The sequence below is a fragment of the Moraxella nasibovis genome (assembly GCF_029581575.1).
Lineage (GTDB): Bacteria > Pseudomonadota > Gammaproteobacteria > Pseudomonadales > Moraxellaceae > Moraxella > Moraxella nasibovis.
Map to the genome: position 1 here is coordinate 2,014,797 of NZ_CP089975.1, position 57,671 is coordinate 2,072,467.

Below are 57,671 nucleotides of genomic sequence, written 5' to 3' on the forward strand. Positions count from 1 at the left end.
TGTAATTTGGATTAGATTGGCTTGCAAAATCTTCGTTTGCAAGCCAATGTACAGACTTAACAATCAGCCCTGAGCTCGTCTTCTGTCCACTTCGGTAGTTGGGGCGGTTTGGGTGTCTTTGGTTAGTTTAAAATCAAAGGCGATGTGCTTAAATGGCTTATCTAGGTTGTATTCCGCCAAATCCTCTGCACTTGATTTGTCGGTCGCCACCGCCACCAAGCCTTCACGAGTACCAAAGGCAAAGTCGTCCCATAGGTATTTGTCGCCTTCGATGTTAAACTGAGTGGTGAGCTTACGGAAGCCGTCAGCCGTGATGAAGTAGTGAACATGCGATGGACGCTGACCATGACGACCTAGCTTGTCAAGCAGGGCTTGCGTCGGTCCATTTGGTGGGCAACCATAGCCAACTGGCATGGTAGTTTGGGCACGATAGCGGCCGTTTTCATCGGTATAAATGGTACGACGAAGGTTGAAATCAGATTGTGATTTATCAAAGAATGAATAGTTGCCCTGACCATTGGCGTGCCACATTTCTACTTTGGCGTTTGGTACGATGTTGCCATCCACATCGGTTACCACACCCTCAATGATGAGCGTGTCAATCTTGTCAGATTCAGAGCCATCGTCCATGCGGGCAAAGCCCACGCTCTCAGGAGCTCCCGCCACATACAGTGGACCTTCGATGGTACGAGGTGTACCGCCTTGCTCTACGCCAGCTTGACGGTCTTTTTCATCTTCAAGTAAGTCCATGAAGTGTTCAAGACCCAAACCCGGAACCAGCAAACCCACTTCATTGGCCTGACCCAAATCAGAGAGGTACTCCATGCCTTTCCAAAGCTCGGTTTGCGTGATGTTCAAATCCACAATGGCTTCAAACAAATCACCCAAAAGACGAACCACAATCTCTTGCACACGAGCGTCCACTTCACCTGTAGCGGTGTCCACATTCATTTTTTTAACCAAAGCATCAATTTCTTGACGGTTCATACTTCTTCTCCTTGTCATGGTGTAGCTGGCATCTTCAAATGGCTGGCTACAGTTGGGTTAATTGCTATGAGAGTGCATAGCCACTTTTGTAAATTAAAAATTAAAAATCAGCTGTCATCATCACGAATCGATGAAGGATGGCGATTTAAGGGCATGACCTCAATGGTCATAAACGGATACAGAGGCAATCCTTGCAAGATGTTATGCAATTCCTCGTTGCTTTCCACATCAAAGATGGAGATGTTGGAATACTGCCCGCTAATTCGCCATAGATGTCGCCATTTGCCTTGTTTTTGTAGCTCTTGGGAGTAGGCTTTTTCGGTCGCCTTGATTTCATCAGCTTTTTGTTTGTCAAAATCCAATGGAATATTGACATCCATTTTCACATGATAAAGCATGGTCATCTCCTTATTTGAGCTTAAATTAAGCTCGTCTTAAATTGTCAATCTTGTTTTCATTCAAATCAATGCCAAGTCCTGCACCTGTTGGCACTTTTAGGGTGAAATTTTCATACACCAAAGGTTTACTCAAAATCTCTTCAGTCAGTAGAAGTGGGGCAAACAGCTCCGTGCCATACGCCAAATTGTCAAAAGTACTAAAAGCATGAGCCGAAGCAATCGTCCCCACCGCACCCTCAAGCATGGTACCGCCATAGAGGTCAATACCTGCAACTTTGGCGATGGTAGCAATTTGACAGGCCTCCATGAGACCGCCTGCTTGCTCGATTTTGACGGCAAAAACATTGGCACAGTGATTTTTGGCAAGTTTGTAGGCATTGGTCGGACACATCACCGCTTCGTCCGCCATAATTGCCACATCAAAACGCTCGGTCAATCTTGCCAGAAGTTCCACATCGTGAATGGCACAAGGCTGTTCAATCAAATCGATACCGCCGTCCTGCAAGGCTTGTATGCCTTTGATACACTGCATTTCAGACCACGCACGATTGACATCAACACGGATGCTAACCTCTTTGCCCAATGCTTTTTTAATCGCCACCACATGTTCGACATCTTCTTCAACTGAACGAGAGCCGATTTTAAGTTTAAAAAAATTGTGGCGCTTTACCTCAATCATTTTTTTGGCTTCGGCGATGTCTTTTTCGGTGTCACCAGAGGCAAGCACCCAAAGCACAGGCAATTCATCACGAAGTCGCCCACCAAGAAGCTCACTGACGGGTAAGTTTAATTTCTTGCCCAAAATGTCGAACAGCGCCGTTTGCACCGCGCATTTGGCAAAGCGGTTGCCCATGATGTGCTTGTCAATCATCTGCATGGTCTGGGCGATGTTTGGTTCGCCTTTTAGACCAGTCAAAAGTGGGGCAAAATAGGTGTCAAGGTTGGTTTTGATGCTTTCAGGAGATTCCTCACCGTAGGAGAGTCCGCCGATGGTGGTCGCCTCACCCCAGCCAACGATACCATCATGGGTGGTGATTTTTACCAAAACGAGGGTTTGTTTTTGCATGGTCGCCACAGACATTTTGTGTGGTCTGATGGTCGGTATGTCTAGAATGATGCTTTCTAATGACTGATACATATTTCTCTGCCCTAAGGTAATTTCCCTGCTGTCAGTTTTGCTTTATCTATACTCTAAAAGAATGTAACTAAAAAAACCAATATTATTTTTGCATTGTTTCATACTTTTTTGGTATAGTTCAATCAAAAAAAACGGTTGCCAAACTGACAACCGCTTTTAAATTCTCATTCCTTCTTAGCCATTGGCGTTTTTCATGTTCACCATAAAAATCGCCACCGCAGCAATAACCCCCGGAATGGCAATCGCCATAAAATTCATCTGATGGCTTAGCTGCAATCCTAACAAAGTACCTGTTAAAACTGGACCTACGATCGCCCCAATACGACCCACGCCAGAGGCAAATCCCATGCCTGTCGAACGCACTGTCGAAGGGTAATATTGTGATACAAAAGTATAAAGCAAAATCTGCGATCCAATCGTTGCGGCACCCGCAATGGCAATCAAAGTGTACAGCACAGGGGCAGGACTGTTAAAACCAAGCAATACAAGTGACACTGCACCGATGGTGAACATACTCACAAGCACAGGCTTGATGTGGAATTTATCTGCCAAAATACCACCCCCAATCGCTCCAATCATACCCCCAATGTTTAGCGCAAACAAAAACAACATACTCGCTCCCAGCGAATAACCCGCCCCAATCATGAGCTTAGGCAGCCAGCTTGCCAAGGCATACACCATGAGCAGGCACATAAAGAATGCCACCCAGAACATGATGGTACTGGTCGTTCTGCCTTGCTGAAATAGAGCTTTAAGCGGCGCTGAATCTTCCACCTGAACGGCGATGGGTTCGATCTCAAAGTCTTTGTTTGCATAGCTTGGGTCGATTTTAGTGATGATTTTCTTAGCCTCATCATCACGACCTTTGCGTTTTAAATAAAACAAAGACTCAGGAAGCATCGCCCAAATCACTGGCATCAAGAGTATGGGAATGCCTGCAAGCATGAACACGATTTGCCAGCCATATACAGGGACGAGCGCCTTGCCTAAGAGCGCAGACGCCATGCCGCCGATGGCATAGCCACTGAACATGATGGCAACGAGCGTACTTTTCATGCGTTTTGGGGCAAATTCTGTGGTAAGCGCAACCACATTTGGCATGACTCCGCCAATACCAAGCCCTGCAATAAAACGCAACACAGCAAACTGCAAAGGATTGTCAGCAAACGCTCCTAAAAAGGTAAACCCTGCAAACAAAAACACGCACAGCATGATGGTTTTTTTACGCCCCAGCTTGTCAGACAGTGAGCCAAACCCAATCGCCCCAAACATCATGCCAAACAAAGCAGAGCTGGCAAGCCAACCTGCCTGCTGAGCAGTCAAATCCCATTGCTCCATCAAAAGTGGTAGTGCTACACCATAAATGGCAAGATCGTAGCCATCAAAAATAATAATAAGCAAACACCATAAAAGCACCACCCAGTGAAAAGGGGTGAACTTAGCATTATCAATAAACTGGTCTAGATTGACCTTTTCGGCACTCATAACAGCTCCTTGTTCAAAGTATAAATAGGTTTGTTGCCAACCCAATGTAATCACTTTTATTTGTAATTGCAAAACCAAATAAATATCAATCCATATCAAATAGGTATAAAGCCAAGACGCATCATAACAATGAAAATACAAAGAGTCTCTCAAACCCTATAAAATCAAGATTTTCAACACGATTCAATTTATTACAAGACGGTTATCCTATGAATTCATACTTTTAAAATATAGAAATTTTTGTTAAGATTTGACAAATCCCAAACTTTAAAGGTTGCTAGATATGGACATCCGTCATCTAAAATATTTTGTTGCTGTGGTGGAAGAGCAAAGTTTCACCAAAGCCTCTGAGCGATTGTTCATTGCTCAGCCGCCTTTGAGCCGTCAGATTCAAAACCTAGAAGATGAGCTTGGCTTACAATTGCTCCAAAGGGGCAGTCGCCCTGTCAAGACCACCGATGCAGGGCAGTTTTTCTATCAGCATGCCAAAAAAGTTCTAAGTAACATCGAGCAAATGGTATCAATGACGAAACGAGTAGGAAAAACCGATCAGACACTTAAAATCGGTTTTGTTGGTTCATTGCTTTTGGGGCTGCTGCCTCAGATTATTTATGAATTTAGAAAGCTTTTGCCAAATGTATCTATTGATTTGGTAGAAATGGGCACATTGGAGCAAATGGAGGCATTAAAAAAAGGTGAGATTGATGTGAGCTTTGGGCGATTAAAATTTTCAGACCCCAGCATCAGACGCATTTTACTTAGAAATGAACCTTTGGTGTTGGCAATCAATAAATATCATCCACTAGCGCAGCACAATGATGGCGTGCATTTGGCAGACATTGTTGATGAAGTGATACTCTGCTATCCCAATACTGGCAATCAAAATTTTGCAAACTACATCAACAACTTATTTGCAGAACATGGATTGACACCGAGCAATATCAAATACCTTTCCAATATTCAGCTTGCACTTGGTATTGTCGCCTCCGGTGAGGGCGTATGCATCGTTCCTTATAACAGTCGTTCAATACACATGGCAAATTTACAATATTTACCCATTTTGGACATTGGTGCGGTCAGTCCGATATTTTTATCTTTTCAAGAAGGCAATGATAATGAATACATTCATTTGCTACTAAGAACCATTGAGCTGATCTATCAAAAAATCGAAATAGACACCAAAATCACTCTTACTCAAACATTTAATTAAATCTCTACCCGCTTCTTGACCGAACCGCCCCACAAAAGACATTTAAATCTCATGTGGGGCGAAGCATGGCTTACACACTTTGTGGTTTTGATGCGCTCGTTTTGCGGCGAGCAAATCGCTTACCTAGGTCGTCCATCAGCGTATAGACCACAGGAATGACAATCAGACTTAAAAAAGTCGAAGTAATAAGCCCGCCAAGCACCGCCACCGCCATCGGACGGCGGAATGTCGGATCGGCACCACCCCAGCCAAACACGAGCGGCAACATGCCCGCCCCCATGGCGATGGTGGTCATGATGATGGGGCGAGCCCGCTTCTTGCAGGCGTCCAAGATCGCATCCAGCTGAGACTTACCCTGCTCTTCGGCGATGATGGCATAATCCACCAGTAGAATTGAGTTTTTCGTGGCGATACCCATCAGCATGATAAAGCCGATGAGCGATGAGATGGACAAGCTTGAATCGGTCAATACCAGCCCAATGAACGCCCCACCGATGGACAGTGGCAACGCCATGAGAATCGTGAACGGCTGCAACACCTTATGAAACAATAGCACCAGCACCCCAAAGATACAAAACACCCCCACGCTCATGGCGATGGCAAATCCTGTAAATAGCTCCGCCATACTGTCCGCCTGACCCTCATCAATGACGCTCACGCCATCTGGCAGGTTTTGCAGGGCGGGCAATGCCTTCACCGCATCGATGACCACGCCAAGCTCTTGGTCAGACTGTACTGTAATCTTAATACTGCGCTGGCGGTCTAGCCTGCGGATCTCCGCCTCGCCTGTGGCGTATTGTAGGCTTGCCACCTCAGACAATTTCACCGCGCCAAGCTCGGTACTGCTAGGCACATACAGCGCATTTAAGGCATTAAAGTCGCTGCGTTTTTCGTCAGGCAGTCGCACGACGATGGGAATTTGTCTGGTGTCCAAATTAAGCTTGGGCAACGCCTGCTCATAATCGCCCGTGGTCGCAACCCGCAGGGTGTCTGCAATGCTTACTGTCGTTACGCCTTTATCCGCCATCTGCACAGTGCTTGGCAAGGCAACAAGCTCAGGTTTGCCAAGTGGCTTGTTGCTTGTGACTGCCGAGACGACAGACAAAGTGCGAATCTGACCCATCACCTCATTGACCGTACGATCAAGCAGCACTGGATCATCAGACATCAAAGAAAACCCATAGCCTGAGTCGCCCGTCGCTGACAGCCCCACCACAAAGCGGGCAGACGGCACCTCAGTGATGGCATCAGCGATGGCGTGCTCAATGTCGGTCTTACTAGGGCGAGTGCCACGAGGGTCAAGCAAGACATTGAGCGTTGCGGCATTCTCACTGCCTGCCGCAGCATTACGACTGTCGCCCCCTTGGGCGGCGCTGCCTGCTGAGATGAACACCGATGCCACGCCATCGACTCGTCCGATGACATCTGCCGCCATCTGTCCAATGCGCACCGTATCATCCAAGGTGGCATCAGGGGTGAGTTCTAGAGTGACTTGCGTTTGATTGCTGTCATCGGGTGGTATGAATGCGCCAGACAACAGCTTTGCCATCGACAGCGAGCCAATGAACAGTACAATCGTCGCCACCAAAGTGATGGCTCGATGATTGAGCGTCCATTTCACCACCTTCAAATACACACGCATCGTGCGTCCTGTCGTCTCGCTTTGATGCGCCTTAGGTTTTAGTAAATATGCCGCCATCATCGGCGTCACCAGACGAGCCACAAGCAGCGACATGAATACCGAAATCGCCGCTGTCCAGCCAAATTGCGAGAAAAACTGCCCCACCACGCCATCCATGAATGCTGTTGGCAGAAAAACCGCTATCAATGTAAAGGTCGTCGCCACCACCGCAAGCCCAATTTCATCTGCCGCCTCCATCGCCGCCTCATACGGGGTCTTGCCCATGTGCAAGTGTCGCATGATGTTCTCCACTTCCACGATGGCATCATCAACAAGCACCCCAATGACCAGCGATAAGGCAAGCAAAGAAATAATATTTAAGCTAAACCCAAACAGCCACATCATCAAAAAGGTAGGAATGATGGACAATGGCAGAGCGGCTGCCGCCACCAAAGTCGCACGCCAATCCTTTAAAAACAAAAACACCACAAGCACCGCCAAAAGACAGCCCTCGATGAGCATCTGCATACTGGCTTTATAATCCTCAGCGACAGGCTCGGCATTGTCATAGATTTTATTGATACGAATGTGCGGATACTGATGGGAAAGCTTGGCAATCTTAGCATCCACTTCTTTCACCATCTGCACCTCACTGGCACCACGAGAGCGAGTGATGGACATCGCCACCACCGTTTGACCGTCCAAGACCGCTTGACTTTTTGGGTCGGCATGAGCATCACTGATGTCGGCAAGCTGACCCAGCGCCACGCCCCCTGCTGGGGTAACGACTTGCAGACTGGCAAGCTCACTCACACTCTTGGCAGAGCCCAGCACTCGAATGATCTGCGTACCACCGCCGATGCTCGCCTCACCGCCTGATGCATCCGTCTGCAAAGCAAACAGCTGATTTGCCAACTGGGTAATTGGCAGCTGCCAGCCACTTAGCCTGTCAGCATCAGCGGCGATGATGATTTGCCTTTCAATGCCGCCCACTCGAGCAAGCTGACCCACCCCCTCAATGCTGGCAAGTTGCTTATTCAAGGTGTCATCCACAAACCAAGACAGCTCCGCCTCGCTCATCGTATCTGATGCCACCGAATAGCTGACCACAGGAAAGCCTGCGGTCGAGACTTTGGTGATGACAGGTGATTCGGCGGCGGCAGGCAAATCGCCTGCGATCTCATCGAGCGCCGAACGCACATCATCCACCGCCTCAGACAAATCTTTTTCTAAGGCAAATTCGGTATGAATGGTGGCAACACCCGTCTGCAAAGTCGAGCGAATGTGCTTAACACCTTCTATGCTGGTGATTTTATTTTCGATTTTTTTGGCGACATCGGTTTCTAGCTGCGCAGGCGATGCGCCCGTATAAGGCACCGTGACGATGACAGCAGGCACATCAATGTCAGGAAACTGCTGAATTTTCATGGCACGAAAGCCCAGCACGCCCGCCACCGTCATCAGACTAAAAATCAAGATGGCAACGAGCGGATTTTTGATGGAATAAGCTGAAAAATTCATCACTGCCCCTGTGTGTTGGTCTGCTGTTCGTGATGATCATGAATCATCGCCACTCTCACCACATCGCCATCCGCCAAGAACTCTGCACTTCTTGCCACGATGAGCGCATCGGTCGGCACGCCTGCTACCGCCACATACGCCCCTTGATGCGACAGCACCGACACCTTATTACGAGCGACTTGGTACAGCCCATCCTCTTTTGCGTGCAATATCCATACGTAATCATGCCCATCAGTGCTCGTCATGGCAGCTCGTGGCACCGACAGTGCCTGTGACTGGCTCAGCACAAATCTGCCCGTCTGATACATGCCAGCGCTCAAAGGCGCGCCCACTGGCAGCGCAACATGCACCGTCATCTCACGCCCTTGATTGGCGGTCGGTGATAGGCGAGTCACCCGACCCACCACCACACCATCGCCCACATCGATGAGCGCCTCTTGTCCCACACGGATCTTTGTGGCGTTTTGGGGTGAGATGGTCGCTTGCCATTCTAATGCGCCATCTTTGATAATGGTAAACAAAGGATTGCCACTGGCAAGCACGCCCACTTGCGCCATGCGCTCGCTGATAATACCTGAGACTGGCGCGGTGATGTTGGTGTTGTTTAGGCTGGTTTTCGTGTTGTTTAATTTGGCACGAGCGGCGATGACGGTGGCGTCTGCCTGTCTTAGCGCCGTCCGATAAGCATCGACTTCCTGACGGCTGATGGCATCCAGCGCAAGCAGCGGCTCAGTACGAGCAAGGTCGGCACGCGCCTTTTCAGCACTGGCGAGCGCTTGCTCTAAATCTGCCGCCGCCTGAATCTCGCTGTCTTTTAAAGATGACGCATCCAGCACCGCCAGCACCTGCCCTGCTTGTACCACATCGCCCACCTCTACGAGCACCTGCTCGATGGTCGCCCCTGTGATGCGCCCGCTCACCTGCGCTGTCTTTTGTGCGGCGATGCTGCCATTGGCAGAGATTTCCTGTGCCACCTGCCTTAGCACAGGTCGCACCGCCTCGACCGTCATGGCGACAGACAAAGCGGCATGATCAGAAGTCGCCGCCCCATCAGTCGCTACATTTGTATCGCCCTGCGTGTCGCTGCGTCCGCCGATACCAAGCCCAATCAGCACGCCAGCCAATAGTGCAGCCAGCAGCACCGCCCCCAAAATCGCCATACCCATCGCCGACAGCCGTCCTGATGGTGCGCTGCTGACGGTCACTTTTTGGTGATGGTTATGGGCGTCTTGATTGGTAGGGTTGTCTTGATTCATGTTATTATCCCAGTTATTGTATGAGTATCATTGTACGGTTTTAAGGGCGGTTTTGACGACATTCATCCATCTTTAAAACGATAAGCATACATCGCATGGTTAAATATCTTGCCGTTCACGCATTCGTTATTGGCAATGATACCACAAAACTCAAAGCCCAAGCGTTCAGCGACCCGTCGAGATGGCAAATTCTGCTCGGCAGCCCGAATCTCCACCACCTGCACCCCATAATAATGCTTAGCGATATCCATCAGCCCACGCACCGCACGAGTGATGATGCCACGACCCTGATGCTCTTGGCTTAGCCAGTATCCGATGTCTGCTTTTTTTAGAGCTGGGTAGATGTTGTTGAGACTTGCCGCTCCGACGATTGCCCCTTGATGGATGATGACCGTATCCACGCCTTTGCCGTCAGCGTATTTACCCAAAGCAAATTTGACAAAGTCCTTGTAGCTGCGTTCATCACAGTCCGCCACCCAAGGCAGGTACTGACCCAGATAGTCCTTTTGGCGACCGACCAGCTGTACCATTTGTTTGGCATGATGCTCATGCACCAATGCCAAAGTGATGTCGTCATCAATAGGATAACAAAACATGATTGCTTCTTTTTATCATTATCTCATTCACTTGGTGGCGTATGGCTTGTGTTCAAGTCTGTTAGGCATTCACATACTCTTTGACATCAGGCAGCCAAGTATTGACAATCTGCTGTGCCAATTGCTGCTGGCTGGCATCATTGATGAGCTGATGGGCGATGTTCTGGGCAGTGGCAAGCAACACTTCATCTCGCACAATGTCCGCCAGATAATAGCCCATGTCGCCTGTCTGCCTTTTACCCAAAAGCTCGCCTGCCCCACGCAGCTCCAAGTCTTTTTGGGCGATGACAAAGCCGTCCGTGCTGTCTCTTAGGACATTAAGCCGTTCAATGCCTGTTGGCGATAACGGCGTTTGGTATAACAGCACACAAAACGACTTGGCAGAACCACGCCCCACTCGCCCACGCAGCTGATGTAGCTGAGACAACCCCAATCGTTCGGCATTTTCAATCACCATCAAAGACGCATTTGGCACATCCACGCCCACTTCAATGACCGTCGTCGCCACCAAAAGATCAATATTACCCAGCTTAAACTCATTCATGACAGCTTGCTTGTCGGCAGGCTTCATCTTGCCATGCACCAGCCCAATGTTAATATCAAGCCGTTCGCACAAATCTTCGTACAACAGCTCTGCCGACTGAGCATCCAGCACGCTTGATTCTTCAACCAAAGGACACACCCAATAGGCTTGTTTGCCTTCTTTGCAATTTGCAAAAATCCGCTCAATCACTTCATCACGGCGATCTCGGCTGATGGTAACGGTGGTGATCGGCGTGCGATTGGGTGGCAGCTCATCAATCACCGACACATCCATGTCGCCGTACATACTCATCGCCAGCGTCCTAGGAATGGGGGTTGCCGTCATGGCAAGCTGATGGGGCGTGCTGTTTGCCACGCCTTTATTGGCAAGGCGAAGTCTTTGTTCCACGCCAAAACGGTGCTGTTCATCAATGATGACCAAGCCCAATTTGGCAAACACCACCCCATCTTGGAACAAAGCGTGCGTACCGACAACCACCTGCACTTCATTCGCCACAATGTCATCAAGCATGGCGGCACGCTCTTTGGCGGTCTGCTTGCCTGCCAAAAAACCCACGCCCACGCCCAAAGGGGCAAACCATTTTTGAAAATTGATAAAATGTTGCTCCGCCAAAATCTCTGTCGGTGCCATCACCGCCACTTGCCAGCCACTGTCCAAAGCATGACACGCCGTCAATGCCGCCACCAAAGTTTTGCCTGCACCGACATCGCCTTGGATCAGCCTTAGCATGGGCTTACTGGTCGCCATGTCTGCCACCGCATCGCCAATCACGCGTTTTTGAGCCTGAGTCAAATCAAAGGGCAAATTTGCCAACAGCTTTTGCGCCAAAGGGCTACTGTCTTGGCATCTGGGCGCTTTGTATTGATAAACATTGTTACGCCGATACAAAAACGCCAACTGATGCGCCACCAGCTCTTCAATAATCAAACGCCGACACGCAGGGTGCGTGCGTTCTTTTAGTCCTTCTAACAGTGCCGTCTGAGCAAAAATATCCGCATCTTTATCAGGCAGATGAATCTGTTTTAATGCCGTCAAAATGTCCGATTGAATGTCGTGAATGCCAACATTTTGTAATTGCAAAGGGGTCAGACAATGTAGCGTTTCATGTGAAACGGCATTGATGGCAAGGCGGACAAGCTGGCGTATTTTATTTTGGTGCAAGCCTTTGACCGCAGGATAAATCGGCAACAGCCCACTTTCAAATGCTTTGGTGCCTGTGATGTGGTATTCTGGATGAGCCATCTGCACGCCATAGCGACTCACCTTAATCTCGCCAAATGCGGTGATGTTCGCCCCCAGCACCATCGTGTTTTTTAGTGCCGCATAAGTCTTAAAAAACCGCAAAACAAGCACGCCCGTATCATCCTCAATCGCCACGCTCATGCCTGTACGATTGGTCTCAACATGAGTCACCACGCCACTGACCAGCACGCTCATGCCATGTTCCACATCACGAATTGGCACCAGACGGCTGCGGTCTTCATAATCACGAGGCAGGTGCATGAGCATATCAAAAATACGATGAATGCCCAGCTCTTTTAATCGCCCAGCCAGTGCATCGCCCACCCCTGACAATGCCGTCATGGGCAAGTTAATCACAAGAGAAGTTGCTGGTTTTGGCATGGCACACCTTGATTTACAAATCTTTATAATACAAATGGCTAAATTGTTTTACAATAAGCCTGATTTTACAACCATTTTCATCAATTGAAAAGAACAACATGAAAAAGTACACCGCATTTCCACTCGCCATCACAACAGTCGCCCTGACTGCCACACTCGCCACAGGTTGCACCACAGCCAAACAAACCGTTCAGACCACACCCACCACCCAAGCGATGCCGACGCTTGCTCTTGTGCTTGGTGGTGGCGGTACTCGTGGCTATGCTCACATCGGCGCCATCAAAGCCTTAGAAGAACACGGCATTCGTCCAAATCTGGTGGTCGGCACAAGTGCAGGGGCGATGGTTGGGGCGATTTATGCTTCAGGCAAGCGCATTCAAGACATCGAACACGCCGCCTTGACGCTCAACGACACCGACCTACTCACGCTCGCCCCAAGCAAACAAGGGCTCATCGATGGTACAGCCATAAGACGCTTTGTCAATGACCAAGTCAAACACCAAACCATTGAAAAATTTCCCACACGCTTTGCTGCCGTCGCCACTGACGCCCACGCAAAGACCGCCGTCACCATCCGTCAAGGCGATGCAGGACTTGCGGTGCAAGCCTCATCAAGTCTGCCAAATTTATTCATCGCGCCACGCATTCCTGAGCATGGTGGCAAAAAATACACCGACGGCGGACAAGTCGCCCTGCTGCCATCAGCCATCGCAAAATCTTTGGGGGCAGACATGGTCATCGCCGTTGATGTGATGGCAACACCTACACCGCCCGCCCAAGACAAACGCACTGCCCAGCCCACCAAAAACACCGCAGGCATTGCTCGTACCGACACAGGCATCAAGGCGGTCTGGGGCGATGAAGTCATTGAATTTCCCATTAACAAAGACGCCATCGCCAAAAGCACGCAAGGCTTGCCCATCAGCATTGATGTGGATAAACTGCTTGGCATGATTCCCAATAATGCCCAAATCCCCTTGCCTGCCAACTTCCCAAAAACTCTACCAAAAACCAAAGGCGAGATGATACGCACCATCAACGATGTGTTTTTACAAAACACGAGTCGTGCCACGACCGCTGACATTCAAGCCTCCGATGTCCTCATCGCTCCTGACTTGTCTGCCTATGCCATCTTTGACCCCACCGACAAAGAAAAAATCATTCAAGCAGGCTACGACGCCACGCTACAACAGATGGATCAAATCAAAGCCCTACTTGCCAAGCACGGCAAATAGCAAAGATTGGTACGGCTTTTTTGTTTTTAAAAAGCCGCCCACGCCCCAACAAAAAAACGCAAACCTAAACGATTTGCGTTTTTTATGGTCAATGAGCCACAAAATCATGTGGTTGATAAATTGGGCTAAGATAATGCAGGGTGGGTTTTACCCACCGCTTTTGGGTTTGCATTCTTACAATGGTGGGCTAAGCTTGTCCTACACCTCGATGGCGAACAAAGCCCCCTACGCTTTGCAAAACCCCAACAAATCCAAGCAATTACACCCAACTATTTAACAAGCGTACTAATGGCTTTAAAAGCAGGGTCTTTACTAGAACGCAGCAATTCAAACAAAATCGCCTCCACAGTCGTTACCACCGCACCCGCCCGACGCATACGCCGTAGGGCAATTTTGCGGTCATAAGAGTCTCTTGAACTGGTGGCATCGCTGATGATGACAGGTTGCATGCCATTATCCAACAAATCAAGGGCGGTCTGCTGTACGCACACATGGGTCTCAATGCCAAAAATCAGCACATGATGGCGATTTTGCATGGCAAGATGTCGCCAAGTCGTCTCATCGTCCGCCGAGCTAAATGCCGATTTTTCAAAGACACTTGCCTCACCTAGCACCGCCGACAGCTCGCCCACCGTATGCCCCAAGCCCTTTGGGTACTGCTCATTGACCGTCAAAGGCACACCAAGCAGATTTAGCCCCTCAATCAATATTTTGGCTTTTTTGGTGATTTTATCCATCTCAAAAATGTGCGGTGCAAATTTTTCTTGCACATCAATCATGAGTGCCTGCGTGTCTTCACGGCTGATACGATAGGTGCGTGTTACAGTTGTGGTGCTCATACAAATTCCTTATTTTTCCAAAAAGCCTTTTTAATACAGCTTTAATGTACTAAAATTTTTTGGGTCGGTCAAGGCGTTTTATCACTCCACGCTTGTTTTTGTTGGATAAGATTATCATCGCCAAGCCATCACAAAAAATCCCCACCCAAAACCACAAAAAACACTTGCATTCATAAAAAAGCCGATTATCATAGTCTTTTTAATCTTTGAAAATCATAAAGCCAAAGCCATCATGCACAGCCCAAATCCCAGCCAAAACCCAATCCAATGGTTTCGCCACTCCGCCCCCTATATCAACACACACCGTGGCAAGACTTTTGTCATCATGTTCGGTGGCGAAGCGGTGGCGCACGCCGATTTTGATCGTCTGATTCACGATTTTGCCCTTTTGCACAGTCTGGGCATTCGGCTGGTGCTGGTGCATGGAGCTCGTCCGCAGATTGATGATGCGCTTAGCAAAATCAATCTGCCCACAGACAAATCCAGCCACCTGCGTATCACACCGCCTGCTGCCATGCCACACATTTTGGCGGCGGTGGGGGCAATTCGCTTGCACCTTGAATCACGACTGTCGATGGGGCTTGCCAATTCGCCCATGTTCGGGTCACGCATTGATGTGGTGTCGGGCAATTTTATCATCGCCAGACCCTATGGCGTGCGTGATGGCATTGACCATCAGATGACAGGCGAAGTGCGTAGCATTGACGATACTGCCATTCGTCATAATCTGTCGCATAATCACATCGTCATTTTAAGTCCGATTGGCTTTTCTATGTCAGGCGATGTGTTCAACCTGTCTGCCGAAGAAGTGGCGCAGCACACCGCACGCACCTTACAAGCGGATAAGCTGATTTTTCTTGGCGAAGATGCCCTATATCAACACGGCAAACTCATCAGAGAGCTGACCACCGCCCAAGCCCAAACACTGCTTGATGGCGATGATGACTTAGATGAGCAAATGAGACGATTTTTGGCGTGTGCGGTGCGTGTGGGCGATGTGGTGGAGCGGACGCAGATTTTACCCTTTGCCAAAGACGGTGCGTTATTAGAAGAGTTATTTACCCGAGATGGCTTGGGGACGATGATTACTCGCACGCCGTATGATAAGATTCGCCCTGCGGTGATGGGCGATGTGCTGGGGCTTTTGACCTTATTAAAACCCCTAGAAGACGCAGGCATTCTCATCAAACGCCCACAAGAGCGGCTAGAATCCGACATTGAGCATTACACCATCATCGAGCGTGATGGCATGGTGGTCGGCTGTGCGGCACTGTATTCGCTTGATGATGAAAGTGCAGAGATTGCCAGCATTGCCATTCACCCTGACTATCGTGGTGGCAGTCGTGGCGATGATTTATTAAAATTCATTGAAAACCAAGCCAAAAATTCAGGTCTCACCAAGCTGTTCGCCCTAACCACACACACAAGCCACTGGTTCATTGAACATGGTTTTTTTGAAACCAATGTCCTAGCCCTACCCCAAGCACGCCAAGCACGCTACCACAACGGCAGAAATTCCAAAATCTTTATCAAACACATTGTATGATAAGCCAAAAAAATAAACCCTTGAAAAATCAAGGGTTTATGTTATTTACCGACATTAAAAGCATCAAGCTTTTGGATCATTGATTGGTCTGTGCCTGACCTTGGGCAGCTACCATGTCTTGCTGCGCTTTGGCAATGGCGGCTTTGGCGGCGGCCTCATCGAGCAGCTCAACAGTAAAAATCAGCGTGCTGTTTGGCTCGATGGCAGGATTGCCCGCCTCGCCATAGGCAAGCTCACTTGGTACATACAGCTCGTATTTAGCACCCTCTTTCATTAGCTGCAAACCTTCCGTCCAGCCTTTGATGACTTCGTTCAGTTTAAACTGCGCTGGCACGCCACGCTCATAAGATGAGTCAAATACTTTGCCGTTGATGAGCTTGCCTTCATAATGCACCGTCACCACATCGGTGGCTTTTGGCTGCTTGCCGGTGCCTTCGGTGATGACTTTGTATTGTAGACCTGATGCGGTGGTCTGTACGCCTTCTTTGGTCTTATTTTGGGCTAAAAATTGCTCGCCATCGGCTTTATTTTTGGCAGCTTTTTCGCCAGCCTCTTTGATTTTGCGCTCTTCAAAAGCCTTGCCCACCGCCTCGATTTGCGCATCGGTTAAGGCGCTTTCTTTGCCGTCAAAGGCGTCTTTGATGGCTTTGTTTAAAATGTCCATGTCCAGCTGTTCGCCAGTTTGGTCGCTCATCGCTTTTAGATTGGCACCTTGCCCATAGCCGATGATGTAGCTGATTTTTTGAGTTTCAGAGCTTTGCTCATTGACGACGGTTGATTTTTGGGGTGTCTTAGCGTCGGTCGCTGCCTCAGCCTTGTCTTTGTTGCAGCCAGCCAAAGCCAATGTTGCCATTAAGCTTGCGGCAAGTAGGGTGTATTTTTTCATGAATTTCTCAATTTAAAGGATAAAATGACGGCGCAAAGACGAGCTTAGGTCTGCACCAAGAAGCACATCATACCAAAAAATGCGCCCAAGCGCCATGCTTTCGGTGCTTATTTGGATTTTGACTGTATAGGAATTGTTAATATTGTTATGAAAAATTATCCACGAGCAAAATTCCAGCGATTTTAATGCTATAATCTAGCAATAAATCGCCTGTTGTGATGTGTCAGACACATTTTTTAATGAGCCGCACCACCCTAAATGGCGTTCTTTCAATTTAAATTCTTAAATTTTCATCTTCTTAAACACCCACTGTGGAGCATATTCATGGAACATTATATGAATTTTGCCATCTTTAACCAATACTTACAAAGTCCGATTGGTTCTATCGTTGGCGCCATTGTCATTTTCATTTTGGGCTGGATCGTCGCTCTTATCTTGGCATCTTTGACCAAAAAAGGTGCATCCAAACTGGGTCTGAATGAGCGCATGAGCCAATCTACTGGTCGCAATTATGACCTGAATAATCTGATTGGTAAAATCGTCTTTTGGTTCGTGCTTGCCGTCGGTGTGTCTGCCGCACTCAACCAACTCAACCTAAACTCAATCTCTGCCCCATTTGCCAACATGGTCAATCAAGTCTTATTATTCTTGCCAAATCTTCTAGCAGCCATCGCCGTTGGTGTGATCGGCTGGGTACTTGCCACCGTCGCTCGCAATGTGCTTAGCACCGCCCTTGCCAAGACCACACTAGACGAGAAACTTTCTCAAGAAGCTGGTGTCAAGCCGATGAGCGGTACGATCGCCGACATCGTGTATTGGTTCATCCTATTGATGGTGATGACCATGGTGCTGGGTCGTCTGGGTCTAAACGGTCTATTTACCCCACTGACCAACATGATTGACAAAACCTTCAACTTCGTGCCAAACGCACTGATGGCGGGCTTGGTATTCTTCATTGGCTACATCGTTGCCAAAGTGGTGCGTGGCATCGTCACCAATCTGGTTGCAGGCTTAAACATTCAAGTACTCGCCAGCAAAGCAGGCATCAGCGAGAAAAACAGCCTACCTTCTATCGCAGGCTCGCTGTCTTTCATGCTCATCATCGTGCCATTCACCATCGCAGCACTGGACGCCTTGAAAGTTGAGACCATCTCTCGCCCTGCCACCAACATGCTGAACAAAATCCTAGAATCTTTGCCGAATGTCTTCACCGCAGCAGCGATCTTGGTAATCACTTATTATGTGGTGCGCATGCTGTCAAACATCGTCAAAGGCATCTTGGCAAATACGCAAATCGATGCACTGCCTACCAAGCTTGGACTACAAAGCGTGCTGGGCGATAAGAAACTTTCAGACCTTGCTGGCTGTGCCATCTTGTTCTTTGCCATGCTGTTCGCCAGCATCGCAGCGGCGGATCTGCTAGGTTTCCATCAGATCAGCGGCATGATCACCATGTTCATCGCCTTTGGCAGCCAAATCATCTTGGGTGCTGTTATCCTGACCATCGGTTTTTGGTTGGCGAACATCATCGCAGGTGTGGTGGAGCGCTCTGAGCAAGGCAGCCGTTTCCTAGCTAACATCGTGCGTGTGCTGATCATGGGTCTGGTACTGGCAATGGGTCTAAAAGCAATGGGTATCGCTGACAGCATCGTAAATCTTGCCTTTGGCTTGACGCTTGGTGCGGTCGCTGTGGCATTCGCCCTAGCCTTCGGTCTGGGTGGTCGTGAAGCAGCAGCTCGCCTACTAAAACGCCTTCAAGACAAGGCAGAAAGTGAGGCGGACAATAAAGTTATCTTGCCAACCGACACCAAAAAAGCCGTAGAAGACAGCATCGAGGATAACACCCCTCGTTTCTGATTCAAAACTGGTTTCATAAAGCAGCGCCTTACTTTGGGCGCTGTTTTTTGGGGTTATAATCACCGAATGGCAAAATTACCACAAAATGATGCGATGTCATAAGCTTAAGCTTGCAAGCCCAACAAATTTAATAAGCCACATTTAACGCATTTAAACACACCCATAAAAAAACGACAAGCCAATGATTGACTTGTCGCTTTGGTCATCAAAGATGGGTTACCCCCCAATCTTCTTATATTTCATTCTCTTAGGTGTTGCATCTGCACCCAGTTTTTCTTTACGCCATTTTTCATATTCAGAATAGTTGCCGTCAAAAAATTCGGGCTGTTCATTCTCAAAGGACAAAATATGCGTACAAATACGGTCTAAGAACCAGCGGTCGTGCGACACCACCATCACCGTACCTGGGAATACCTGCACCGCATCTTCCAAGGCACGCAAGGTTTCCACATCAAGGTCGTTGGACGGTTCGTCAAGTAGGATAACATTCGCCCCTTGTTTTAGGGTCTTGGCAAGTTGCAGACGATTTCGTTCACCGCCCGATAGGTTGCCAACCAGTTTTTGTTGGTCTTGACCTTTAAAGTTAAAACGACCGATATAAGCACGGCTTGGCGTGGTGTATTCGCCCACGGTAATCATATCCAAGCCGTCTGACACTTCTTCCCACACGGTTTTTTTGTCGTCCAACTCATCACGCACTTGTCCCACATAGGCGACTTTCACGCTCTCACCAATCTCCACGGTGCCTGTGTCGGGCTTGTCTTTACCTGTAATCATATTAAAAAGCGTGGTCTTACCCGCTCCGTTTGGCCCGACAATCCCAACAATCGCCATTGGTGGCATGGTAAATGACAAGTTTTCATACAGCACACGACCTTCAAACGACTTAGAAATGCCTTTAACTTCAATGACTTTATTGCCTAGGCGTGGTCCTGGTGGAATGTAGATTTCCGCCGTTTCGTTTCTTTGTTGGAACTCACGAGAGTTCATCTCTTCAAAGCGTTCTAAACGAGATTTGGATTTGGCTTGCTGACCTTTTTGGTTTTTACGCACCCATTCCAATTCTTGTTTTAACGCCTTAGCAAAGGCTTCTTCTTGCTTTTGTTCTTGTTCTAGGCGTTTGTTTTTCTGTTCCAGCCACTCGGTGTAGTTGCCTTGATAGGGGTAGCCATAGCCACGGTCAAGCTCCAAAATCCACTCGGCAACATTGTCAAGGAAATAACGGTCGTGCGTAATCGCCACAATCGTACCAGAATAATCCTTCAAAAAGCGTTCCAGCCACGCCACAGACTCAGCGTCCAAATGGTTGGTCGGCTCGTCAAGCAGCAGCATATCAGGCTTAGATAGAAGCAGTCGGCATAGGGCGACACGGCGTTTTTCACCGCCTGACAGCTTGGAGACATCAGCGTCCCAAGGTGGTAGGCGTAATGCGTCCGCCGCCTTTTCAAGCTGAGTGTTTAGGTTGTGGGCGTCCCACGCAGCGATGATGTCTTCCATCTTGCCTTGCTCGGCAGCCAGTTTGTCAAAGTCAGCATCAGGCTCGGCATATTCGGCATAAATTTGATTAAGGCGTTCTAAAGCGTCCAACGCCTCACGCACGCCGTCTTCGACATTGCCCCGCACATCTTTGGCGGGGTCAAGTTGGGGCTCTTGTGGCAGATAGCCAACTTTAATGCCTGCTTGGGGACGAGCCTCGCCACTGTATTCGGTATCCACGCCTGCCATAATGCGCAGCAAGGTGGATTTACCTGCACCGTTGAGACCCAAAACGCCAATTTTGGCACCCGGAAAGAAAGAGAGCGAAATGTCCTTTAAAATCTCCCGTTTTGGCGGAATGATTTTGGACACTTTGTTCATCGTATAGATATATTGAGCCATAGCTATCCTTTAATGAAAATCTTGAGTTGTCAAAATTAAGAATTATTGAAAAAATAAAATCTAACCTGTTATTATCGCACGCTTTGATGGTTTGGGCAAATGATTTTATCGTGCGATTTTTTTTTGACGAAATTATTGACTTTTCGTTAAGTTATAGTATATTTACACTGTTGATAAGTTATTGTTAAAACTTATCAATATGTATATCAATCGTAAATCACTTTCAAGGATCTTTTCTGAAAATCAAATTTGCTGCTATTATTGCAACTGTCGCCATGCTGTCTGCCTGCGCAACGCCACACATCGTCGAGACCACCAAACTGAACGACAACCAGCTAACCTGCGAACAGATCAAATCAGAGATCGCTGAGGCTAAAAAGTTTGAGCAAGAGGCTCGTGCGGAACGCAAAGTTACTGGTAAGAATGTCGCTGCGGCACTATTCTTTATTCCTGCATTATTCGCCACCTATGCCAACACCGAAGAGGCAATCGATGCCGCCAAAGAACGCCAAGAAAAGCTGACCAATCTTTATAACAAAAAACAATGTGGCTAATCTTAAAAAACCGTGCAAGATTGAACGGTTTTTTTGTATTAAAGGGTGGATTGATGAGAAAATACAGGCATCATTCAGCCTTACAACAACCACTCAATCGGCAGCTGGCTTGCGATCCACACCTGCACACGGCGAAACAGTGAGCTTTCTGGCTCATGCGTGCGCTCGATTGTCTCGCCATCTTCGATGGTCGTCCAGATCATCTTGCCTTTGTCGTTCAGGCTCACTGCATAAGCGTGCTTTGGCAGATTCACCGACAGCTGATCCATCAGGTCTTTGGCAAGCTTTGGGCTGTCGATGAGTAGCCCCATCTCGGTGTTGAGATTGGCAGAACGAGGATCCATATTAAAAGAGCCGACATACAAATACTGCCCATCCACCGCAAAAGTCTTGGCGTGCAGACTGGCGCCCTGCCCATCGTAGGCACTTCTGACGGCAGCAGGCTTGACGGTGGCATCGTCTTTAAGCTCATACAGCTTGACGCCGCTTTTTAGCAGGTCTTTGCGGTATTTGGCATAGCCTGAATGGACCACCGCCACATCGTTGGCAGCCAGTGTATTGGTCAGCACTTGCACCGTTTTACCATTTTTGGCAAGCTTACTTAGCATCTCTTCACCCTGTCTGGTCGGCACAAAATAAGGCGAGACGATCACAAGCTCATTTTGGGTGTTTTCCATCAAAGGCGAAATGTATTTGTCAAGGATATTTTCTTCTTCTTGTTTTTTGAGCACCTTATCAGGGTGGTCGCTGATGAATTGCGTTTTTGCCCACACCCAAGGCATCTGCCCGTCCGTCAGATAGTTGGAAAAGTTTGCCTGCATGAGCAGACCAAGATACTCTCGCGCCTCATCAGCCACGCCCGAAAGGTCAGCGGGCTCGACATCGCCGATGATGGCTTGGGCAGGATAGGCGGATTGATTGTTCCAATATCTGTCAAAATCTTCCGCCGTCTCGTGCGCCGCTTGCCCCACCACCGCCACATCTAGGTCAGCGAACATCATGCCACTCGTCGCATCAAAATACTCATCGCCAATGTTGCGCCCACCGACGATACTCACGATGCTGTCAGCGGTCATGGATTTGTTGTGCATGCGGCGATTGAGACGAAAAAAGTCCGTCAAATACCCCAAAGGGCGAAAACGGCGCTGCATGTATGGATTAAAAAGGCGTACTTCGATGTTGTCATGGTCATCAAGCCTGCGAATCACGCCGTCCATGCCCGCCATCGTATGATCATCAAGCAGTAGTCGCACACGCACGCCACGGTCGGCGGCAGCGATGAGTCTTTGGCTAAGCAGTCTGCCCGAGATGTCGTCGTGGTAGATGTAGTACTGCAAATCAAGGCTCTGCTCTGCCATCTCGACCAAAGCCAGACGAGCCAAAAACGCATCACGGCTGTTTGCCAGTGTATAAATGCCACTTTCGCCCGAGTGCTCGATGATCTCTGGCAGCAGGCGCTTGGCAATATTGCCATCTGGGCTTGGCATCAGGTGCGTGGAGACGGTCCTTTGGACATTCTCTGGCAACGGACGATGGCTTAATGCCGCCAGCAGCGCCACCGCAAGGACAAGCAGCAAAAGCCCAATCACCACGCCCCGCACCCAGCGTGGCAAACTACGCCAAATCATCATAGCCAAAACCCATTATTATTAAAGTTGGCGTATTATACCGCAAAAACTGACTGAAAGTGTCGGTGGTTGCTTGGTTTAGCCAAACTGACAAATCAAAAAATCCGTACAACACAAAGCATCACTTTCGCCAGACTTGATTTTAACTGAGTAGAGATGGCGCTTTTGCATTTGTTCATAAATAATAAGACGGCAGAATTTGGAGAGTTTAGAGAGTTTTATTGGCAATATTTTAAAATCTTAGAGCAGATTGCCATTAACCTTGTAGGCTGTGCCAAGTATTTTTTTGGTAAGCGGACTGACAAGGCAGATCATCGGATTGTCAAATAAATCTGCCATAATACTTCCTTGGTTGATGATATATAAAGTGCTTGAATACATTGCAATGACTGCGTTTGGTGGCATTTTCTTAGCTATTGCAAGTCATTTGCCGTTATCATAAAATAGTCGTCCATATTGCACAAATGGTTTTTTATTTTTATTTATCGGACTTATCCATGAATGTCACCCTACGCCAGCTGAACGCCTTCATCGCCGTATCTCGCCACAAAAGCTTTACCAAGGCGGCTGATGAGCTGTATCTGACCCAGTCGTCTTTGAGCGGACTGATTAAAGAGATGGAAAATCAGCTGGGCATCACGCTGTTTGACCGCACCACCCGTCAGCTACACCTGTCAGAAGCGGGCGAGCGGCTCGTGCCTTATGCCCTGAATGTCTTGGATGACATGCGCATGTTCACAGGCGAGATCCACGACATCAAAGACTACCATCAAGGCAAAGTGCGCATCGCCGCCAGCCAGCAGCTTGCCGCCACCATCATGCCCAGTCTCATCAAGGCGTTCAAACAAGCCCATCCAGACATTCAGGTGAGTCTCATCGACTGCGGCATCGGCGAGGTCATGGAGCGAGTGCAGCTCATCGACGCTGACATCGGCATCGGTCCTGAGCATCCTTTTAGCAGCGACATCTTGGCAGAGACGCTGTTTTCATCGAAGTTTTATTTGATTGTTAAGCCCGATCACGCTTTGGCTGGGCGGTCGGAAGTCACATGGCAGGACATTCCAGTAGGCGAACTCATCACGCTACAAGCCGCCTTTGCCGAGCAGATCCGAGCGGCACTGCCGATGGAGCTGACGGAGCGGCTGTTTCGAGCTGATTATGAAGTCAATTTTTTGTCCACTGCGCTTGGCATGACGCAAATGGGGCTTGGCATGACGCTGGCACTCAGCTACGCCAAAAACTGGATAGATCAGCATGATTTGACCATGATTCCCATCAAAGAGCCTAAGATTGATAGAAAATTTTTGCTGTATCAGCACAAACACCGCTCCCCCAGCGCGGCGGTGTTGGCGTTTGCCAATTTTTTAAAAACTTATGCAAAGCACTGGCAAATTGACACGCCGTGAGCATTGAAACACTCTCCAAAAGCGCCATCGCCAAGCCCCAAGATGACAAATAGACGGCAGGCTTGGCGAAATTTGCATCATCACTCACAAAATCATTTACAAGCATCAAAAAATTCTTTATGCTAAGATAATCCGTATGGTTTTTAAGGATTTTTGAAAAATTGGAGCCTTCATGACACACATCACTCACAACACCGACCTACGCCGCTTTGAAACCACCATCGATGGCATCACCGCTTATCTAAGCTATCTGGATCACGGCGACACACTCATCTACAATCACACCATCGTCCCAAGTGCGCTTGGCGGTCAGGGCATCGGCAAGGCACTCACCAAGCACGCACTGGATTATGCACAAGCCGAAGGTAAGAAAGTGGCGCCGACTTGCAGCTTTGTCGCCGCTTATATCCACAAAAACCCAGAATACAAAAACCTACTGGCGTGAAATGGCTGGCGCATTTGTTGGTAGATTTGTTGGCATAAGAAGTGCTTTTTTGGCAAGATTTTTGGCAAAAAGTTTTTAGCACAAAGTTTTTAGCACAAAGTTTTTAGCATAAAGCTTTTGTCATAAAGGCAGTTTTGGTAATTTTAAGCAATACAAGGAAAGTATGATGAATCACGCCTTAAACCATCTATTCACACCGCCCTTTGATGTCTTGACAACCAGCGAACGCAAGAAACTTGCCGCCGTCAGCCAAATCGTCTATCTGCCAGAACACACCGCCGTCAATGGCGATTGGCAGGGCGATTTGTTCATCGTCATCAAAGGCAAGCTCACCCAGCACCAGCATGGCGAGCTGGTGGCAGGCTTGAATGTGGGTGATTGGTTTTCTTTGGCGGACAAAGATGGGGTCGCATTTGATGTCATCACCCAAGAACAAAGCCTGCTGTATCGGCTTGATGGCGACACCGTCCATGCCATCAGTCAGCACAACGAGCGACTGCGGACATTGCTGTTTGCCGATTTGACCACTCGCAAATCACAGCAAGACGCCCAAAGTGCCATGAGCCAAAGCCAACAGCTACTCTACCGCCCTGTTGCCAGCATTGGCGAACACATCCGCACGCCCAATTTTATTGACGAAAACGCCAGTCTTTATGAAGCGACTTGCCGTATGATGGCGGTGGATGCCAAGCACATTTTGGTCAGCTCGCCCAATGGCGTGGGCATATTTACCCAGACCGATGTCTGCCGTGCCATCACAAAAAAAGCAGACTTTGCCACCACTTGCGTCAAAGATTATAGCCGATTTAATCTCTACACCATTCATGAAAGCCACGATTTGAGCGAAGCGTTGATTACCATGATCAGCAAAAGCGTCCATCGCTTGCCGATCGTCAATGATGCAGGCGAGATCACAGGCGTGATTGGACAAACCGAACTGCTCAACTACCTAACCAACCATTCACAGCTCATCACACAGCGGATTGACCAAGCCCAAAACCTAGACGAAGTTTTGGTGGGTGTGGAGATGATTGGTACATTCATTCGCCAACAAAACCAAAGTGGCATGAAAGTCCATGTCATCAGTCGCATTGTCCAAAGTCTCAACATTCATGTCTTTACTAAGGTATGGCAACTCATCGCACCGCCTGCCGTCATTGACAACACCTGCCTGATTGTCATGGGTTCTGAAGGTCGTGGCGAGCAAATCATGCGTACCGACCAAGACAACGCCCTAATCATTCGTGATGGCTTTGACGACCCAAATCTGCCCACCTACGCCCAAGCCTTTAATGATGCTTTGTTTAAACTTGGCTATCCTTATTGCGATGGCAACATCATGATCGCAAGCCCTACTTGGCGAAAGTCGCTCACCGATTTTAAAGCCCAAGTCAGCACATGGATGGGAGCGACTGGTGGCGAGATGATGATTCACTTTGCCACACTCATGGACGCTCACCCTGTGTGTGGCGATGTGGCGTTATTTTATGAATTAAAATCACACTGGCAACACGCCGTCCGCCACGCTCACGCCAATTTTATCAACCGCTTTGCCGCACCAACCCTACAAATGGCGAGCGAATCTGGTTTTTGGCAAAAATTCACCGGCGGAAAAGACAGCGACATCGACCTAAAAAAAGCTGGCATTTTTCCCATCGTGCATGGCGTGCGAGCATTGGCACTTGAATACGGCATTGATGAGACCAGCACTCGCCTGCGTCTGCGCCAATTAGCCAGCCAAAAAGTCATTGACGAAAAAACCGCCCAAAACATCACCGAAGCTTTGGAATTTTTCTTATCAAAACGCCTTGCCGTCTCGCTCATCACCGATGACAAATCCGCCCGCAAGGTCAATCCAAACACCCTATCGTCATTGGAGCGAGACCTGCTCAAAGAAAGTCTGGCGGTGGTCAAATACTTCAAAGGATTCATCACTCGCCATTATCGTCTTGATGTGTTTGTGGGGTGAGCGATGTTTGATTTTTTAAAAAAATTCATCACAAACAATCAAAAATCCCAATTAAAATCGCCCGAATACGCCTATCTGTTCGGCACACCAAGCGATGATGAATGGGTGTGCCTAGACCTTGAATTGACAGGACTTAATCCAAAAACCGACCATATTTTAAGTGTCGGTGCGGTCAGAATCACAAAAACAGGCGAAAGTTTTGGCATTGACACCGCTCACGCCCTATCCATCATCTGCCGACCGCCAACCATGCCCGACACCAAAAGCATTGTCATTCATGGGCTACGACCGATGGATGTGGAAAATGGCAAAAGCTACGATGAGATGCTTGACGAGCTTTTGCCCTTTATTGGCACTCGTCCTGTCGTGGGTTTTTGTACCAGCATGGACATGGCATTCATCAACGCCCTTGCCAAGCCAAAATTGGGCGTAAAATTGCCACACACACTCATTGATGTGGCAAATCTTGATCAAAAATTACGCCAAAAAACCAACAAAAACAACGACATTCCCATTGACAAACGCCATCTGGGCGAGCTCTTGACCGCTTATCAAATTCCCATTTTGCCTGCACATGACGCACTCAATGACGCTTTGATGACGGCGATGCTGTTCTGCCATTTAAAAGGCAAATTGGGCGGTAAAAGTTGATACAAACACACGATAAAATTGCTAGCTTTTATTTGCAAATGTGCTAAACTAGCGAAAAATTTATCTGCTGATTTTTATTGATATTAAGGATTTTTATGAGCAGTCTTAAGCCCGATCAAGTCGCCCTACAATTAGAAAGCCTGCCTGCGTGGCAGCTGGACGGTCATAGTCTGGTGCGCACCTACGAATTTGCCGACTTCGCTTCTGTGGTGGCGTTCATCGTCAAGGTGTCGTTTCACGCCCAAGAGCTTGAACACTATCCAGAGTGGGAAAATTGCTACACCACTTTGCGTGTACGCATCGGCAACATCGAGCGAGGTGCCGTGCGCAACCGAGATGTCCAGCTTGCCAAGCGCCTAGAAGCATCTTTTCATGGTTGATGCCATCAAGCCAAGTGTTTGCTTGGCTTTTTTATCGTCTTTTAAATAGCCCACTCATCAAGGAAGTATCATGCAATCATTCAGCCAGACCCTTTGGCAAGAAAACCTAGCCCTGTACGAGGCAACACTAAACCTACCCTTTAATCAAGAGCTTGCGGCAGGCACGCTGTCCAAAGCGGCGTTTAGCCATTATGTCATTCAAGATGCTCATTATCTGCTGGCTTATGGTCGAGCATTGGCAGTATGCGCCGCCAAAGCCTACGAGGCGGACGAGGTGATTTTGTTTAGTGAGGCGGCAAAGGTGGCGATTGTCGTGGAGCGGTCGTTGCATGATGGCTTTATGCAAGAATTTGGCATCAGCCGTGAGGATTTTTTGAATACGCCTTTGACTTTGGCGTGTCATCATTACACTTCTTATCTGCTTGCCTCTGCCTATGCTGACAGCTACCCTGTGGTGCTGGCAAGTCTGTTGCCGTGTTTTTGGATTTATGCCAAAGTAGGACAAGACATTTATGACAAATCCGCCCCAAACAACCCCTACCAAGCATGGATTGACACCTACGCTGGCGAAGAATTTCACACAGCGGTGCAAAAAGTGATTGCGGTGGTGGATAAAGTCGCCGCCCACGCTGACGAAACCACGCTTGATAAAATGCGCAAGGCTTATACTTATGCCGCCAAGTTAGAATGGCTGTTTTGGGAGAGCGCCTATCATCAGACGCATTGGCGAGATTTGGACGCACTTGGCTGATTTGGCTGAGCAAAAAACCCAAAAATTTGCTAAAATGGCGGTTAATTTTTTTTGATTAACCGCTTTTTTATATGACAACCAATCAGCCTACCTTTGACACTCGTGCCATCAGCGAATTTACCGAATCTGCCTACCTAAATTACGCCATGTATGTCATCATGGATCGTGCCTTGCCGCACATCGCCGATGGTCTAAAACCTGTACAGCGCCGCATTGTCTATGCGATGAGCGAGCTGGGACTAAAACACACCGCCAAGCCCAAAAAGTCTGCTCGCACGGTGGGCGATGTGCTGGGCAAATACCACCCACACGGCGACAGTGCGTGCTATGAAGCGATGGTACTCATGGCTCAGCCGTTCTCTTATCGCTATCCGCTCATCACAGGTCAAGGCAACTGGGGCAGTCCTGACGACCCAAAATCCTTCGCCGCCATGCGATATACCGAAGCCAAAATGTCCAATTATGCCAACACACTCTTGTCCGAGCTAGAACAAGGCACGGTGGATTGGGTGGATAATTTTGATGGCTCATTAAAAGAGCCTGCCACTTTGCCTGCTCGCCTGCCTAACATTCTTTTAAACGGCACCACAGGCATCGCTGTCGGCATGGCGACCGACATTCCACCGCACAATCTGACCGAAGTCGTCAAAACCTGCATTAAACTGCTAAAAAACCCTGCCCTATCCGTGCGTGAGCTGTGCAAAACGCTCATCGCTCCAGATTTGCCGACTCGTGCCGAAATCATCACACCAAGTGATGAGCTGATCACCATGTATGAAACAGGCAAGGGCAGCTACAAAATGCGCGCCACCTATCACATTGACCCCAAAGAAAAAAACACCGTCATCATTGACGCTCTGCCCTATCAAGTCTCAGGCAATAAAGTCATCGAGCAAATCGCCAAACTGATGACGGACAAAAAACTGCCGTGGCTTAACGACATCAATGACGAATCCGACCATGAAAACGCCTGTCGTATTGTCCTTGAATTTAAAAAAGGCAAAATTGACATTGAAAAAATCATGAACCATCTGTTTGCCATGACCGACCTTGAAACGAGCTTTCGAGTGAACATGAATGTGATTGGCATGAATGGCAAGCCACAGGTCAAAAACCTAAAAGACATCTTGTCTGAATGGCTAGAATGTCGCCGTGGCGTGGTCATTCGCCGTCTTGAACATCGTCTTGCCAAGATTGACAAACGCTTACACATTTTGGCAGGTCTTTTGGTGGCGTATCTAAACATTGATGAAGTGATCGCCATCATTCGCAATGAAGACGACCCAAAACTTGAGCTGATGAGCCGCTTTGGGCTGACTGACATTCAGGCGGACGCCATTTTAGACATCAAACTTCGCCAACTTGCCAAGCTAGAAGAGATTGAGCTAAATGCCGAAAAAGCCGCTCTTGAAGCTGAGCGAGCCACCATCGCCGAACAGCTTGCCAATCCAGACAGCCTAACCGCCCTGCTCATTGACGAGCTGAGTGCCGACATGAAAGCGCACGGCGATGAGCGAATGTCGCCTGTGGTCGTCCGAGACGAAGCCGCCGCCATCAAGCCAAGCGATTTGATTCCAAGCGAAGCGGTAACGGTCGTGCTGTCGCAGGCAGGCTGGATTCGTATGGCAAAAGGTCATGACATTGATGCTACCACACTCAGCTACCGCTCAGGCGATGGCTATCAAGCGTCCGCACAGGGCAAATCCAATGAAAAGCTGATTTTGCTTGACTCCACAGGTCGCAGTTACGCCCTAGACACCGTTCATCTGCCGTCTGCTCGTGGGCAAGGCGAGCCGATCACCAGTATGCTCAATCCACCAGCGGGGGCGAAAATTGAGCAGATTTTATTTGGTAATAAAGAACATCAGGTCTTGCTTGCCAGTGCGTCAGGCTATGGTTTTGTGGGGCAATTTGCCAACTTTGAAACCAACCAAAAATCAGGCAAGGCCATCATCAACCTAAACGAATCTGCCCTACTGCCTGCCCACACCGTCCGCCCTGACGACACGCTGGTGGCGGCATTGACCAATGCTGGCTATTTGTTGGTTTTTGAATTGTCCGACCTACCAAGTCTGGCAAAAGGTAAAGGCAATAAAATCATCAATCTAAAAGACAAAGATGGCGAAAGCCTGCTTGCTCTTGTCAGCCTAAAAGCCACCGACAGCCTTGCCATCACCGCAGGCAAACGCACGCTCACCATCAAGCCTGCCGACCTAGCAAACTACATGGGCAAGCGAGCCGCTCGTGGCACAAGGCTGCCGAAGGGTTATTGGGGGGTGACAAGCTTAAAAACCGTTTTGGATGATTAGGCAATACTTGTTACTGTGGACAAAATTTATTACCCAATTCATATTAAAATGGCATAAAAAATGTTCACCACAAGCTTGACTTCGGCTGACGGTTTTTCGTCAGAGTCCCAAGCTCACTTTGAGAAAAAAAAACTTAATTTTGGTGTGTTTTAAGGGTTAATTAATATATGGTGAATATACCCCCAATCAGCCACCTACTGAATTTTTGACATAAAAAACACCCCAAAAGTGTCTAACTTTTGGGGTGTTTTGTTGCTTTGTCTTACAGCTGGCGCTTGACTTCGTGGATCTCAAAGACCTCGATCTTATCGCCCACCGCCACTTCGTAGCCCTTGACCGCAAGACCACACTCCATCCCAGCTTTGACTTCATTGACATCGTCTTTATAGCGACGCAATGATTGTAGCTGACCTGTGAAGATGACCTTATCATCACGCAGAACACGGATTGGCTTGTTGCGATGGATCGTACCTTCTTGAACCATACAGCCTGCCGCCGCACCAAACTTACTTGAACGGAACACTTCACGCACCTCAGCGATGCCCAAAATCTGCTCACGGTGTTCAGGTGCCAGCATGCCGCTCATCGCCGCCTTGACATCATCAATGAGTCCGTAGATGACGCTATAATAACGGATGTCGATACCAGCTTCGTCCGCTTTGCGCTTACCTGCCGTGTCGGCACGCACATTAAAGCCAAGCAAGACCGCTTCACTCGACTCTGCCAAGATCACATCAGACTCGGTAATCGCACCGACGCCTGAGCTGATGACACGCACCTTGACCTCATCGGTCGATAGTTCATCAAGCGCACCCAACAGCGCCTCCAAAGAGCCACGCACATCGGTCTTTAAGATGATGTTTAAAGTGGCAACCTCAGCACTGCCCATGCTGTCAAACAGGGTGTCCAGACGCATCTTGTTTTGGCGTTCTAGCACACGATCACGCTCACGAGCGGCACGGAAATCCGCCACTTCACGGGCTTTTTTCTCGTCAGAGACCACCAAAAATTCTGAGCCTGCCATCGGTGCATCAGGCAAACCTAAGATCTCAACTGGAATTGAAGGTCCTGCCGTTTTAATGCGCTGACCATTTTCATCGGTCATCGCACGCACTTTACCATAAAACTCGCCCGCCAAGACCAGATCGCCTTGGTTTAGCGTGCCTTTTTTGACCAGTAGGCTTGCCACCGCACCACGACCTTTGTCGATGCGAGATTCGATGACCACACCTTGTGCTGCACCATCCACAGGGGCTTCAAGCTCCATGATCTCAGCTTGAATGCTGATGGTTTCAAGTAATTCATCAATACCCATGCCCGACTTGGCAGAGACTTTGACCATCGGCACATCACCACCCCACTCTTCTGGAATGACTTCTTTGACAGACAGCTCATTGATCACACGCTCAGGATCGGCGGTGTCTTTATCCATCTTGTTGATGGCGACGATCAGTGGCGTACCTGCTGCACGAGCATGGTCAATCGCCTCTTCGGTCTGCGGCATCATGCCGTCATCGGCAGCCACGACCAGCACGACGATGTCAGTCGCCTGCGCACCACGAGAACGCATTGCCGTAAAGGCGGCGTGACCTGGGGTGTCTAGGAAAGTGATCACACCACGCTCTGTGGTGACATGGTATGCACCGATGTGCTGGGTGATGCCACCAGCCTCGCCAGATGCCACCTTCGTGGTGCGAATTTTGTCCAGCAATGAAGTCTTACCATGATCGACATGACCCATGATGGTAACGACAGGCGGACGGGCTTGGATATTACCCGACTTTTCATCAACAGATTCTTGCAAATCGTCTTCAAGCTTGGTGTCAGAGACAAGCACCAGATTATGACCAAATTCCTCAACCACAAGCGATGCGGTGTCTTGGTCAATAGAATCTGACTCACGCACCATCTCGCCCATTTTCATCAAGGATTTGATGACTTCACGGACTTTCACCGCCATCTTTTGAGCAAGGTCAGAGACCACGATGGACTCGCCCACTTCTACATTATAGATGATCTTTTCAACAGGCATTTCAAATTTGTGCTTGTTCGCTTGCGATGATTTTAGACCACGCTGTTTTGGTCTGATTTCAAGCTCTTCTTTGCCCTTTTTCTTGCCGCCTTTGCCACGACTGGCGTTGGTGTTGGTGCCACGCTTAATCTCACGGCGTTCTTTTTCAAACGACTCTTCTAGGGCTGCGCCCACCAAGCCCTTTGCCAAAGGCTCATCTTTGCGCACGATGGTGCTGACGGTGTCGTCTTTTTCGCTATAACGGCTCGCCATCTGTTTCATCTGTTCTAGCGTGCGATTTTGGGCATCGATGGCAGCTTTGCGGCGATTTTCCGCTTCCAGCTGACGCAGTTTTTCTTCTTCTGCCTCACGAGCCAGACGAGCCTCTTTCGCCTCGGCGGTCTCTACCTTGGCAGGCTTTGCCGCTGCTTTTTTGGCTTTGTCCGCTTTGGTCTTGTCGGCATCGTCATCTTTTTTGGCTTTTTTGACCACCACAGAAGCACTGCCAGACTCAGACTTACTCTCATCTGTGCTATTGGCACGCATCGCCGCCAAGGTCGCCGCTTGGCGTTCGGCAGCTTCTTTTTTGCTGCGTTCGGCGGCTTGTTTTTCTTCAAGCTCTTTTAGGCGTGCTTCTTCAGCCGCTTTTGCTTGGGCAGCGACTTCTTCGGCGATTTTGTTGGCGTCGGGTTTTTCAAAAACGATTTTTTTGGTTTTGACCACATTCACCGCTTTTGCCTTGCCAGAAGTACCAGTGACTTTGGCGGTGGAAGTGGTTTTTGATTTAATACTGATGCGTTTATTTTTATCTTGGGTAGAATCTACCATAATTTCTCACCTAATTTTTGGTCAGAGCAGCTCAGCCCTGTGTTCGATTGCTTGCCAAATCCCAAAAACAGGCTTGGCAAGCGTTATTTAAATGTACCCATCACAAGGTACTCATATTGTAGGCACACATGATCATTCAAACCATGACTGACGGGCGCTCATGATGAGCTGACCTGCAAGCTCTGCCGTCAAGCCTTCGATGTCTTCAATGTCAAAGACAGCCTGCTCAGCAAGGTCGTCAAGCGTAATCACATCACGCTCGGCAAGCTTATAAGCAATCTCACTCGTCATGCCATCCAAAGCAAGCAGCTCATCGCTTGGCTGTTTGATGTTTTTTTGCTTTTCAAGTTCGTCAGCGATGACGACTTCTTTGGCTCGCTCTTGAATGGTGGCGATCGACTCATCGTCCAAGCCTTCGATGTCATGGAAAGTCTCAACTGGCACATAAGCGACTTCTTCGATGGTCGTAAAGCCAATTTCTGCCAAAGCTTCTGCCAGATCTCTGTCCACTTCCAGACGCTCATAGAATAGATTGATGATCGCCTCTGATTCTGACGCTTGGCGTTCTAGGTACTCTGATTCTAGCATCATGTTGAGCTTATAGCCTGTCAAATCAGACGCCAAGCGCACATTTTGCCCTTGCGAGCCAATGGCACGGGCAAGCTGATCATTGGTGGCAAAAATGATGTCCGCCGTGCGATTGTCCTCATCAAGCGCAAGACTGGTCACATCGGCAGGCTCTAAGGCACTGATGATGTACTGGGCAGGATCATCGCTCCACACCACCACATCCACACGCTCGCCGTCCAGCTCTTGTTGTACCGCTTGGATACGAGTGCCACGCATACCAATGCACGCACCCACAGGGTCAATGCGATGATCGTTGGTCTTAACAGAAATCTTAGCACGCAAACCCGGCAGACGAGCCACATCACGCACCTCAATGATGCCTTCGCTGATCTCTGGCACTTCTTTGGTCATCAAAGCAACGAGCATGTCTTTGTGCGTGCGAGACAGCAACAACTGTGAGCCACGACCATCACGATTGACCTGATGAAGTAGTGCAGTCACTCGTGATTTTGGGCGCAGCATTTCACGGGGCAAAGCCTGATCTTTGGCAAGATAACCTTCGGCATTATCGCCCAAATCAATCACATAACCATCACGGCTTTGTTTTTTCACTTCACCAGTAATCAACTCGCCCACACGAGCTTCAAAGGCATCAGCGACCAAAGCACGCTCTGCTTCACGGATTTTTTGGATGATGACTTGCTTGGCTTGGGTGGCAGCGATACGACCAAATTCAATAGACTCAATTTGTTCTTCTTTGATGTCACCAATTTTCCACTCATTTTCGTCCAAATCACTGATGGCAAGCTGGCAAGCTGGCATTTCGTGATCTTCGTCAGCGACCACCGTCCAATAGCGATAAGTGTCATAATCGCCTGTTTTGCGGTCAATCGCCACACGAATCGCCACTTCTGGCTGTTCGGTATAGACTTTTTTCTTGGTAGAAACGACCAAAGCCTGTTCAATCGCTTCAAAAATATCTTCAGGATTTAGCCCTTTTTCGTTACTTACCGTCTCAACAACGGTCAAAATCTCACGGCTCATCTTCGATCCTTTGGGTTAATTTTAGGTTAATTGGTTGAATGGGGTTTTAAAGACTTAAGAATAACGCATCAATCTTCGTAAATCAGATTGGCTTTATCCACATTGTTAAATTCAATGTCAAATTCTAGCTTGTCTTCGGTGATGACTTTCATGCTCGTCTCGCCCACCTCAGTCAGGCGACCGACCACTTTACGGCGTTTGATGTCGCCAGTGCCGATGGCATGAATCAGACGCAAATTGACAATCTCGCCGACAAACAAAGCCACCTGCTCTGGCGTAAATAACGGACGATCAAAGCCAGGGCTTGACACTTCTAAAATGTACTCGCCTGCGATGGGATCGTGCACATCCAGCACGCCTGAGACTTGGTGATTGACCGCAGAGCAGTCATCGATGGTGATGTGCTCGCCTGCTGCACGCTGCTCGGCAGTCACCTCGATATAAATTCTTAGTAAAGACTTGCGACCTTGCGGCATGAACTCAATGCCCCACAAGTCCACGCCACACGCCTCGACAGCGGGGGTGATGAGTTCGGTTAATTCAGCGATTTTACTCGATGGTTTCATGTGTTTTACACTATCCTTATAATGAAAATCGGCAAATGACAAATACAAAAAAACCCACAAAGCATCTTGGTGGGCTATCAGTCATCAATCAGCCTAGCCTTATCACTTCATGGAAAGATAAGACACCTTATATTACACCATTTGGTAAAAAATAAGGATTTTAAAAAGTGGTAGCGGGGGCTGGATTTGAACCAACGACCTTCGGGTTATGAGCCCGACGAGCTACCAGACTGCTCCACCCCGCATCAATTTAGAGTGCCATTATAGCATGATTTCTTTTATTGTCAATAAGTTTTAAAAAAAATTTCGCAGACAGCCCACCATGACAAGCCAAATGGCAAGTTTCATATCCATCTGGCATCATCATACTTGGTCATCGTATCAATCCACCACAGGATAAAACGGTCTGCCCCAATCTTTATTACTATTATTAAGGACGATCTGCACAATCACAGGAATGATGTCAGTCAAAATCCGACAGCCATCTTTAAGTTGAGCTCGGTTAATGCTACTGCCATAAGTCGCCCCGCCGTGGACAATCTGATTTCTAAGCACATACAAGCGGTCAAACACCACCATCAACACTCCATGTGTATCTTGCACCGCCAGTGCATTGAATGCTTTTTTATTGGACTGCTCAAAATCCTCTTGCCATGCTCGCTCTGTCATCATTCCTGCTTGATATTTCCAAAATGCCGCAAAGACATAACGGTTGTCTAGCATGGTGCGAATATTGCCAGAGAATTTATGCCAAATCAAATCATACAGCACTTTGTCTTTATCATACTGACAAACTTTTGTTAAAAACTCAATAAAAATCGCACGGTCAGGACTCTCTTCACCCAAACGGCGAGCATAAATGGCATTAAACGCAATCCACAAGCTAATAAACTGCATATCCAAATCATCGTGCGTATTTTGGGCGTTTTCAAGCCAACTTAACGCACGGTGCAAACGCAGATTTAACTCATCGGAGCGAGTTGATTTACCCGCCTGATAACACGCTTTAAGTTCTGCAATATTCATTTTATCTTCCTAATTTTTAACAATGGCAACCATCACGCACTCAAAATACCACAAATTTTTGACCAGATGTCAGTAGCCAAAACCAACCCAATCACAATGACAAGTATCAGCAGATTTAAAGAATAAAAAAATCCCCAAGTGCGACACTTGGAGATTTTAAATTTGGTGCGATCGGAGGGACTTGAACCCTCACGCCGTGAAGCACCACCCCCTCAAGATGGCGTGTCTACCAATTCCACCACGATCGCAAATCATCGCCTATTATAATGATAAATCTTAAAATATCAAGCGATTTTTATCATTGATTCATCATTGGTTGGTTGAAGTGGCAGGCTCAGTGGTCTGCGGCTGTGTGGCGCTTGTGGCAGGCGCACTTTGAATCACAGGAATGTCAAGGCGTCGCTGTGCCTCTGCTTGTTCTTGTGCATACCACGCCAAGCCCATGCTCGTCACAAAAAATATGGTCGCTAAAATCGCTGTCGCACGGGTCATAAAGTTTGCCGAGCCTGCCGCCCCAAATACCGTGCCTGCCGCCCCTGCGCCAAATGACGCACCAGCATCTGCGCCTTTGCCATGCTGCAATAAAATAAAGCCAACCATCGCAATGGCGATGATGATGTGTAGTGCTAATAATACTGTAAACATAATTTTCTCTTGGCTAATTGCCGAAATATTACCGTCAAAATCGTTATCAAATCATTTAAAATCAATGACTTAGGCTGATTTTTCAAATGCCTGTACAATGACCGAAAAACTCTCCGCCTTCAAGGACGCACCGCCCACCAACGCACCATCGACCACATCACAGCTGGCAAACTCGGCGGCGTTTTTGTCATTGACACTGCCACCATACAGCACGCAAATCTCATCAAGCTCTTTATTGGCAAGGGCTGCCTTGATATGGCGGTGGGTGTTTGCCACTTCAAAGACGGTCGGGGTAAGCCCTGTGCCAATCGCCCAGACAGGCTCATAAGCAATGAGCAGTTTTTCTTGTGGCACGCCCAAGCCGTCTAGCACCGCAAGCTGCGTGTCAAGCACCGCAAGCGTTTTGCCATGTTCGTATTCGTCTTTGGTCTCGCCAATGCAAAGCACAACCACAAGTCCATGCTCGATGGTTTGGCTGATTTTTTTGGCAAGCAAAGCATTGTCTTCGCCATGATACTGACGGCGCTCTGAATGTCCGATGATGGCAAATTTTGCGCCCAAATCCGTCGCCTGAGCCGCCGACACATCACCTGTAAAAGCACCAGTCGCCCCAAACGCACAAACATCTTGCACGCCTGCCCACGCTTTTGAGCCTGACAAAATCTCGCTCACTGCCGCCAAATGCACAAAACTTGGCGTGCAACCAACATGACAGCCTGCATTATCCGCCATTTTTTTGATGGCATGAGCAAGCGTGGTCGCTTCGGTCAAAGTCGCTGGGTTTAATTTCCAATTACCGATGACATATTTTGTCATGAATCCGCCCCTTGTATTCACCTGTCGTTCACTTGGCTGTGTTTTGCCACACTCATCATGAATTTAAACGCATCATTATAACGCATTTTTTGGCAGATTTTGAATAATGTTGTCGATTTTTTGTCAATTTTCTTAATTTTTCTGATTTTTCCAAAAAATCCTTGGCAAACGCTCGTGAAATTGGCGCAAAATTATAGTATGATGACGGATAATTTTTGTGAAAAATGCGGCTATGAATGCGTCATTGACAAGCAATCTTGGGCGATTTTTGCTCGAAAAAAACCTGATGACCCAAGACGAGCTGAGCGCTCATGAAACTCACGCAGCGCAGGCTCAGCTGAGTCTTGCACGATATTTGGTGCAAGGCGATCATCTGCCATCAACCGTGATCGCCCAGACTTTGGCGCAGACGCTTGGCGAAAAACTGGTGGATCTGGACAAAATCTCTCTTTCTGAGCTGCCAAAAAGCGTGGATGCCGCCGTGCTGTCTCGGCTGGAAGTACTGATTTTGGCACAAAAAGAGGGGCAAGTTTTTGTCGCCACCAGCGACCCCACACGCACGCAGATGCTCGCTGAGATCGCCTTTGTCACAGGGCAACACGCCACAGCCGTGCTGGTCGATGAAGCCAAGCTGTCCGCCGCCATGCAAAAGCTCAACATCAGCTCAGCGCACAGTTTTGACGATGGTTTTGACGATGACGAACTGCCAGCCATCGACAATGCTGACGACACGCTGGACGCACCGACGGTGAAGTTTGTCCAAAAAATTCTCTTTGACGCCATTCATCAAGGGGCGTCTGACATTCATTTTGAGCCGTTTGAGCAGTATTATCGGGTGCGTTTTCGCATTGATGGCATGATGCAAACCATCGCCAAACCGCCCAAAACTTCTGGCAACAAAATCAGCACTCGCTTAAAAGTGATGGCACGGCTTGACATCGCCGAACGCCGAAAACCCCAAGATGGACGCATTAAATTTTTGCCACACAAAAACAGCCAAAAAGCGGTGGACTTTCGTGTCAGCACCGCCCCCACGCTCCATGGCGAAAAAATCGTCCTGCGCCTGCTTGACTCCGCCCAAGCGCTCATCGGCATCGATTCGCTTGGCATGAACCACGCTCAAAAAAGCCTATTTTTAAACGCCCTTGCCAAGCCGCAAGGCATGATACTCATCACAGGTCCGACAGGCTCGGGCAAAACGGTGTCGCTTTATACAGGGCTTGGCATTTTAAATAAGGCGGACATCAACATCCAGACGGTCGAAGATCCTGTGGAGATTCAGCTTGATGGTGTCAATCAGGTCAATATCCACCCAAAAATCGGGCTGGATTTTGCTGATGTTTTGCGGGCATTTTTGCGTCAAGACCCTGATGTGATCATGGTGGGCGAGATCAGGGACATCGAGACAGCACAGATTGCCATCAAGGCGGCTCAAACAGGGCATTTGGTACTATCGACTTTGCACACCAATGCTGCCATCGATACGCTCATTCGCCTAAAAAACATGGGCGTGGCAACTTTTAACATCGCAAGCTCGGTCACGCTCATCATCGCCCAGCGTCTGGCACGCCGTCTGTGTGATAAATGCAAGCGCCCTGTACAAATCCCCACCCAAAGTCTCATCGAGCTGGGATTTAGCCCCCAAGACATTGCACAAGCGACCTTCTTTGAGCCCGTCGGCTGCCACGCCTGCAAAGACGGCTACAAAGGGCGCATTGGCATTTATGAAATGCTGCCCATCACCGCCGAGCTTGCCACACTCATCATGGCAGACGCACCGACACAAAAGCTGTTGGCACACGCCAAGGAAAATGGCTTTTGGACGCTTAGAGATTCTGCAAAAGCCATCGTCGCACAAGGAATCATCAGCATTCAAGAGATGGAGCGCTTAACGCATGACTAAGCCCTTGCGCCCAAGAACCGCCAAAGTAGCCAAGCCCACCGAAAAGACCTTCTTATATAAAGGCGTCTCATTGCGTGGCAAAAAAGTGGCAGGAGAAATCGACGCACTGAGCGTTCAGATGGCACGCATCAAGCTGCACAAACAAGGCATCAACGCCACCACCATTTACAAAAAACGCGCCCAAATTCCTTGGGTTAATGCAATCAAATCCATCGACATCACGCTGTTTTTTCGTCAGCTTGCCACCATGCTTTCAGCAGGACTGCCCCTAACCCAAGCGCTTGGCATCGCAGAACAAAACAGCAAAAACACCGCCCTAAAAACCATCATCAGCACCATCAAAACCGACATCGAATCTGGCTCAAATTTCTCCAAAGCCATCGCAAAGCACACCGCATTTAGCCGCCTGTCTGTGGCACTCATCGACGCAGGCGAACGCTCAGGGTCGCTTGATGTCATGCTCGAACGCATCGCCCATCACCAAGAAAGCCTAGAATCACTCAAAAACAAACTCAAAAAAGCCGCACTCTACCCCATCGCTGTGCTCATCGTCGCCATCGTCGTCACGACCATCTTACTGGTGAAAGTCGTGCCGATTTTTGCCAAGACTTTCGCCGACTTGGGCTCTGAGCTACCCGTACCCACCCGCATCATCATGGCGCTCTCAGAAATGCTGGTGGCGCATTTTTGGATAATGAGCTTGATGGTGACTGGCGCGGCTGCCTTTATTTTGTATTTGCATCTAAAAACCAATAAAATCAAGCATTTCATTGACAAAATCAGCCTAAAACTACCGCTCATCAGCCAATTAACCAAAAAAAGCGCATCGGCTCGGTTTAGCCGCACCCTTGCCACGACCGCAGGCGCTGGCGTTGAGCTTTTAAGTGCCATTGAGCTGTCCGCACAAGCCACCAATCATCACGCTTTCATCAAAGAACTACAAGGCGTGGGCAATAAAGTCCGTGATGGTCAAAAGCTCAGCCAAGCCATGTCGCAAAGCACGCTGTTTTTGCCGATGACGGTGCAGATGATTGCGGTGGGCGAAGAGTCTGGGCAGCTGATCGCCATGCTTGATAAAGTGGCAGATTTTTATGACGGTGAAGTGCGTGAGCAGATCGACAGCCTGACCAGTCTCATCGAGCCTGCCATCATCGTGGTGCTGGGCGTGATCGTCGGTGGCGTGGTGCTGGCGATGTATCTGCCGATTTTTGAAATTGGGACGAATGTGCCATGATGGATTTGACACCACTTCTTATTGCCATCGAGCCATTTTTTATCAAGCAGCATGGACTGTTTGTGCTGATGATGGGCGTACTTGGGCTGATGATAGGCAGCTTTATCAATGTCGTCGCCCATCGCACGCCACGCATCATGATGGATGAGTGGCGTCATGAGATCAGCCAATTCATCGCCGAAGACCATGCCATCAGTACCGCCACCAAGCATGAGATCATCAAGCATTATCAGTCTGACCCCAAGCTTAGCCTGTCTTACCCACGCTCGCACTGCCCGCACTGTCAGCAGACCATTTCGTGGTGGCAAAATATCCCCCTGATAAGCCATGCGTGTCTTTTGGGTCGTTGTGCGTTTTGCCGTGCATCCATTAGCCTGACATATCCTGCCACCGAGCTTTTGTGCGCCCTGCTTTCTATGCTCATGGCGCATCATTTTGGGATGGGTGTTCAGGCGGCTTTTGCGGTGGTCTTGGTGTGGTTTTTGTTGGCGCTGTCATTGATTGATTTGAAAGTGCAGCTGCTGCCCGACCGCCTGCTTGTGCCTTGTGGTATTGTTGGGCTGATTGCCAATCTTTATGGCGTTTTTACCACGCCAAGCCTTGCCATCTGGGGGCTGGTATTGGGCTTTGTGTCGTTTTGGCTTATCAATGCCATTTTCAAACTCATCACAAAAAAAGACGGCATGGGACTGGGAGATGCCAAGCTCTTGGCGGTGCTTGGGGCTTGGCTTGGGGCTTGGGCGCTGCCTTTGGTGGTGTTTATCGGGGCGTTGTTGGGCGTGCTGATTGGCGCAGCTTTGGGAAAAAAACGACAAGCTTTCGCTTTCGGTCCTTATTTGGCGGTGGGCGGTGTGGCAGCGCTACTTTGGGGCGAGGCGCTGTGGCGTTGGTATTTAAGCGGCTTTTGATGGCATAAATGATGGCTTGATTTTAAGATTGGTATCATCGATTTTGCAATTTAGACAATATTTATTAGACAAGATTTAAGTTTTGATTTGAAGGACAATACATGCACACATTAACCATCGGCTTAACAGGCGGCATTGGCAGCGGCAAGAGCGCCGTGAGCGACTGGTTTGCCAGACAAGGCATCGATGTCATTGACGCTGATGTCATCGCACACGCCATCACGGCTAAGGGCAGCGCTGTTTTGGACGAATTGGTCCAATCTTTTGGTGAATGGGTTGTCATCCAAGGTGGCGAGCAGGTCGGCGAATACAATCGCAGCGCCATGCGTAAGCACATCCTTGACAACCCCGACGCCATCCACACGCTCAACGCCATCACCCATCCACACATACAAGCACGCATCAAAAATGAGCTGTCTTCTAGCACGAGCGCCTATCGCATCTTATCGGTGCCGCTGCTTGTCGAAGGCATGGACAAGCCAACAAGCCTTGCCACGCTTTGTGATCGCATCTTGGTGGTCGATGTACCCCAAGACCTGCAATTACAGCGAGCTTTGGCACGAGACGCCGCCAAGCTAAGCACACAAGACGACCCTGCCGCCTACATTCACGCCATCATACAAAAACAAGCGTCACGCCAAGCCCGACTTGTCATCGCTGACGATGTCGTGGATAATGGCGGAACGCTTGATGAACTGTACGCCCAGCTTGATGTGCTACATCGGCGTTATTTGCAGATGGTAGAGCACCCCTAAACGCAAAATTTACTTATAATACGCATTTTGCGTTTGGCTGTGGTCGGTCTCATCGACCACCTGCATGAGCTCTGGAATGGCTTGTTTTAGCTGCACTTCCACGCCCTGACGCAAGGTGACATCTACCGCTGAGCAGCCTTGGCAGCCGCCGCCAAATTTTAGCACCGCTGTCAGCCCTGCCTCATCTTCGATCAGATCGACCAGCTCCACCATGCCGCCGTGACTGGCAAGATTTGGGTTGATTTCTGATTGCAAGACATAATTGATGCGCTCTTCGACGCTGGCATCCTCGCCCACTTGCGGTACTTTGGAATTTGGCGCACGGAAAGTCAGCTGTCCGCCAAAACGATCTTTATTATAATCGATCACCGCATCATGCAGATAAGGAATGCTCGGTGCGTCAATGTGCGCCGTGAATGCCTCAAAAGCGATCTGCAAGTCGCTTTCGTCCACCTCATCAGGCTGACAATAGCTCATGCAGCACTCGGCTCGTGGCGTACCCGGATATTCCACAAAAATACGCACGCCAATACCCTCAACCTCTTGCTTGGCAAGCAGCTCTGCCAGATAAGCTTGGGCGGATGGCGTGATGATGATATTACTGCTCAGTGGGGTGTTGTCGGCGGTATCGCTCATGATTGTTCTCTTTTGAAATGTTTTTGAGTGAAAAAGATGGTTTTGTGATGATTTTAGACCAATTTGGTCAATCGATTCGTATGTATATGGTAACAAGGCGTGATTTTATCAAGATGATTTGCTAAACTTTTTGTGATTTATTTTATGCAAGGAACATCGTCATGACTTACGAATTTGATTATTTAGTATTTATTGGACGCTTTCAGCCCTTTCATCATGGGCATGAATTTGTCGTCAAACAAGCCTTAACGCGCGCCAAGCGTGTCATCATGCTCATCGGCTCGGCAAATAGCGCTCGCACCACCAAAAATCCCTTCACTTTCGATGAGCGTGCCAAGATGATTCTAAATGCCTTTGGCGATGAATACGATGGCAGAATTTGGTGTCAGCCGCTCGATGACACGCTATACAACGACCACAAATGGCTACAAAATATCCAGCACAACATCACGCATTCGGTAGAAGAAGACGCCCGCATCGGCATCATTGGACACACCAAAGACGACAGCTCCTATTATCTGTCGCTGTTTCCCAACTGGGGAGCGATTGAATTGCCAAGTTTTGAAAATCTATCCGCCACGCCACTTAGAAAGAAATATTTCGCACAAGGCGAGATTGACGACAACATGCCTAAATCATCGCAAGATTTTTTGGCAAATTTTAAAAATTCTGACGACTATGACCGCCTCGTCAATGAATACAAACACATTCAATCGTTCAAAGATGACTGGAAAAGTGCGCCTTACCCCCCTGTATTTAGCACCGCTGATGCGCTTGTTGTGCAGTCAGGTCATGTGCTACTTATCGAGCGTGGCGGCGACTATGGGCGTGGACTTTGGGCGCTTCCTGGCGGATTTTTGGATCAAGATGAAAGTTTATTGCAATGCGCTTTGCGTGAGCTGCGTGAAGAAACAGGACTTGACATTGATAAGAAATTTTTAAAAACAAGTCAGATGTTTGATGCGCCTGATCGCTCGCCACGAGGTCGCACTGTGACAAAGGTGCATCATTTTGAGCTTGATGGCAATGCCCTACCCAAGGTGACAGGCGGCGATGATGCCAATCGTGCCTTTTGGCTGCCGCTGGGCGAGCTTGATGGCACTAAGATGTTTGAAGATCATTATAGCATCATCACCAAAATGCTTGGGATTTAGCTTGGGGTTTAGCTTGATATTTGATACTGAGGATTTGGACACAAAGGCATGATAAAGTCTTGACCATGACCCATAAAAAAAACGGCAAGTAGTATTGCCGTTTTATGCTTGATGTGCCAAACAAAGTTAAAACAGCACTTCCACACGCCCAAACGCACCCACATGATGATCTCGGTCTTGGGTTTTGTCATTATAATAACTCACATCGCCCTGCACAAACAGCCACTCACGCCACACCGGCTGACGGTAGCTGACATAAGGACCATAGACATTGAGATTGACTCTTTTGTCCTCTATGTTGCCGCCTGCATACAAGCCATAACCAAACTCACGAGTGCCATGCTTGCCTTGCCAGTAATGCTGCTGATAAAAGCTGTTGCCCCAGTTGAGATCCTCGGTGTGCTTATGCGCATAGGCAAGATGGGTGCGGTTGATGAGCGCACGAGTGGCAGACTGTGGCTGGCTAAATTCTAGCGTGGAGACCGCCGAATGCTCACTCTTTGAGCCGTAGCGATACATCTGGTCAAAGCGTGCCTTGATGTCGTGGTCAAGCTGCCATTCTTTGTCGGCACGCACTCGCACAAAGACATCATCAGAGCGCACACCCAGATCGACATCGGTGTTGATACCTGTTCTTTCTCGAAACTGCGACCATCTTAGGCCAAAAGATGAGTTTTCATCACGGCTTTGTCGCCTGTCAAATCGACGCTCCGTGCGCTGGACGATACGCTCGTCGTTATTGACACCGCCTTGACCTTCGATGTCCAAATCCTCATCACCAAAGACAAGGCTTAGGCGGTTTTCAAGGGTGGGCAGCTTTAATTTGCCACGCACACGAGGCTTGACGGTCGTGCCATCGTACTCATTCCAGTGCGTATCCACCATCACACGCAAGCTTGCACGAGCAGGGTCGCTTGGGTCGGTCGTACCAAACCAGCCGTCCATCTTATGCGCCGCTTTATTCAAATAGTCCTTGGCATCATAACGGCGGACATCCAGCCAAGTGCTTTGCGTCTCATCACGCACCACTGGCGGCATGCCCTCGCCCATCAAGTATGTCTCATTTTCGCCATCGGCATGAGCGCTCATACTAAGCGCCGCCGCCATACACATCGCCCACTTTTTCATGCGCTCACCGTCCATCAATCTAAAATATGGCAAATTGTAGCATAATTTGCCTGCCAAGCCATCATTATTTTGGCTCTATAACAACAAAAAATCCCGCCAAAGTAGCGAGATTTTTTGTTGATTTTGTTTTCTGATTTTAGGCAAGATGCCATCACATGAATGGTAATTTTGTGAAAGCCTGCAACACGATGGCATTGACAATATCCACAAAGAACGCACCCACCATCGGCACGATCAAGAATGCCTTGTGCGATGGCACATAGCGGTCGGTGATTGCCTGCATGTTGGCGATGGCGGTCGGTGTCGCACCCAGACCAAAGCCGCAGTGACCTGCCGCAAGCACTGCCGAATCATAATCACGACCCATGATGTTAAAAGTCACAAAAGATGCATACAGCACCATGACGATGGTCTGAATGATCAAAATCACCAAAATCGGCAAGCCAAGACCCGCCAGCTCCCACAGCTTTAATGACAGCAGTGCCATCGCTAGGAATAATGACAGTGCCGCATTACCAAAGACATCGATGGCACGGTCAAACATGTCAAAGTTGAAAACAGTGGTCAAGACATTGCGAATCACCACACCACCAAACAGCGCCCACACAAAGGTCGGCAGCTCAAACCAAGTGTCCTTAGCGATGCCTGTCATGATGTCGGCAAATGCCAAACACGCTGCAAACAGCGCCAAAGTCTCAATGGCTGATGTCGCCGTGATCAAGCGATTGCTATTAGCTTTCTCAAAAATCTCCTCAGCAGCATAATCTTTGCTCGTGGTATTTGGCTCACCATCAAGCGATTTAACCTCTGACAGCGAACTTGCCTGTTCAAGCTCTCTTGGTTTTAGACCCAATTTTTTAATCAGACGCTGCGCCACAGGACCGCCGATCACGCCACCTGCCACCAAGCCATAGGTTGCACACGCCACGCCCAAAGTTGTCGCCGCTGCCACGCCATAAGTCTGCTCTAAGGTCTCGCCCCATGCGCCTGCCGTGCCATGACCGCCCGTCAATGAGATCGAGCCTGCCACCAGACCCAGCATCGGATCAAGCCCCAGTGCCATCGCCGAACCAACGCCGACAGCGTTTTGAATGACGATAAAAATAGACACTAGCACCGACAGCATCAAAAGCGGCGCACCACCTGCCTTTAAACGGGTAAAATCTGCCGACAGACCGATGGATGCAAAGAACATCAACATGAAAGCCGTTTGTAACTCTCTTTGGAAAGTAAAAGTATAGCCAAAAAAAGCATACAACGCATAGACAATCGCCGCTGCCACCAGACCGCCCGCCACAGGCTCAGGAATGTTAAAATTCTCCAAAAACTTGATTTTCTTGACAAGCAGCTTGCCCAAAAGCAGCACGATGGTCGCCAAAATCAGCGTATAATAACCATTTAACACAATTTCCATAAACACTCCAAAAAAAATGGCATAAGCAAGGCTTTGACACCTTCCTCATGCCATTTTTATCTAAAAAAACCTTTATTATCAAATGAAATCACGAATCAAGCAATGAAATGACTTCTTGTCATTACCAAAACCTTTCATGACCCAAGCGCCAAACATCACCAAAGGCAGGCGCAAGATAAGCCGAGCCATTATACAAAATAATGACAAAAAATCAAACCCTCTTTCCACATCAACAAAAAAGACCGACAAAATGCCGATCTTTTTTTGTTTTTAGATGATTAACGCAAGAACGCTCGTGCGTTACGGAACAGACGCATCCACGCACCGTCATTTGCCCACTCGTCAGGCTTCCACGAGTGATTGACCGCACGCAAAGTACGCTCTGGGTGTGGCATCATCAAAGTAACACGACCGTCATTGCTACAAATGCCCGTTACGCCTTGTGGCGAGCCGTTCGGGTTTAGCGGATAATGTTCGGTTGGGTTGCCTTGACTGTCTACATAACGAAGGGCGATTTGTCCGCTGTTTTCAAGCTCGGTGCGAGCCTTATCCGACAAATTGGCATAGCCTTCACCGTGTGCAATCGCCACTGGCAAAATGCTGTCTTGCATGCCTTTTAGTAGCACAGATTTGGTGCGTTCTACACGGACATTAACCGTACGAGCTTCAAAACGAGCCGATTTGTTGGCGATAAAGCGTGGGAAATGCTCCGCCCCAATCATCAAGTCTTTAAGCTGGCTCATCATCTGACAGCCGTTACACACGCCAAGTGCAAAGGTCTCTGGACGATGGAAAAAGCGTGCAAACTGCATACGAAGTTCGTCATGGAATAGCACCGAATTTGCCCAGCCAGAGCCAGCACCCAGCACATCGCCATAGCTAAAGCCGCCGCACGCCACCAAGCCTTCAAAATCACGCAAATTGATACGACCACTCATCAAGTCGCTCATATGCACATCGATGGCATCAAAGCCCGCACGCACAAAGCCTGCCGCCATTTCTAAATGACCGTTTACGCCCTGCTCACGCAAGATGGCGACTTTTGGCAAGCTGGTACGGCTATTGACATACGGAGCTTCAACCGCCAAATCTAGGTCATAATTTGCCTGTGCAATCAGACCGTGATGATTGACATCGCTGATTAGGGCAAATTCTTGGTCAGCACACTCTGGATTATCACGCATTGAAGCGATGGCGTGGCTGACTTTTGTCCATTCTTGTTGCAGTTCGCTACGAGCAAATGACAGATTGACGCTTGGCGTAACAATGCTTAGAATGTCCTCATTTGCACCACCTGCTGGGGTTTGCTTGACTTGAGCGATTAGGCTTAACATACCATCAACGCCGTGCGACTTGGCAAGTGCCACCAAGTTTTCGGCATCTTCTGGCAATACTTGTACCACCGCACCCAATTCTTCGGCAAACAGCTGACCCAAAAGATTATCATCGCTTAGGCTTAGGCTGATGGCTTGACGGCTGGCAAACTGCATCTCGGCAACAGCAGCAATCAAACCACCATCGCCAATGTCGTGATATGCCTTAATCAAGCCATCTTTGGCGGCCTCTTGGATAAAGGCAAAGAAATTTGCCAAATCTTGGGCTTGGTCAAGGTCTGGGCAGTCATCGCCAAGCTGACTTAGAGTCTGAGCAAAAATCGAACCGCCCAAACGCAATTTGCCCTTTGACAAATCCAAGCGATACAATGCCGAATCTTCATTGACCAAAGCAGGTGTTAGCGTCGTCGCCACTTCTTGTACTGGGGCAAAGGCGGTGATGATTAGGCTCATTGGCGAGCTGACAGACTTATCCGCACCGTTATCCTGCCAGCCTGCTTTCATTGACAAGCTGTCTTTGCCCACAGGAATGGTAATGCCAAGTGCAGGACACAGCTCTTCGCCCACCGCATAGACCGCATCAAATAAGGCTGCGTCTTCTTTTTCGTCACCGCACGCCGCCATCCAGTTTGCCGATAGCGTGATGTCGCTGATTTTGGCAATGCGAGCTGATGCGATGTTGGTCACTGCCTCACCCACCGCTAGGCGTGCTGACGCTTGTGGGCTAATCAGTGCCACAGGGGTGCGTTCGCCCATTGCCATCGCCTCACCTGTGCTGGCAGTCAGGCTTGAACTGGTAACTGCACAATCCGCCACAGGTACTTGATAGCGACCAACATATTGATCTTGGGTTACCATACCTGTGATTGAGCGGTCGCCAATGCTGATTAGGAATGACTTGCTTGCCACCGTTGGGTGTCTTAACACATCTTTGATGCTCGTTGCCAAATCCACGCCTGACACATCAAGCGGATGCAGTGCATTAGCCGTACGGGTAAAGCTGCGTTTCATTTTTGGCGTGCCACCAAGCAAGACTTGCATTGGCATATCCACAGGCTGTTCTGGCAGTAGGCTGTCATCGACTTTTAGCTCACGCACCGCAGTCGCTACGCCTAGTACCGCATACGGGCAACGCTCACGCGCGCAGATTTCATCAAACAATTTTTCGCTTTCAGGTGCAATCGCAAGCACATAGCGTTCTTGAGCTTCGTTTGACCAGATTGCCATCGGACTCATGCCCGCTTCTAACGATGGCACTTTACGCAAGTTTAGGTGCGCACCCAATTCATGATCATCGACCAGCTCTGGCATTGCATTTGACAGACCGCCTGCACCGACATCGTGGATTGAGATGATTGGGTTTTGATCGTTGCCATCTTGTGCCATCGCCCAACAGGTGTCAATCACTTCTTGGCAGCGGCGTTCCATCTCAGCATTGTCTCGTTGTACTGATGCAAAATCTAGACCTTCATCAAGCTCGCCACTGTCTACCGAACTGGCTGCACCACCGCCCAAGCCGATTTGCATCGCAGGACCACCAAGCACGATCAATAAATCGCCTGCTTTGATGGCATTTTTTTGTACCAAGTTACGCTTGATGTTACCATAACCACCTGCAATCATAATCGGCTTATGATAGCCACGCATTTGGCTGCCGTCTTGCTCGGTCGAAGTGTCTAGTTGGAATGTACGGAAATAGCCGTTTAGATTTGGACGACCAAACTCATTGGCAAATGCCGCACCGCCCAAAGGACCTTCAATCATGATGTCCAATGCCGATGCCATGCGTTCTGGCTTGCCGTATTCAAATGCCGATACTTTGCCTGATTGTTCCCATTTTTCTGGCATATTTGGCAGATGTAGATGCGACACGCTAAAACCCGTCAAGCCTGCTTTTGGCTTACCGCCACGACCTGTCGCACCCTCATCACGAATCTCGCCACCAGCACCTGTCGCCGCCCCTGCAAATGGTGCAATGGCGGTTGGGTGGTTGTGCGTTTCGACTTTCATCAAAATGTCGATTTGCTCATTGTGAAAGCCGTACTGTGCCTCGCCTGCCTCATTTTTGGTTGGATAAAAACGCTCGGCAACAAAACCTTCCATCACCGCCGCATTGTCTTTATAGGCTGACAAAATGCCGTCAGAATTTTTTTCGTGTGTGTTGCGAATCATCTTAAACAGCGATTTTGGCTGCACTTCGCCATCGATTGTCCATTCGGCATTAAAGATTTTGTGACGGCAATGCTCTGAGTTGGCTTGGGCAAACATCATCAGCTCGACATCCGTCGGATTGCGACCCAGCTTGGTGAAGTTTTCGACCAGATAGTCGATGTCTTGGGCAGATAGAGCAAAACCATACTCAGCATTTGCCTCTTCAAGTGCCGCTTTGCCACGACCGATGATGTCCACCGAGCTTAGATGGGCAGGTTCGCCATCGACAAACAACGCTCCCACTTCTTCTAAATCATAGCTTAGACTTTGGGTCATGCGGTCGTGTAGGATATTTTCGGCAACTGCTGGCAGTTTGGCTGGTAAATTATCGCCAGTCAAGGTAAACACCACCACACGCTCAACACGATGAATGCCCACACCGCAGTTTTTAAAGATGTCGGTTGCTTTTGATGACCACGGGCTGATCGTACCAAAGCGTGGCGACACCACGACTTGCAGCTGACCGTTTTCGGCTTGTCTTAGGGCAATTTCTTCACCTTGATTGAGCAAGTTGAGTGCTTTTTGGCGATCATCGGCACTGATGCTGCTATCAAACACATAGACTTGCTGGCTATCAAGCGACTCAATTTTTAGCCCAACTTTTTGTTCAAGCTGTGCTGCCAATTTTTTGGCCTGAAAATCGGTTAAAAAACGATGACCTGCGATGGTGCTAATCATGAGATACCCTTGCAAACATTGAAAAAATAAATGCCTAATATTATAACAGATTTTGGGTGGTTTTTCCTGTAAATTTTTTGGGAAATTTTAAGCCTTTGCCATTAGACACACCCCTATTTTTATCAAACCGCACCACTACATCTTCCAATTCATTTTCGTTTCATCCAGCACTTGTCCAGACAAATACGCCTTTAAATCCATCTCATCAAGTGCATCTAAGGCATCGATGAGCGCACGGTAGCTTGGGCGCATGGCGACAAATTCGCTGGCGCTCACCGCCTCGACATCCGCCAGACACAGCTGCTCAAACGCCTCTGCTGCTTGGCGAAGTCTTGGTACGCCTGTGTAGCGAGATGCCCCCACCATGCGGTGCGCCACCTGCGCCAAGCTCTGACGGTCTCTGTCCGCCCACGCTCGCTCCAAAGCCTGCTTTTCTGATTCGGCATTGTGAATGAGCATGGTCAATAGCTTTTCTGCCAAGTCGGCTTTATTTGCCGCACGATTTAGGGCATCTTGCCAATCCACATCAGGTAAGCTGCTTGTGCTCATCTGCGCTGAAGGCATAGGCGTACTGTCCATGACAGGCAAGCTTTCAATCGTCGGTAGTACCTCTGCCTCCCCGACAAGCGTGCCATCATGATGCAGCCAGCGCTCCAAAGTATGCACCAGCTGGGCATGACCGATGGGCTTGCCCACATAGTCGTTCAATCCTGCTGCAACCAATCGCTCTTTTTCATCAGACAAGCCGTGAGCGGTCAAGGCAATGATCGGCACGGCAGCAAAAGCGTGCGCCTGCTCAATCTTACGAATCTGAATACTCGCCTCAAGCCCTGACATCCTAGGCATCTGAATGTCCATAAAAATCAAATCAATCGGCGCACGCTCACCTGCCACCGTCTTAGTCATGATTTCGATGGCATCAAAGCCGCTGCTTGCGGTGACTACTTCAACACCCAGCTCACCAAGCAGCGCTTCGAGCACCAAAAGATTGGGCGGATGATCATCAACCGCCAGCACCTGCACGCCTGCAAATCGTTTTTGTCCCACGGGTTTCGGCGTGGCTTGATTGCAGAGCAGTTCATACAGCTGACGCTTATCCATCGGCTCATAAAGCGCATTGGCATGATACCGCTCCAATAAAGACGCATCCATACCCACCTGATAGCCATACGCCATCAGCCGTCCTTGATAACGCAGACGGATTTGTCTTAAAATCGCCCCGATGTCATCTTGGGCGGCATCTTGCCCAAAGTTATCAACAATCACCCAATCAAAATCATGCTCACCGTCCAGCTGTTCTAGCAAATCCGCCAAGCCAATCGCCTCGGTCATGCTCGCATTCGTCCCTGCCAAAGACGCACGCAGCACCTGCAAGGCAGAAGTGTGATTGATCCACACCAAAATCTTGGTATCCGTAAAATCTGGCGTGGCGGCCGCATCAGGCTCAGGCAGCTCCGTCAGCTCAATCGGCATATCAAACCAAAAAGTCGCCCCAGTCGGCGCCATGTTTTCGCTATTATTATCAAAAAAACCAATCTCACCACCCATCATGAGCGTCAGTTGCTTAGAAATCACCAGTCCAAGCCCTGTGCCACCATAACGGCGGGTCACCGACAAATCTCCTTGGCTAAAATTCTTAAACAGCTGCGTCTTGTCGCTGTCGCTGATGCCTTTGCCCGTATCCTCCACCGCAATGTGCAAATAGCCATCCTTCTCGTCCGACAGACTCACACGCACCACCACACTGCCTGTGTCGGTAAATTTGATGGCATTGCCCACCAAATTGGTTAAAATCTGCTTAACCCGCAAACTGTCACCCACCACCTTGGTCGGCACATCATTATACACAAGCACCGCCAAACGCAAATGCTTTTCAAAGGCGGCAGGCGACAGCATGTCCACGACATCATAAATGGTGGCATACAGGTCAAATTCATGGCGATCAAGCACCAATTTGCCTGCTTCAATTTTTGAAAAATCCAGCACATCATTGACCAAAGCAAGCAGATGGGCGGACGATTTTTTGATGGTTTGTACATATAAGTTTTGCTCGCCAGTCAAATCCTGCTTGCGAGCAAGCAGATTGATAAAGCCGTCAATACTGTTCAAAGGCGTACGCAGCTCATGGCTGATGTTTGCCAAAAATGCTGATTTGGCTTGGCTGGCGGAGACTGCCGCATCACGAGCGTTACGAATGGAGATGTTTTGCATCTCCATCTCATCAAACGCCTGCTGCAAGTCTCGCTCGGTTTCGTCAGCGTGATTTTTTAGTTCATTAAAACTTCTATCAAGTCGTCCAAGTGCCTGCAAAAAATCTCTTTGTAATAAAGAAAACTCGCCATCGGCACGCACGGTGACAGGGTTTGACAAATTAGATGCGTTCAGACGCTGTAAATACAGACGCATTTCATAAATCGGGGCAATCCAACGCTTTGAATAGCTGTTTAAAATCAAAAGCAGCAGCAAAATCGTCAAAAGACCTGTGATCAAAAGTGCAAGCAGCACATGATAATAAGTGATGATGAGCGGCTCCTCGTCCATCTCCACGAACAGCCAGTAGCGGTTGCCCTCAAAGACGATGGGCTTGGCATATGCCGTACCAAAAGCAGTCTTTAAACGCAAAAGATGCTCAGCATTGATATTAAAGCTCGCCCAAGGTGCGCCCGCCTGCACGCCAAGCTCTTGGAGAATCTTACCTTCATGATTCATGACGGCGATGCGCTGCACCCGCTGCTTTCTTCTTTGTTCAAACCCTTCAAGCGCACTGCTTAACGCCCCTGCGCCTTGACGACTTTGCCCATTATCCGTCAGCACTTTGGCGGCGATCATGGCGTCAATCTCGGCAGATTCATTCTGCGTGCTAAGCCACGGCAAGCTAGACTCCACCGCACTTTCATAGCGGAGCAGCGCCGCCTGCGCCAGCACATCTTGCTCGGAGAGTACCGCACGGCGCACTTCGTTAAACACCAAATACCCGCCCACCAACGCCAGCACCACAATCGGCAAAAACACCAGCAAAATCAGCTGTCCGTACGCACTTTTAAAACCAAACCGCAATTTATTCATCAAAAACCATCGCTACAACAAATCCGATTTAGTTTAGCACAGTTTTTGGGCGATTTTTGAAAAAAGAGTGTGCTATAATTGGCGAAATTTTTAATCATTTTAACAAACCTATTGGAACATTCATGACAGATTTCATCCATCAGACCACCATTCTCGCCAACTGTGTCGGGCAAACCCCCTTGGTACAATTAAACCGCCTTGGCAAGGACACGCAGGCGACCTTACTTGCCAAACTAGAAGGCAACAACCCAGCAGGTTCTGTCAAAGACCGCCCTGCTTTTAATATGATTGATAAGGCAGAGCAGCGTGGGCAAATCAAAGCAGGCGATACGCTGATTGAGGCAACCTCTGGCAACACAGGCATTGCCCTTGCGATGGTCGCCGCCATGAAAGGCTACAAAATGACCCTAATCATGCCAAAAAACTCCACCCAAGAACGCAAAGACGCCATGACCGCCTATGGTGCGACCTTGATTGAAGTGGAACAAGGCATGGAAGAGGCACGAGATTTGGCACTACAAATGCAAGCGGACGGACTTGGCATCGTACTAGACCAATTTAATAATGATGACAATAAAGAGGCGCATTATCTGACCACAGGTCCTGAAATCTGGGAGCAAACAGGTGGCAAAATCACCCATTTTGTCAGCTCAATGGGAACGACTGGCACGATCATGGGCGTGAGTAAATTTTTAAAAGAAAAAAACCCTGCCATTCAAGTCATCGGTCTGCAACCAGACGAAACTTCAAGCATTGCTGGCATTCGCAGATGGCCGACAGAGTATCTGCCAGGGATTTTTGATGCGTCATTGGTGGATGTGACGATGGATGTCAATCAAAAAGATGCGGAAATTTATATGCGAAAACTTGCCAAAGAAGAAGGGATTTTTTGTGGGGTGTCGTCAGGCGGTGCAGCATGGGCTGCTCACCAAATCGCCAAAGAAAACCCCAACGCCGTCATCGCTTTCATCGTCTGCGACCGTGGCGACCGCTATCTATCCACAGGGCTGTTTGGCGTGGTGGATGAGTGATGTGTGCTCTTATGCCAGCCGAACCGATAAAGCAATACAGATGATGTAGGCTAGGGAGCTGAGCGTAACCCAATATTTTTTTGTAAGTCTTTGAATTTTTTGGATTTCGCAAGCAGAGCCCAACCTACAACATCACATCATGCTGTGGTAATTTTATTATTCGGTAGATATAGCACCACCCAATTTAAGCCAAAGATTTAAGCCCATAACAAACCCCAACAAGGACAATCCATGAACCAAGTCGCCCCCATTTTGGTGTTTGACATCGAGACCGTGCCTGACCTAGAAACAGGCAAAAGACTGCATCCGAGTATCAGTAAGCTTGATGACGGTGATGCCTTGACCGCTTTGATTGCGATGCGTCAAGCCGAAGCTGGCAACGACTTTATGCGACTGCCCTTGCACAAAATCGCCTGCCTGTCGTTTTTGTGGGTGGAGCATGGGCAATTTACCCTAAAATCGCTCTCGCTCAACGAAATGAGCGAAAAGCAGATTTTGACGACTTTTTTTCGTGCCTTTGCCAAAAAACCCATCTTAGTCAGCTGGAATGGCTCAGGCTTTGACATTCCTGTCCTGCTGTATCGCGCCTTGCACCACAAAATCAGCGCCCCAGCCTTATTCAATGCCGCTCACAAACCTGATTATCTGTACCGCTATGGCGAGATGCACATTGATTTGATGGACAAAATGTCGCTGCACAATGGCTACAACAAACAAAAGCTCGACACCATCGCCGCATTATGCGGTTTTGCAGGCAAAGGCGAAATGGACGGCTCGCAAGTTGTGCCGATGGTACAGGCAGGCGAATGGGAAAAGCTGACCACTTACTGCGAATCTGATGTGCTGAACACTTGGCTGATTTATTTAAGATGGCTAATTTTGATGGGCAAGGCAGACATTGAAGGCTGTGAAATGCTCAGTCGCCACACGCAAGATTTTGTGGCAAGCCTTGTCAATCAAGACGGCACACTGCGACATGAGCGGTTTTTAGAAGTGTGGCAAGAGCCTGTATGACACAGGTTTATTGCATGGCATAAGGATAAATCGACCCCAAGCTTCATGCCAGTTTGTATCATTTTTAAAATTCTATGGGCGAAAGCCCACCAACCAACATCGGCAAGGCAACATGCAACGCAAACATCGCCCAAAAAACCAGCAAAAAAACCCAGCCACACCTGTCACTTTAAGCATTCACGCCCTGACCCATGACGGGCGTGGCATCGCCACTTATGACGAGACACACACCGAGACTGGCAAGCTTGGCAAAAAAGCATTCATTGACTTTGCCCTGCCTGATGAAACGGTGCAGGCAGTCATTCATCGCAGCAAAAAATCCTTCGATGAAGGCGAGGTCATCGACATCGTGACGCCCAGCGACAGACGACAAGCGCCCATTTGTCAGCATTTTGGGGTGTGCGGCGGCTGTAGTTTGCAGCATTTGAATGCAGATGAGCAGATTCTCCACAAGCAATCAGTACTCGCCAACCACCTGCGCCATCATGCCGATGCTGCGCCAGAACATTGGCTACCACCCATCATCGGCGATCGCATCGCTTATCGCACCAAAGCTCGGCTGGGCGTGCGATACCTACCCAAGACAGCTCGTCTGATCGTAGGTTTTCGTGAGCGAGCGAGCAATTTTTTGACCGACATTGACGACTGCCCGATTCTAGATGCACGCATCAATAAACACTTAACCGAGCTCAAAGACACGCTTTTGCGACTGCACGGCAAAGGCGACATTACGCACCTTGAATTTGCTGCCGGTGATGAGCGCTCGCAGGTCGCCATGATTGTCCGCCACTTACAGCCACTTAGCAAAAAAGACCAAACCCTGCTCATTGACTTTTGCCGACGCATTGGCTGGCAGCTGTATTTGCAGCCCAAAGGAGAGGACAGCGTGCATCGCATTGATGGAGAGGGTTCACCAAACAGTCAAACCACGCCGCCGATGGGTGGGCTGTTTTATGCGCTGCCAAAACATCAGCTGACGCTAGAAT

The 57,671-nt window shown here is 48.8% G+C and carries 42 protein-coding genes, 2 tRNA genes and 1 pseudogene (1 of these 45 only partly in view); 20 read left to right on the forward strand and 25 right to left on the reverse strand.

Going from position 1 to position 57,671, the window contains the following annotated elements; all coding sequences use genetic code 11:
• Positions 1-63 precede the first annotated feature (63 nt).
• The 4 genes from catA to LU290_RS09670 all read right to left on the reverse strand — a co-directional run bounded on the left by catA (position 64) and on the right by LU290_RS09670 (position 4,008).
• Entirely contained in the window at positions 64-987 is a 924-nt protein-coding gene (gene catA / locus LU290_RS09655) for a catechol 1,2-dioxygenase (RefSeq protein WP_277808373.1), read from the reverse strand.
• 107 nt (positions 988-1,094) lie between these two features.
• The gene (catC, locus tag LU290_RS09660; protein WP_277808374.1) at positions 1,095-1,385 is read right to left on the reverse strand and encodes a muconolactone Delta-isomerase; all 291 of its coding nucleotides are present in this window, start codon (positions 1,383-1,385) and stop codon (positions 1,095-1,097) included.
• Positions 1,386-1,410: 25 nt separating this feature from the next.
• Complete coding sequence (locus tag LU290_RS09665; protein ID WP_277808375.1) at positions 1,411-2,523, reverse strand: muconate/chloromuconate family cycloisomerase; 1,113 nt, start codon at positions 2,521-2,523, stop codon at positions 1,411-1,413.
• 174 nt (positions 2,524-2,697) lie between these two features.
• Positions 2,698-4,008, reverse strand: coding sequence for an MFS transporter (locus LU290_RS09670; RefSeq protein ID WP_277808376.1), 1,311 nt, complete (start codon positions 4,006-4,008; stop codon positions 2,698-2,700).
• Between the two features lie 283 nt (positions 4,009-4,291).
• Between LU290_RS09670 and LU290_RS09675 the strand changes: the two genes are divergently transcribed.
• Complete coding sequence (locus LU290_RS09675; RefSeq protein WP_277808377.1) at positions 4,292-5,218, forward strand: LysR family transcriptional regulator; 927 nt, start codon at positions 4,292-4,294, stop codon at positions 5,216-5,218.
• A 70-nt stretch (positions 5,219-5,288) separates the two neighbouring features.
• Here the strand turns inward: LU290_RS09675 and LU290_RS09680 are convergent, their stop codons facing one another.
• The 4 genes from LU290_RS09680 to recG form a co-directional block, all read right to left on the reverse strand.
• Entirely contained in the window at positions 5,289-8,360 is a 3,072-nt protein-coding gene (locus LU290_RS09680) for an efflux RND transporter permease subunit (RefSeq protein WP_277808378.1), read from the reverse strand.
• Entirely contained in the window at positions 8,360-9,616 is a 1,257-nt protein-coding gene (locus LU290_RS09685; RefSeq protein ID WP_277808379.1) for an efflux RND transporter periplasmic adaptor subunit, read from the reverse strand. The genes LU290_RS09680 and LU290_RS09685 overlap by 1 nt, the downstream gene beginning before the upstream one ends.
• A 62-nt stretch (positions 9,617-9,678) precedes the next feature.
• Positions 9,679-10,212, reverse strand: coding sequence for a GNAT family N-acetyltransferase (locus tag LU290_RS09690; RefSeq protein WP_277808380.1), 534 nt, complete (start codon positions 10,210-10,212; stop codon positions 9,679-9,681).
• Positions 10,213-10,273: 61 nt separating this feature from the next.
• Positions 10,274-12,379 carry an ATP-dependent DNA helicase RecG gene (recG, locus tag LU290_RS09695; protein ID WP_277808381.1) on the reverse strand — a complete coding sequence of 702 codons (2,106 nt, stop codon included), beginning with the start codon at positions 12,377-12,379 and terminating at the stop codon, positions 10,274-10,276.
• 98 nt (positions 12,380-12,477) lie between these two features.
• Between recG and LU290_RS09700 the strand changes: the two genes are divergently transcribed.
• A complete protein-coding gene (locus LU290_RS09700; RefSeq protein WP_277808382.1) occupies positions 12,478-13,614 on the forward strand; it encodes a patatin-like phospholipase family protein in 1,137 nt (378 codons plus the stop codon).
• A 269-nt stretch (positions 13,615-13,883) separates the two neighbouring features.
• Here the strand turns inward: LU290_RS09700 and LU290_RS09705 are convergent, their stop codons facing one another.
• Positions 13,884-14,453: a hydrolase gene (locus LU290_RS09705; RefSeq protein WP_277808383.1), complete on the reverse strand. Its 570-nt coding sequence runs from the start codon at positions 14,451-14,453 to the stop codon at positions 13,884-13,886.
• Between the two features lie 232 nt (positions 14,454-14,685).
• On the opposite strand from LU290_RS09705, the gene argA reads away from it, so the two are divergent.
• Positions 14,686-15,999 carry an amino-acid N-acetyltransferase gene (gene argA, locus LU290_RS09710; RefSeq protein WP_277808384.1) on the forward strand — a complete coding sequence of 438 codons (1,314 nt, stop codon included), beginning with the start codon at positions 14,686-14,688 and terminating at the stop codon, positions 15,997-15,999.
• A 76-nt stretch (positions 16,000-16,075) separates the two neighbouring features.
• Here argA and bamJ read toward each other — a convergent pair whose 3' ends face one another.
• A complete protein-coding gene (bamJ, locus tag LU290_RS09715; protein WP_277808385.1) occupies positions 16,076-16,885 on the reverse strand; it encodes a BamJ family beta-barrel-assembly machinery protein in 810 nt (269 codons plus the stop codon).
• A gap of 336 nt (positions 16,886-17,221) precedes the next feature.
• Between bamJ and LU290_RS09720 the strand changes: the two genes are divergently transcribed.
• Positions 17,222-18,742 carry a mechanosensitive ion channel gene (locus tag LU290_RS09720; protein ID WP_277808386.1) on the forward strand — a complete coding sequence of 507 codons (1,521 nt, stop codon included), beginning with the start codon at positions 17,222-17,224 and terminating at the stop codon, positions 18,740-18,742.
• 216 nt (positions 18,743-18,958) lie between these two features.
• Here the strand turns inward: LU290_RS09720 and ettA are convergent, their stop codons facing one another.
• Positions 18,959-20,620: an energy-dependent translational throttle protein EttA gene (gene ettA / locus LU290_RS09725; protein WP_277808387.1), complete on the reverse strand. Its 1,662-nt coding sequence runs from the start codon at positions 20,618-20,620 to the stop codon at positions 18,959-18,961.
• 275 nt (positions 20,621-20,895) lie between these two features.
• Between ettA and LU290_RS09730 the strand changes: the two genes are divergently transcribed.
• A complete protein-coding gene (locus LU290_RS09730) occupies positions 20,896-21,174 on the forward strand; it encodes a hypothetical protein (RefSeq protein ID WP_277808388.1) in 279 nt (92 codons plus the stop codon).
• A gap of 80 nt (positions 21,175-21,254) precedes the next feature.
• Here LU290_RS09730 and LU290_RS09735 read toward each other — a convergent pair whose 3' ends face one another.
• The gene (locus tag LU290_RS09735; protein ID WP_277808389.1) at positions 21,255-22,805 is read right to left on the reverse strand and encodes a phospholipase D family protein; all 1,551 of its coding nucleotides are present in this window, start codon (positions 22,803-22,805) and stop codon (positions 21,255-21,257) included.
• 494 nt (positions 22,806-23,299) lie between these two features.
• Between LU290_RS09735 and LU290_RS09740 the strand changes: the two genes are divergently transcribed.
• From LU290_RS09740 to parC, 7 genes are all read left to right on the forward strand, one after another.
• Complete coding sequence (locus tag LU290_RS09740; RefSeq protein ID WP_277808390.1) at positions 23,300-24,208, forward strand: LysR family transcriptional regulator; 909 nt, start codon at positions 23,300-23,302, stop codon at positions 24,206-24,208.
• Between the two features lie 172 nt (positions 24,209-24,380).
• Positions 24,381-24,653, forward strand: a complete 273-nt coding sequence (locus tag LU290_RS09745; protein WP_277808391.1) for a GNAT family N-acetyltransferase — start codon at positions 24,381-24,383, stop codon at positions 24,651-24,653.
• 166 nt (positions 24,654-24,819) lie between these two features.
• Positions 24,820-26,622 carry a putative nucleotidyltransferase substrate binding domain-containing protein gene (locus tag LU290_RS09750; protein ID WP_277808392.1) on the forward strand — a complete coding sequence of 601 codons (1,803 nt, stop codon included), beginning with the start codon at positions 24,820-24,822 and terminating at the stop codon, positions 26,620-26,622.
• A gap of 3 nt (positions 26,623-26,625) precedes the next feature.
• A complete protein-coding gene (locus LU290_RS09755) occupies positions 26,626-27,273 on the forward strand; it encodes a 3'-5' exonuclease (protein WP_277808393.1) in 648 nt (215 codons plus the stop codon).
• Positions 27,274-27,368: 95 nt separating this feature from the next.
• On the forward strand, positions 27,369-27,653 hold the full coding sequence (locus LU290_RS09760; RefSeq protein ID WP_277808394.1) for a 4a-hydroxytetrahydrobiopterin dehydratase: 285 nt from the start codon (positions 27,369-27,371) through the stop codon (positions 27,651-27,653).
• A gap of 70 nt (positions 27,654-27,723) precedes the next feature.
• Positions 27,724-28,404, forward strand: coding sequence for a thiaminase II (tenA, locus tag LU290_RS09765; protein WP_277808395.1), 681 nt, complete (start codon positions 27,724-27,726; stop codon positions 28,402-28,404).
• 71 nt (positions 28,405-28,475) lie between these two features.
• Positions 28,476-30,713: a DNA topoisomerase IV subunit A gene (gene parC, locus LU290_RS09770; protein WP_277808396.1), complete on the forward strand. Its 2,238-nt coding sequence runs from the start codon at positions 28,476-28,478 to the stop codon at positions 30,711-30,713.
• A gap of 262 nt (positions 30,714-30,975) precedes the next feature.
• On the opposite strand, the pseudogene infB reads toward parC, so the two are convergent.
• From infB to tpiA, 8 genes and pseudogenes are all read right to left on the reverse strand, one after another.
• A pseudogene (infB, locus tag LU290_RS09775) lies at positions 30,976-33,537 on the reverse strand (translation initiation factor IF-2); the annotation flags it as partial.
• A gap of 147 nt (positions 33,538-33,684) precedes the next feature.
• Positions 33,685-35,166, reverse strand: coding sequence for a transcription termination factor NusA (gene nusA, locus LU290_RS09780; protein ID WP_277808397.1), 1,482 nt, complete (start codon positions 35,164-35,166; stop codon positions 33,685-33,687).
• Positions 35,167-35,234: 68 nt separating this feature from the next.
• Positions 35,235-35,732: a ribosome maturation factor RimP gene (gene rimP, locus LU290_RS09785; RefSeq protein ID WP_277808398.1), complete on the reverse strand. Its 498-nt coding sequence runs from the start codon at positions 35,730-35,732 to the stop codon at positions 35,235-35,237.
• A 168-nt stretch (positions 35,733-35,900) separates the two neighbouring features.
• Positions 35,901-35,977, reverse strand: a tRNA-Met gene (locus LU290_RS09790).
• A gap of 136 nt (positions 35,978-36,113) precedes the next feature.
• Positions 36,114-36,758, reverse strand: coding sequence for a HEPN domain-containing protein (locus LU290_RS09795; protein WP_277808399.1), 645 nt, complete (start codon positions 36,756-36,758; stop codon positions 36,114-36,116).
• Positions 36,759-36,921: 163 nt separating this feature from the next.
• Positions 36,922-37,006 (reverse strand) — tRNA-Leu (locus tag LU290_RS09800).
• A 61-nt stretch (positions 37,007-37,067) separates the two neighbouring features.
• Positions 37,068-37,403 carry a preprotein translocase subunit SecG gene (gene secG, locus LU290_RS09805; protein ID WP_277808400.1) on the reverse strand — a complete coding sequence of 112 codons (336 nt, stop codon included), beginning with the start codon at positions 37,401-37,403 and terminating at the stop codon, positions 37,068-37,070.
• A 69-nt stretch (positions 37,404-37,472) separates the two neighbouring features.
• The gene (gene tpiA / locus LU290_RS09810; protein WP_277808401.1) at positions 37,473-38,219 is read right to left on the reverse strand and encodes a triose-phosphate isomerase; all 747 of its coding nucleotides are present in this window, start codon (positions 38,217-38,219) and stop codon (positions 37,473-37,475) included.
• A gap of 217 nt (positions 38,220-38,436) precedes the next feature.
• On the opposite strand from tpiA, the gene pilB reads away from it, so the two are divergent.
• The 4 genes from pilB (at position 38,437) to coaE (ending at position 43,019) form a co-directional block, all read left to right on the forward strand.
• Complete coding sequence (gene pilB, locus LU290_RS09815) at positions 38,437-40,122, forward strand: type IV-A pilus assembly ATPase PilB (protein WP_441942088.1); 1,686 nt, start codon at positions 38,437-38,439, stop codon at positions 40,120-40,122.
• Complete coding sequence (locus LU290_RS09820; protein ID WP_277808402.1) at positions 40,115-41,356, forward strand: type II secretion system F family protein; 1,242 nt, start codon at positions 40,115-40,117, stop codon at positions 41,354-41,356. The genes pilB and LU290_RS09820 overlap by 8 nt, the downstream gene beginning before the upstream one ends.
• Positions 41,353-42,264, forward strand: coding sequence for a prepilin peptidase (locus LU290_RS09825; protein WP_277808403.1), 912 nt, complete (start codon positions 41,353-41,355; stop codon positions 42,262-42,264). Before LU290_RS09820 ends, LU290_RS09825 begins: the two co-directional genes overlap by 4 nt.
• A gap of 101 nt (positions 42,265-42,365) precedes the next feature.
• Entirely contained in the window at positions 42,366-43,019 is a 654-nt protein-coding gene (gene coaE, locus LU290_RS09830; RefSeq protein ID WP_277808404.1) for a dephospho-CoA kinase, read from the forward strand.
• Between the two features lie 9 nt (positions 43,020-43,028).
• Here the strand turns inward: coaE and nfuA are convergent, their stop codons facing one another.
• Complete coding sequence (gene nfuA / locus LU290_RS09835) at positions 43,029-43,655, reverse strand: Fe-S biogenesis protein NfuA (protein ID WP_277808405.1); 627 nt, start codon at positions 43,653-43,655, stop codon at positions 43,029-43,031.
• Between the two features lie 161 nt (positions 43,656-43,816).
• Here nfuA and LU290_RS09840 point away from each other — a divergent pair, with 161 nt between their 5' ends.
• Positions 43,817-44,809 carry a bifunctional nicotinamide-nucleotide adenylyltransferase/Nudix hydroxylase gene (locus LU290_RS09840; RefSeq protein ID WP_277808406.1) on the forward strand — a complete coding sequence of 331 codons (993 nt, stop codon included), beginning with the start codon at positions 43,817-43,819 and terminating at the stop codon, positions 44,807-44,809.
• Positions 44,810-44,935: 126 nt separating this feature from the next.
• Here the strand turns inward: LU290_RS09840 and LU290_RS09845 are convergent, their stop codons facing one another.
• From LU290_RS09845 to LU290_RS09860, 4 genes are all read right to left on the reverse strand, one after another.
• On the reverse strand, positions 44,936-45,937 hold the full coding sequence (locus LU290_RS09845; protein WP_277808407.1) for a hypothetical protein: 1,002 nt from the start codon (positions 45,935-45,937) through the stop codon (positions 44,936-44,938).
• A 151-nt stretch (positions 45,938-46,088) separates the two neighbouring features.
• Positions 46,089-47,351, reverse strand: a complete 1,263-nt coding sequence (gene gltS, locus LU290_RS09850; protein WP_277808408.1) for a sodium/glutamate symporter — start codon at positions 47,349-47,351, stop codon at positions 46,089-46,091.
• 278 nt (positions 47,352-47,629) lie between these two features.
• Entirely contained in the window at positions 47,630-51,574 is a 3,945-nt protein-coding gene (gene purL, locus LU290_RS09855; RefSeq protein ID WP_277808409.1) for a phosphoribosylformylglycinamidine synthase, read from the reverse strand.
• A 135-nt stretch (positions 51,575-51,709) separates the two neighbouring features.
• Positions 51,710-54,640, reverse strand: coding sequence for a hybrid sensor histidine kinase/response regulator (locus tag LU290_RS09860; RefSeq protein WP_277808410.1), 2,931 nt, complete (start codon positions 54,638-54,640; stop codon positions 51,710-51,712).
• A gap of 122 nt (positions 54,641-54,762) precedes the next feature.
• On the opposite strand from LU290_RS09860, the gene cysM reads away from it, so the two are divergent.
• From cysM to rlmD, 3 genes are all read left to right on the forward strand, one after another.
• Positions 54,763-55,671 (forward strand): cysteine synthase CysM, encoded by a 909-nt coding sequence (gene cysM / locus LU290_RS09865; RefSeq protein ID WP_277808411.1) that lies wholly within the window; start codon positions 54,763-54,765, stop codon positions 55,669-55,671.
• A gap of 231 nt (positions 55,672-55,902) precedes the next feature.
• Complete coding sequence (locus LU290_RS09870; RefSeq protein WP_277808412.1) at positions 55,903-56,685, forward strand: 3'-5' exonuclease; 783 nt, start codon at positions 55,903-55,905, stop codon at positions 56,683-56,685.
• Between the two features lie 112 nt (positions 56,686-56,797).
• Positions 56,798-57,671, forward strand: the 5' portion of a protein-coding gene (gene rlmD, locus LU290_RS09875) for a 23S rRNA (uracil(1939)-C(5))-methyltransferase RlmD (protein WP_277808413.1). 536 nt of this gene lie beyond the right edge of the window; 874 of the gene's 1,410 nt are visible here — the first part of the coding sequence; it begins with the start codon at positions 56,798-56,800; its stop codon lies off the right edge, out of view.

Bases quoted from the DNA above. Each gene is read 5' to 3' on its own strand.
- LU290_RS09740 (WP_277808390.1), top strand. From the start codon at position 23,300: ATGAATGTCACCCTACGCCAGCTGAACGCCTTCATCGCCGTATCTCGC.
- recG (WP_277808381.1), bottom strand. From the start codon at position 12,379: ATGCCAAAACCAGCAACTTCTCTTGTGATTAACTTGCCCATGACGGCA.
- LU290_RS09760 (WP_277808394.1), top strand. From the start codon at position 27,369: ATGAGCAGTCTTAAGCCCGATCAAGTCGCCCTACAATTAGAAAGCCTG.
- cysM (WP_277808411.1), top strand. From the start codon at position 54,763: ATGACAGATTTCATCCATCAGACCACCATTCTCGCCAACTGTGTCGGG.
- gltS (WP_277808408.1), bottom strand. From the start codon at position 47,351: ATGGAAATTGTGTTAAATGGTTATTATACGCTGATTTTGGCGACCATC.
- LU290_RS09870 (WP_277808412.1), top strand. From the start codon at position 55,903: ATGAACCAAGTCGCCCCCATTTTGGTGTTTGACATCGAGACCGTGCCT.
- LU290_RS09685 (WP_277808379.1), bottom strand. From the start codon at position 9,616: ATGAATCAAGACAACCCTACCAATCAAGACGCCCATAACCATCACCAA.
- LU290_RS09845 (WP_277808407.1), bottom strand. From the start codon at position 45,937: ATGAAAAAGTGGGCGATGTGTATGGCGGCGGCGCTTAGTATGAGCGCT.
- LU290_RS09745 (WP_277808391.1), top strand. From the start codon at position 24,381: ATGACACACATCACTCACAACACCGACCTACGCCGCTTTGAAACCACC.
- purL (WP_277808409.1), bottom strand. From the start codon at position 51,574: ATGATTAGCACCATCGCAGGTCATCGTTTTTTAACCGATTTTCAGGCC.
- nusA (WP_277808397.1), bottom strand. From the start codon at position 35,166: ATGAGCCGTGAGATTTTGACCGTTGTTGAGACGGTAAGTAACGAAAAA.
- ettA (WP_277808387.1), bottom strand. From the start codon at position 20,620: ATGGCTCAATATATCTATACGATGAACAAAGTGTCCAAAATCATTCCG.
- LU290_RS09730 (WP_277808388.1), top strand. From the start codon at position 20,896: ATGCTGTCTGCCTGCGCAACGCCACACATCGTCGAGACCACCAAACTG.
- LU290_RS09720 (WP_277808386.1), top strand. From the start codon at position 17,222: ATGAATTTTGCCATCTTTAACCAATACTTACAAAGTCCGATTGGTTCT.
- LU290_RS09735 (WP_277808389.1), bottom strand. From the start codon at position 22,805: ATGATGATTTGGCGTAGTTTGCCACGCTGGGTGCGGGGCGTGGTGATT.
- parC (WP_277808396.1), top strand. From the start codon at position 28,476: ATGACAACCAATCAGCCTACCTTTGACACTCGTGCCATCAGCGAATTT.
- LU290_RS09840 (WP_277808406.1), top strand. From the start codon at position 43,817: ATGACTTACGAATTTGATTATTTAGTATTTATTGGACGCTTTCAGCCC.
- secG (WP_277808400.1), bottom strand. From the start codon at position 37,403: ATGTTTACAGTATTATTAGCACTACACATCATCATCGCCATTGCGATG.
- coaE (WP_277808404.1), top strand. From the start codon at position 42,366: ATGCACACATTAACCATCGGCTTAACAGGCGGCATTGGCAGCGGCAAG.
- LU290_RS09680 (WP_277808378.1), bottom strand. From the start codon at position 8,360: ATGAATTTTTCAGCTTATTCCATCAAAAATCCGCTCGTTGCCATCTTG.
- LU290_RS09700 (WP_277808382.1), top strand. From the start codon at position 12,478: ATGAAAAAGTACACCGCATTTCCACTCGCCATCACAACAGTCGCCCTG.
- LU290_RS09705 (WP_277808383.1), bottom strand. From the start codon at position 14,453: ATGAGCACCACAACTGTAACACGCACCTATCGTATCAGCCGTGAAGAC.
- LU290_RS09690 (WP_277808380.1), bottom strand. From the start codon at position 10,212: ATGTTTTGTTATCCTATTGATGACGACATCACTTTGGCATTGGTGCAT.
- LU290_RS09820 (WP_277808402.1), top strand. From the start codon at position 40,115: ATGACTAAGCCCTTGCGCCCAAGAACCGCCAAAGTAGCCAAGCCCACC.
- LU290_RS09670 (WP_277808376.1), bottom strand. From the start codon at position 4,008: ATGAGTGCCGAAAAGGTCAATCTAGACCAGTTTATTGATAATGCTAAG.
- LU290_RS09755 (WP_277808393.1), top strand. From the start codon at position 26,626: ATGTTTGATTTTTTAAAAAAATTCATCACAAACAATCAAAAATCCCAA.
- rimP (WP_277808398.1), bottom strand. From the start codon at position 35,732: ATGAAACCATCGAGTAAAATCGCTGAATTAACCGAACTCATCACCCCC.
- LU290_RS09665 (WP_277808375.1), bottom strand. From the start codon at position 2,523: ATGTATCAGTCATTAGAAAGCATCATTCTAGACATACCGACCATCAGA.
- bamJ (WP_277808385.1), bottom strand. From the start codon at position 16,885: ATGAAAAAATACACCCTACTTGCCGCAAGCTTAATGGCAACATTGGCT.
- catC (WP_277808374.1), bottom strand. From the start codon at position 1,385: ATGCTTTATCATGTGAAAATGGATGTCAATATTCCATTGGATTTTGAC.
- LU290_RS09795 (WP_277808399.1), bottom strand. From the start codon at position 36,758: ATGAATATTGCAGAACTTAAAGCGTGTTATCAGGCGGGTAAATCAACT.
- LU290_RS09825 (WP_277808403.1), top strand. From the start codon at position 41,353: ATGATGGATTTGACACCACTTCTTATTGCCATCGAGCCATTTTTTATC.
- LU290_RS09675 (WP_277808377.1), top strand. From the start codon at position 4,292: ATGGACATCCGTCATCTAAAATATTTTGTTGCTGTGGTGGAAGAGCAA.
- argA (WP_277808384.1), top strand. From the start codon at position 14,686: ATGCACAGCCCAAATCCCAGCCAAAACCCAATCCAATGGTTTCGCCAC.
- catA (WP_277808373.1), bottom strand. From the start codon at position 987: ATGAACCGTCAAGAAATTGATGCTTTGGTTAAAAAAATGAATGTGGAC.
- LU290_RS09860 (WP_277808410.1), bottom strand. From the start codon at position 54,640: ATGAATAAATTGCGGTTTGGTTTTAAAAGTGCGTACGGACAGCTGATT.
- LU290_RS09750 (WP_277808392.1), top strand. From the start codon at position 24,820: ATGAATCACGCCTTAAACCATCTATTCACACCGCCCTTTGATGTCTTG.
- tenA (WP_277808395.1), top strand. From the start codon at position 27,724: ATGCAATCATTCAGCCAGACCCTTTGGCAAGAAAACCTAGCCCTGTAC.
- nfuA (WP_277808405.1), bottom strand. From the start codon at position 43,655: ATGAGCGATACCGCCGACAACACCCCACTGAGCAGTAATATCATCATC.
- tpiA (WP_277808401.1), bottom strand. From the start codon at position 38,219: ATGACAAAATATGTCATCGGTAATTGGAAATTAAACCCAGCGACTTTG.